This window comes from Serratia sp. TSA_198.1 (assembly GCF_052686505.1).
Genome location: NZ_JBQZFP010000001.1, coordinates 1,036,830 through 1,093,340, shown reverse-complemented (window position 1 = coordinate 1,093,340; position 56,511 = coordinate 1,036,830). Strand labels below are relative to the sequence as shown.

Annotated in this window: 57 protein-coding genes and 3 tRNA genes (2 of these 60 running past the window's edge); 27 read left to right on the top strand and 33 right to left on the bottom strand. The window is 55.1% G+C overall.

The window, feature by feature from the left end; genetic code table 11:
* The 6 genes from ACUTSW_RS05105 to ppsR all read right to left on the bottom strand — a co-directional run.
* Positions 1-19, bottom strand: partial view of a hemin-degrading factor gene (locus ACUTSW_RS05105; RefSeq protein WP_445583853.1) — the 5' end (the start) only. 1,016 nt of this gene lie to the left of the window's left edge; only the first 19 of its 1,035 coding nucleotides appear in the window; it begins with the start codon at positions 17-19; its stop codon lies off the left edge, out of view.
* A gap of 63 nt (positions 20-82) precedes the next feature.
* Entirely contained in the window at positions 83-2,164 is a 2,082-nt protein-coding gene (locus ACUTSW_RS05100; RefSeq protein WP_445583852.1) for a TonB-dependent hemoglobin/transferrin/lactoferrin family receptor, read from the bottom strand.
* 93 nt (positions 2,165-2,257) lie between these two features.
* Positions 2,258-2,449 (bottom strand): hemin uptake protein HemP, encoded by a 192-nt coding sequence (hemP, locus tag ACUTSW_RS05095; protein ID WP_445583851.1) that lies wholly within the window; start codon positions 2,447-2,449, stop codon positions 2,258-2,260.
* Positions 2,450-2,611: 162 nt separating this feature from the next.
* Complete coding sequence (locus ACUTSW_RS05090; RefSeq protein ID WP_004943671.1) at positions 2,612-3,097, bottom strand: glutathione peroxidase; 486 nt, start codon at positions 3,095-3,097, stop codon at positions 2,612-2,614.
* Between the two features lie 125 nt (positions 3,098-3,222).
* Positions 3,223-4,269, bottom strand: coding sequence for a 3-deoxy-7-phosphoheptulonate synthase (locus tag ACUTSW_RS05085; protein WP_445583850.1), 1,047 nt, complete (start codon positions 4,267-4,269; stop codon positions 3,223-3,225).
* 235 nt (positions 4,270-4,504) lie between these two features.
* Entirely contained in the window at positions 4,505-5,326 is an 822-nt protein-coding gene (ppsR, locus tag ACUTSW_RS05080) for a posphoenolpyruvate synthetase regulatory kinase/phosphorylase PpsR (RefSeq protein WP_062870640.1), read from the bottom strand.
* A 26-nt stretch (positions 5,327-5,352) separates the two neighbouring features.
* On the opposite strand from ppsR, the gene ACUTSW_RS05075 reads away from it, so the two are divergent.
* Together ACUTSW_RS05075 and ppsA are read left to right on the top strand one after the other, a co-directional pair.
* The gene (locus ACUTSW_RS05075) at positions 5,353-5,607 is read left to right on the top strand and encodes a hypothetical protein (protein WP_445583849.1); all 255 of its coding nucleotides are present in this window, start codon (positions 5,353-5,355) and stop codon (positions 5,605-5,607) included.
* A gap of 250 nt (positions 5,608-5,857) precedes the next feature.
* Positions 5,858-8,236, top strand: a complete 2,379-nt coding sequence (gene ppsA, locus ACUTSW_RS05070; RefSeq protein ID WP_445583848.1) for a phosphoenolpyruvate synthase — start codon at positions 5,858-5,860, stop codon at positions 8,234-8,236.
* A 470-nt stretch (positions 8,237-8,706) separates the two neighbouring features.
* Here ppsA and ydiK read toward each other — a convergent pair whose 3' ends face one another.
* The gene (ydiK, locus tag ACUTSW_RS05065) at positions 8,707-9,807 is read right to left on the bottom strand and encodes an AI-2E family transporter YdiK (protein ID WP_020438918.1); all 1,101 of its coding nucleotides are present in this window, start codon (positions 9,805-9,807) and stop codon (positions 8,707-8,709) included.
* Positions 9,808-10,118: 311 nt separating this feature from the next.
* Between ydiK and ydiJ the strand changes: the two genes are divergently transcribed.
* Positions 10,119-13,175, top strand: coding sequence for a D-2-hydroxyglutarate dehydrogenase YdiJ (ydiJ, locus tag ACUTSW_RS05060; RefSeq protein ID WP_445583847.1), 3,057 nt, complete (start codon positions 10,119-10,121; stop codon positions 13,173-13,175).
* Positions 13,172-13,588, top strand: coding sequence for a 1,4-dihydroxy-2-naphthoyl-CoA hydrolase (gene menI / locus ACUTSW_RS05055; protein WP_073972017.1), 417 nt, complete (start codon positions 13,172-13,174; stop codon positions 13,586-13,588). The genes ydiJ and menI overlap by 4 nt, the downstream gene beginning before the upstream one ends.
* A 57-nt stretch (positions 13,589-13,645) precedes the next feature.
* Here menI and ACUTSW_RS05050 read toward each other — a convergent pair whose 3' ends face one another.
* The gene (locus ACUTSW_RS05050; protein WP_004943694.1) at positions 13,646-14,050 is read right to left on the bottom strand and encodes a hypothetical protein; all 405 of its coding nucleotides are present in this window, start codon (positions 14,048-14,050) and stop codon (positions 13,646-13,648) included.
* Positions 14,051-14,605: 555 nt separating this feature from the next.
* Here ACUTSW_RS05050 and sufA point away from each other — a divergent pair.
* The 7 genes from sufA (at position 14,606) to ACUTSW_RS05015 (ending at position 21,587) form a co-directional block, all read left to right on the top strand.
* Complete coding sequence (sufA, locus tag ACUTSW_RS05045; RefSeq protein ID WP_004943698.1) at positions 14,606-14,977, top strand: Fe-S cluster assembly scaffold SufA; 372 nt, start codon at positions 14,606-14,608, stop codon at positions 14,975-14,977.
* Positions 14,978-14,991: 14 nt separating this feature from the next.
* Positions 14,992-16,488 (top strand): Fe-S cluster assembly protein SufB, encoded by a 1,497-nt coding sequence (sufB, locus tag ACUTSW_RS05040; RefSeq protein ID WP_004943701.1) that lies wholly within the window; start codon positions 14,992-14,994, stop codon positions 16,486-16,488.
* Between the two features lie 42 nt (positions 16,489-16,530).
* A complete protein-coding gene (gene sufC / locus ACUTSW_RS05035; RefSeq protein WP_004943704.1) occupies positions 16,531-17,277 on the top strand; it encodes a Fe-S cluster assembly ATPase SufC in 747 nt (248 codons plus the stop codon).
* Positions 17,252-18,538, top strand: coding sequence for a Fe-S cluster assembly protein SufD (sufD, locus tag ACUTSW_RS05030; RefSeq protein ID WP_004943708.1), 1,287 nt, complete (start codon positions 17,252-17,254; stop codon positions 18,536-18,538). Before sufC ends, sufD begins: the two co-directional genes overlap by 26 nt.
* Positions 18,535-19,755 (top strand): cysteine desulfurase SufS, encoded by a 1,221-nt coding sequence (gene sufS / locus ACUTSW_RS05025; RefSeq protein WP_445583846.1) that lies wholly within the window; start codon positions 18,535-18,537, stop codon positions 19,753-19,755. Before sufD ends, sufS begins: the two co-directional genes overlap by 4 nt.
* 98 nt (positions 19,756-19,853) lie before the next feature.
* Positions 19,854-20,270 (top strand): cysteine desulfuration protein SufE, encoded by a 417-nt coding sequence (gene sufE / locus ACUTSW_RS05020; RefSeq protein WP_445583845.1) that lies wholly within the window; start codon positions 19,854-19,856, stop codon positions 20,268-20,270.
* Positions 20,271-20,573: 303 nt separating this feature from the next.
* Positions 20,574-21,587, top strand: a complete 1,014-nt coding sequence (locus ACUTSW_RS05015) for a L,D-transpeptidase family protein (protein WP_445583844.1) — start codon at positions 20,574-20,576, stop codon at positions 21,585-21,587.
* 135 nt (positions 21,588-21,722) lie between these two features.
* Here ACUTSW_RS05015 and ACUTSW_RS05010 read toward each other — a convergent pair whose 3' ends face one another.
* The 8 genes from ACUTSW_RS05010 to ACUTSW_RS04975 all read right to left on the bottom strand — a co-directional run bounded on the left by ACUTSW_RS05010 (position 21,723) and on the right by ACUTSW_RS04975 (position 26,373).
* Entirely contained in the window at positions 21,723-21,959 is a 237-nt protein-coding gene (locus ACUTSW_RS05010) for a major outer membrane lipoprotein (protein WP_004943717.1), read from the bottom strand.
* A gap of 308 nt (positions 21,960-22,267) precedes the next feature.
* Positions 22,268-23,680 (bottom strand): pyruvate kinase PykF, encoded by a 1,413-nt coding sequence (gene pykF, locus ACUTSW_RS05005; protein ID WP_062870646.1) that lies wholly within the window; start codon positions 23,678-23,680, stop codon positions 22,268-22,270.
* A gap of 11 nt (positions 23,681-23,691) precedes the next feature.
* On the bottom strand, positions 23,692-24,051 hold the full coding sequence (locus ACUTSW_RS05000; RefSeq protein WP_153034632.1) for a hypothetical protein: 360 nt from the start codon (positions 24,049-24,051) through the stop codon (positions 23,692-23,694).
* 33 nt (positions 24,052-24,084) lie between these two features.
* Positions 24,085-24,390, bottom strand: coding sequence for a cupin (locus tag ACUTSW_RS04995; protein WP_445583843.1), 306 nt, complete (start codon positions 24,388-24,390; stop codon positions 24,085-24,087).
* A 143-nt stretch (positions 24,391-24,533) separates the two neighbouring features.
* Positions 24,534-24,610 (bottom strand) — tRNA-Val (locus tag ACUTSW_RS04990).
* 20 nt (positions 24,611-24,630) lie between these two features.
* Positions 24,631-24,707, bottom strand: a tRNA-Val gene (locus tag ACUTSW_RS04985).
* A gap of 20 nt (positions 24,708-24,727) precedes the next feature.
* A tRNA-Val gene (locus tag ACUTSW_RS04980) sits at positions 24,728-24,804 on the bottom strand.
* 192 nt (positions 24,805-24,996) lie between these two features.
* Positions 24,997-26,373, bottom strand: coding sequence for an MATE family efflux transporter (locus ACUTSW_RS04975; protein ID WP_004943723.1), 1,377 nt, complete (start codon positions 26,371-26,373; stop codon positions 24,997-24,999).
* 242 nt (positions 26,374-26,615) lie between these two features.
* Between ACUTSW_RS04975 and ACUTSW_RS04970 the strand changes: the two genes are divergently transcribed.
* Positions 26,616-27,266, top strand: a complete 651-nt coding sequence (locus ACUTSW_RS04970) for a riboflavin synthase subunit alpha (RefSeq protein WP_126482363.1) — start codon at positions 26,616-26,618, stop codon at positions 27,264-27,266.
* Positions 27,267-27,294: 28 nt separating this feature from the next.
* On the top strand, positions 27,295-27,591 hold the full coding sequence (locus tag ACUTSW_RS04965) for an I78 family peptidase inhibitor (protein ID WP_174523941.1): 297 nt from the start codon (positions 27,295-27,297) through the stop codon (positions 27,589-27,591).
* 75 nt (positions 27,592-27,666) lie between these two features.
* Here the strand turns inward: ACUTSW_RS04965 and cfa are convergent, their stop codons facing one another.
* Positions 27,667-28,818 (bottom strand): cyclopropane fatty acyl phospholipid synthase, encoded by a 1,152-nt coding sequence (cfa, locus tag ACUTSW_RS04960; protein WP_434462959.1) that lies wholly within the window; start codon positions 28,816-28,818, stop codon positions 27,667-27,669.
* 340 nt (positions 28,819-29,158) lie between these two features.
* Positions 29,159-30,367 (bottom strand): purine nucleoside transporter PunC, encoded by a 1,209-nt coding sequence (gene punC / locus ACUTSW_RS04955; protein WP_062870650.1) that lies wholly within the window; start codon positions 30,365-30,367, stop codon positions 29,159-29,161.
* Positions 30,368-30,491: 124 nt separating this feature from the next.
* On the opposite strand from punC, the gene punR reads away from it, so the two are divergent.
* A complete protein-coding gene (punR, locus tag ACUTSW_RS04950) occupies positions 30,492-31,436 on the top strand; it encodes a DNA-binding transcriptional activator PunR (protein WP_445583842.1) in 945 nt (314 codons plus the stop codon).
* Here punR and purR read toward each other — a convergent pair.
* Positions 31,433-32,458: an HTH-type transcriptional repressor PurR gene (gene purR, locus ACUTSW_RS04945; protein ID WP_004943736.1), complete on the bottom strand. Its 1,026-nt coding sequence runs from the start codon at positions 32,456-32,458 to the stop codon at positions 31,433-31,435. The two genes, punR and purR, sit on opposite strands and share 4 nt — an antisense overlap.
* A gap of 324 nt (positions 32,459-32,782) precedes the next feature.
* On the opposite strand from purR, the gene cydH reads away from it, so the two are divergent.
* Positions 32,783-32,872: a cytochrome bd-I oxidase subunit CydH gene (cydH, locus tag ACUTSW_RS04940; RefSeq protein ID WP_004943739.1), complete on the top strand. Its 90-nt coding sequence runs from the start codon at positions 32,783-32,785 to the stop codon at positions 32,870-32,872.
* A gap of 214 nt (positions 32,873-33,086) precedes the next feature.
* Here cydH and ACUTSW_RS04935 read toward each other — a convergent pair whose 3' ends face one another.
* On the bottom strand, positions 33,087-33,905 hold the full coding sequence (locus tag ACUTSW_RS04935) for a C40 family peptidase (RefSeq protein ID WP_004943741.1): 819 nt from the start codon (positions 33,903-33,905) through the stop codon (positions 33,087-33,089).
* Between the two features lie 415 nt (positions 33,906-34,320).
* Here ACUTSW_RS04935 and ACUTSW_RS04930 point away from each other — a divergent pair, with 415 nt between their 5' ends.
* Positions 34,321-34,665, top strand: a complete 345-nt coding sequence (locus tag ACUTSW_RS04930) for a Grx4 family monothiol glutaredoxin (RefSeq protein WP_004943744.1) — start codon at positions 34,321-34,323, stop codon at positions 34,663-34,665.
* 71 nt (positions 34,666-34,736) lie between these two features.
* Here the strand turns inward: ACUTSW_RS04930 and rnt are convergent, their stop codons facing one another.
* Positions 34,737-35,417 carry a ribonuclease T gene (gene rnt, locus ACUTSW_RS04925; protein WP_062871335.1) on the bottom strand — a complete coding sequence of 227 codons (681 nt, stop codon included), beginning with the start codon at positions 35,415-35,417 and terminating at the stop codon, positions 34,737-34,739.
* Between the two features lie 78 nt (positions 35,418-35,495).
* Positions 35,496-35,903 carry a lactoylglutathione lyase gene (gloA, locus tag ACUTSW_RS04920; RefSeq protein WP_445583841.1) on the bottom strand — a complete coding sequence of 136 codons (408 nt, stop codon included), beginning with the start codon at positions 35,901-35,903 and terminating at the stop codon, positions 35,496-35,498.
* A 323-nt stretch (positions 35,904-36,226) separates the two neighbouring features.
* Here gloA and idi point away from each other — a divergent pair, with 323 nt between their 5' ends.
* Positions 36,227-36,766: an isopentenyl-diphosphate Delta-isomerase gene (gene idi, locus ACUTSW_RS04915; RefSeq protein ID WP_445583840.1), complete on the top strand. Its 540-nt coding sequence runs from the start codon at positions 36,227-36,229 to the stop codon at positions 36,764-36,766.
* A gap of 110 nt (positions 36,767-36,876) precedes the next feature.
* Here the strand turns inward: idi and ACUTSW_RS04910 are convergent, their stop codons facing one another.
* From ACUTSW_RS04910 to ACUTSW_RS04895, 4 genes are all read right to left on the bottom strand, one after another.
* Positions 36,877-37,974, bottom strand: coding sequence for an alkene reductase (locus ACUTSW_RS04910; RefSeq protein ID WP_445583839.1), 1,098 nt, complete (start codon positions 37,972-37,974; stop codon positions 36,877-36,879).
* A 90-nt stretch (positions 37,975-38,064) separates the two neighbouring features.
* Entirely contained in the window at positions 38,065-38,685 is a 621-nt protein-coding gene (locus ACUTSW_RS04905) for a TetR/AcrR family transcriptional regulator (RefSeq protein WP_062870654.1), read from the bottom strand.
* Between the two features lie 103 nt (positions 38,686-38,788).
* A complete protein-coding gene (gene eptA / locus ACUTSW_RS04900; protein ID WP_445583838.1) occupies positions 38,789-40,426 on the bottom strand; it encodes a phosphoethanolamine transferase EptA in 1,638 nt (545 codons plus the stop codon).
* Between the two features lie 152 nt (positions 40,427-40,578).
* Complete coding sequence (locus tag ACUTSW_RS04895; RefSeq protein WP_004943764.1) at positions 40,579-41,220, bottom strand: NAD(P)-dependent oxidoreductase; 642 nt, start codon at positions 41,218-41,220, stop codon at positions 40,579-40,581.
* A gap of 140 nt (positions 41,221-41,360) precedes the next feature.
* Between ACUTSW_RS04895 and ACUTSW_RS04890 the strand changes: the two genes are divergently transcribed.
* The 3 genes from ACUTSW_RS04890 to ACUTSW_RS04880 all read left to right on the top strand — a co-directional run bounded on the left by ACUTSW_RS04890 (position 41,361) and on the right by ACUTSW_RS04880 (position 43,547).
* On the top strand, positions 41,361-42,290 hold the full coding sequence (locus tag ACUTSW_RS04890) for a LysR substrate-binding domain-containing protein (protein WP_197913136.1): 930 nt from the start codon (positions 41,361-41,363) through the stop codon (positions 42,288-42,290).
* 21 nt (positions 42,291-42,311) lie between these two features.
* Positions 42,312-42,551 carry a DUF1289 domain-containing protein gene (locus tag ACUTSW_RS04885; protein ID WP_004943770.1) on the top strand — a complete coding sequence of 80 codons (240 nt, stop codon included), beginning with the start codon at positions 42,312-42,314 and terminating at the stop codon, positions 42,549-42,551.
* A gap of 99 nt (positions 42,552-42,650) precedes the next feature.
* Positions 42,651-43,547: an aldo/keto reductase gene (locus ACUTSW_RS04880; protein ID WP_445583837.1), complete on the top strand. Its 897-nt coding sequence runs from the start codon at positions 42,651-42,653 to the stop codon at positions 43,545-43,547.
* A 59-nt stretch (positions 43,548-43,606) separates the two neighbouring features.
* On the opposite strand, the gene ACUTSW_RS04875 is transcribed toward ACUTSW_RS04880, so the two are convergent.
* A complete protein-coding gene (locus ACUTSW_RS04875) occupies positions 43,607-45,451 on the bottom strand; it encodes a polyurethane esterase (protein WP_445583836.1) in 1,845 nt (614 codons plus the stop codon).
* 248 nt (positions 45,452-45,699) lie between these two features.
* Between ACUTSW_RS04875 and sodC the strand changes: the two genes are divergently transcribed.
* Complete coding sequence (sodC, locus tag ACUTSW_RS04870; protein WP_062870659.1) at positions 45,700-46,224, top strand: superoxide dismutase family protein; 525 nt, start codon at positions 45,700-45,702, stop codon at positions 46,222-46,224.
* Positions 46,225-46,230: 6 nt separating this feature from the next.
* Here sodC and ACUTSW_RS04865 read toward each other — a convergent pair whose 3' ends face one another.
* Genes ACUTSW_RS04865 through ACUTSW_RS04855 form a run of 3 tightly spaced genes read right to left on the bottom strand, consistent with a single transcriptional unit; the run spans position 46,231 to position 49,371 of the window.
* Entirely contained in the window at positions 46,231-48,264 is a 2,034-nt protein-coding gene (locus ACUTSW_RS04865; RefSeq protein ID WP_445583835.1) for an FUSC family protein, read from the bottom strand.
* Positions 48,265-48,273: 9 nt separating this feature from the next.
* Entirely contained in the window at positions 48,274-49,131 is an 858-nt protein-coding gene (locus ACUTSW_RS04860; RefSeq protein ID WP_006324949.1) for an efflux RND transporter periplasmic adaptor subunit, read from the bottom strand.
* A gap of 3 nt (positions 49,132-49,134) precedes the next feature.
* Positions 49,135-49,371 carry a DUF1656 domain-containing protein gene (locus ACUTSW_RS04855; RefSeq protein ID WP_004943785.1) on the bottom strand — a complete coding sequence of 79 codons (237 nt, stop codon included), beginning with the start codon at positions 49,369-49,371 and terminating at the stop codon, positions 49,135-49,137.
* 180 nt (positions 49,372-49,551) lie between these two features.
* On the opposite strand from ACUTSW_RS04855, the gene slyA reads away from it, so the two are divergent.
* On the top strand, positions 49,552-49,986 hold the full coding sequence (gene slyA / locus ACUTSW_RS04850; protein WP_004943789.1) for a transcriptional regulator SlyA: 435 nt from the start codon (positions 49,552-49,554) through the stop codon (positions 49,984-49,986).
* A 92-nt stretch (positions 49,987-50,078) separates the two neighbouring features.
* On the opposite strand, the gene ACUTSW_RS04845 is transcribed toward slyA, so the two are convergent.
* Positions 50,079-50,543: an outer membrane lipoprotein gene (locus ACUTSW_RS04845; RefSeq protein ID WP_004943793.1), complete on the bottom strand. Its 465-nt coding sequence runs from the start codon at positions 50,541-50,543 to the stop codon at positions 50,079-50,081.
* Between the two features lie 366 nt (positions 50,544-50,909).
* On the opposite strand from ACUTSW_RS04845, the gene anmK reads away from it, so the two are divergent.
* The 5 genes from anmK to pdxY all read left to right on the top strand — a co-directional run bounded on the left by anmK (position 50,910) and on the right by pdxY (position 55,462).
* Positions 50,910-52,031, top strand: a complete 1,122-nt coding sequence (gene anmK, locus ACUTSW_RS04840; protein ID WP_445583834.1) for an anhydro-N-acetylmuramic acid kinase — start codon at positions 50,910-50,912, stop codon at positions 52,029-52,031.
* Between the two features lie 45 nt (positions 52,032-52,076).
* Positions 52,077-52,379, top strand: coding sequence for an MliC family protein (locus ACUTSW_RS04835; RefSeq protein ID WP_062870662.1), 303 nt, complete (start codon positions 52,077-52,079; stop codon positions 52,377-52,379).
* Positions 52,380-52,468: 89 nt separating this feature from the next.
* Positions 52,469-53,122: a pyridoxamine 5'-phosphate oxidase gene (gene pdxH, locus ACUTSW_RS04830; protein WP_062870663.1), complete on the top strand. Its 654-nt coding sequence runs from the start codon at positions 52,469-52,471 to the stop codon at positions 53,120-53,122.
* 138 nt (positions 53,123-53,260) lie between these two features.
* Entirely contained in the window at positions 53,261-54,535 is a 1,275-nt protein-coding gene (gene tyrS, locus ACUTSW_RS04825) for a tyrosine--tRNA ligase (protein WP_020438927.1), read from the top strand.
* Positions 54,536-54,601: 66 nt separating this feature from the next.
* Entirely contained in the window at positions 54,602-55,462 is an 861-nt protein-coding gene (gene pdxY / locus ACUTSW_RS04820) for a pyridoxal kinase PdxY (protein ID WP_020438928.1), read from the top strand.
* A 36-nt stretch (positions 55,463-55,498) separates the two neighbouring features.
* Here the strand turns inward: pdxY and gstA are convergent, their stop codons facing one another.
* On the bottom strand, positions 55,499-56,104 hold the full coding sequence (gene gstA, locus ACUTSW_RS04815; RefSeq protein WP_445583833.1) for a glutathione transferase GstA: 606 nt from the start codon (positions 56,102-56,104) through the stop codon (positions 55,499-55,501).
* A 92-nt stretch (positions 56,105-56,196) separates the two neighbouring features.
* Positions 56,197-56,511: the 3' end of a 4-hydroxy-tetrahydrodipicolinate synthase gene (dapA, locus tag ACUTSW_RS04810; RefSeq protein WP_020438930.1), read on the bottom strand. 570 nt of this gene lie beyond the right edge of the window; the window shows 315 of its 885 coding nt (coding positions 571-885); its start codon lies off the right edge, out of view; the stop codon is at positions 56,197-56,199.

Here is a 56,511-nt window from a genome sequence, read left to right as displayed (position 1 = left end):
CGTATAAGTTGTTGATCATCGGTTGTGCTCCTGTGTGTGGTTCACGCGGCGGGCAATCGGCTCGCCCGCCGTATTCAAAAGGTTACCACTGATAGCTGACCAGCAGTTTGGCGTTGCGGCCATCTTGCGGAATGCCCTGCGGCGAGTAATATTCTTTATCGAAGGCGTTGCCCAGCACCACCGTGGTGGTGACGCCCTGCAGGCGTTCGCGGCCTTTATAGCTCAGGTAGAAATCGTTGACGCCGTAGCCGCCTTGCTCGGCGGTACCGGTTTCCACACGAGTGGCGCGCTCGGCGAAGGTAGCGACCCAACCGGTCGACAGGCCGGTTTCACCCAACGGGATATCCAGCGTGCTGGTCACGGTGTCAGGGTTGATGCTGTTTAACCAGTCGCCGCTGGCTTCGTTCTTGCCGCGAGTGCGGTTGTAAGCCAGATCCCAGCCGAAAATCGCCGTTTTGTAGCTCAACATGGCGTCCCAGCCCCAGATTTTTGCGCGGTCAATATTGGTCGAGAAAGTGGTGCAACTGATGCAATAGGGACCACGCGGGCCACGCCCCAACTCCATGGTGACATCGGTAGTGATGTAATCTCTGGCCTTGGTGTCAAAATAGCTGGCTTTGAATTGCAGGCTGTCGTCCGCCAGCAGCAAATCGTCAAAACGCAGGCCGAAACCGTATTCCTGAGTTGCGTTGGTTTCCGGCTTCAGATTGGGGTTTGGCACCCAGTTGTTGGTAAGGGTGGTCGGGCCCATGGGGATCGAGAAATGTTTGGAGTCGTTATACATTTCCCCCATGGTGGGTGCCCGGAACGCCTGGGAGTATGACCCGAACACCATCAGCCAGTCGGTTGGCGTAATGCTGATTGCCCCTCGTGACGACCATTTGTCGGCGTCGACATCCGCATAGCCGTCGCTGGAGCCTTTGTAGTTATCGTAACGTGTGCCTGCAAGCAGGGTGATGGGCAGGTCGCGCAGGGTGACTTCATCCTGAAGCCAGCCGGAAGCAAAGTTGATTTTCGCCTGAGGGAAGCTTTCTGTCGCACCGCCCGGCGTCTGTTCTTGCTTATACGCTTCCGAACCATAGGTAAACAGGTGTGACGCGAAGGTATCGGCAAACAAACGGGTGCGGTTTTCCAGTTTTACACCGCGTGTGGTTTGCTTGCGCGCTTCATCTTCACTGCCGTCAGTGTGAGCGTTGATCTCCACATCGGAATAATACACTTTCGCTTCGGCATCCAGCCAGTCCTGGCCAACAGGTTTCAGGCTGTAGCTGAGCTGGCCGTCGCGCTGAATCGTGGAGCGGTCGGTCATCAGGTTGCCGCTGGAGCTGGCGGATTCCTGGGGGTTTTTCGGCTCCTGCGCCCGATTGTTGTAGTAACGCAGATTGCCGCTCAATGACTGGTTTTCATCCAGAGTCCAGGTACCTTTGGCCAACAGGTTGTTGATGGTTTCATCGTTTGGCGCGTCAAAACCGTTGCCCTGGCGCAAATTGCCGACGTCGCGGGTGCCGAACGACAGCAGGCCGTCGAGATTGTCGGTCTTGCCGTAGGCGCTGGCACCCATACCCAGGCTGTGATCGCCGCTGCCGGCGGTACCATAGACCCGGAAGCCGGTGTCATGGCCAGGCAGCAGCAGATCGGCGGCATCGACCGTTTCATAGGCGACCACGCCGCCCAGTGCGCCGCTGCCGTACAGCAGGGCGGCCGGACCCCGGACGACTTCAATGCGTTTAATCAGACCGGGATCGAGGAAGGTGCCATTGATGTGTCCGGTATCCGTTCCCTGACGGATGCCATCCACCAACGTCAGTACACCCCGGCGATCATAGCCACGCATCATAATGTCCTGGCCGTTGCTGCGGCCGGTACCGGTAACGGTGATACCGGGTACCCGGCGCAGCATATCGGCTGCGGTAGACGCAGTCTGGCTTTCCGGCGTGTTGCCTTCGATCACGGTGACCATCATCGGCGCTTCAAAGCTGCTGCGTGCGTTGCCGGTAGCGGCGACAGTCAGGGTTTCGTCGCTGGCTTTGTCCGTTTTAGCCGACACATCGCTGGAAGAAGAAACTGTGCTGGTAGTTTGTGCAAAAGTCACCGTCGGCAGAGCGCAGGCAATCGCCAGACTCAATGCGGATAAACGCTGCCGGGTGTAAGAGGGCAAAGGCATGTCGCAACTCTCCATATGTTTTAAACATATCAATAGATTTGCTGGCTGCCTGGATCGAAGCGATCGGGGTGGCTGGCGTTGAAGAATAAGGGATTATTTGGTCAGGATTAATTTCCCGGCCTTGGTCTGCCGCAGTTGGTAACGCTGGCCCTGATGGAGGATGATCGCTACGCCGTCGGCATCAAGCAACTGCGCGCTGTCGTAGCAAGGAGGCGAGATCAGGCTGCGTTCAGCACCGGAGGCAGTTTTGCCCTGCGGGGTGTTATTGTGATTATCCATCGTCATTTGTTTATAAAACAGACCATTAAATGGTAATTAATATCATATTGATAATCATTATCATGTGAACGAAAGGTTACATCAAGGAAAATTTTCTTACCGATGGAACCTTTTTGAAAGAAGGGCCGACGGAGCGGTTCGGGCATGCCCGTCCCGCAAAGTAAGGGGTTATTTCAGCAGGGTTTCGATGCGGTCAAACAGACGCTCAGGTTTGGTAATGGGCGCAAAACGTTTCACCCGCTGGCCGTCGGCGGTCAGCAGGAACTTGGTGAAGTTCCACTTGATGCGCTTGCTGCCCAGCACCCCTGGCCCCAGGCGTTTCAATTCGTTGAACAGCGGATGCGCGCCGGGGCCGTTAACCTCCACCTTGCTGAACAGCGGGAAGCTGACGCCGTAGTTGAGCGTACAGAAATTGGCGATCTCCAGCGGATCCCCCGGCTCTTGCGCACCAAATTGATTGCACGGGAACCCCAACACCATCAGGCCGCGATCCCGATAGTACTGCCACAGGTTTTCCAGGCCACGGTATTGCGGAGTAAAGCCGCATTTGCTGGCAGTATTAACCACCAGATAAGCGCGGGCGGGAAAGTCGCCCAGAGTTTTGTGCTCCCCTTGCAGAGTGACGCAAGGGATGGATAACAGTGAATGGCTCATGCAGGAAACTCCACATCCTGTTGGCAGGGGCGCGATTTATAGCGTCTGCGGGCTTGATTGGCGTAAGTATAGATGAGGGAAGGGAACGTTGAAAAACCGGGGTGTCGCCACCCCGGAGAACAGGTTCAGAAGCGGGTATCCACCGCATCGGCCAACATGGCCAGCAGTTGTTCGCTGTCGGACCAGCTCAGGCATGGATCGGTGATTGACTGGCCGTAAGTCAGCGGTTGGCCGGCAACGATTTTCTGCGTGCCTTCCACCAGGAAACTTTCTGCCATCACGCCGGTGACGGCGGCGGAACCGGCGCGGATCTGCTGGCAGACATTCTCGGCCACTTCCAGTTGGCGGCGATGCAGTTTCTGGCAGTTGCCGTGGCTAAAGTCGATAACCAGATGCTCCGGCAGCTCAAATTCGCGCAGGCTGTCGCAGGCGGCAACGATATCGGTGGCGTGGTAGTTCGGCGTTTTGCCGCCGCGCATGATGATATGGCCGTAGGGATTGCCGCTGGTCTGATAAATCGTCATCTGCCCGTTTTTGTCCGGCGACAGGAACATGTGGCCGGCGCGCGCCGCTCGGATGGCGTCAATGGCGATGCGGGTATTGCCATCGGTACCGTTCTTGAAGCCCACTGGGCAGGAGAGCGCAGAAGCCATTTCGCGGTGGATCTGGCTTTCGGTGGTGCGTGCGCCGATGGCGCCCCAACTGATCAAATCGGCAATGTACTGGCCGACCACCATGTCCAGGAATTCGGTGGCGGTCGGCAGGCCGAGCTGATTGACTTCCAGTAACAGTCGGCGTGCCATTTCGATGCCGCGATTTACCTGAAAGGTGCCATCCAGCGCTGGATCCGAGATCAGGCCTTTCCAGCCCACCACGGTGCGCGGCTTTTCAAAATAAGTGCGCATCACGATTTCCAGGCGATCCTGATAGCGAATGCGCAGCGCATTCAGACGGCCGGCATAATCGATGGCGGCGTCTAAATCGTGGATGGAGCAGGGGCCGATAACCACCAACAGGCGACGATCTTCGCCGGTAAGAATCTTTTCAATTCGTTGTCGTGACGCTGTCACGCTATCGGCAATGTCCGCCGACATCGGCAGCTTTTCCGCCAATGCTTGTGGCGTGACGAGGCTGTCGATGCGCGCGGTCCGCAGTTCATCTGTTTTGTGCATGATTTTCTCTAAAGACTTTTCTTCGCTGCGGCAGGAGTGCCGGGAAGTGATGCCGATCACAATAACGTAAAAATCGGTGAATTCAACCGTAGAAATTGTGTTCTGTTGATCGAAGCCACTAAAAAAAGCACAAAAATCAGGGTCTGCGGGGAAATCAGCGGTAGACGGCAGGGAAAATTCCCCTGCCGGGAGATCGCACGGCCAGGCTAGTTGTTAGCGGCGAGCGCCATGCTGCCTAGAACATGCGGCGACTCATGCCAAGAATATCCAGGATTTTAGTGGAGATTTCCTCCACCGAATAGTTGGTGGTATTCAGATAGCGAATCTGGTTCTTGCGGAACAGCGCTTCTACTTCGGCAAGCTCCATCCGGCACTGGCGAAGGGAGGCATAACGGCTGTTTTCTCGGCGTTCTTCACGGATGGCGGCCAGCCGCTCCGGATCGATGGTCAGCCCGAACAGTTTATGCTGAAACGGTTTCAGCGCGGCAGGGAGATGCAAATTGTCCATATCGTCGGCGGTAAACGGATAGTTGGCGGCGCGGATCCCGAACTGCATGGCCAGATACAGGCTGGTGGGGGTTTTACCGCAGCGGGATACGCCCAACAATATGACCTGAGCCTGATCGAGATTACGTAGCGATATGCCGTCATCATGGGCTAACGTGTAGTCAATGGCGGCGATACGGGCATCATATTTACCAAGGTTGCTGGCCGTCAGCCCGTGGGTGCGGTTCGGCACCGGCGTGGGTTCAACGTCCAGTTCGCCCTGCAGAGGGCCGACCAGCGCCTGAACGATATCCTGGCAAAAGCCTTCGCTCTGGGTGATGACATTACGCACTTCCGGCGAAATGATGGAATAAAACACCAACGGGCGCACGCCGGTATCGCGATAAATATCGTTAATCTGTTGGCAGACTCCACGGGCCCGCGCTTCGGTTTCAACGAAGGGCAACGTAAAGGTGGTGGCCTTGACCGGGAACTGAGACAAAACCGCGTGGCCCAATACTTCGGCGGTGATCGCCGTGCCATCCGAAATATAAAAAACGCTTCTTTCCACCCGAGGCTCCTTACCTGAAAACGGTGATGCAGTTGTATCGCCTGCTTAACAGTATCATGGGCTTCAGGTTTACCGGCGGTAAAGGGGCGGGCAAAAAAAATGTGATAATGCGGGCAGAGTTGGTCATTAATTTTCGAGGTAGGGAGAATCATGAACCACAGTTTTTTCAGATGAAACATCATTTTAATTTTTATGAAAAGCAGAGTTTATTTTCAGTGGTGGAATGTTCAGCGCATTGGCGTTATGTTCATCAAAAGCCATTGAGTTTGAATGGTCTTTAAAACTGAAGTTTAAAAAATACTTAATTTGTTGAGATTTAAGCTTTTAGTGCCACAGGGAACGATTCCAGTCAAATTTCGCCGTTCAGGTAATTTTCCGAAAATCCACTTTCTTCATCGGGTTGATCGATTCACCTTTCCATTTCCTATGGATCATTGTGCTAGTCTGAGTTGGCTCCGTTTTGTCGGCGCCCAAGAAAGCAAACGAATTAAATCCGTCTATACCCTACTGATAGCAATAAGGATTGTCTCGATGTCCAACAATGGCCCAGACTTGCGTAATGTGCTTTGGTACAACCAGCTCGGCATGCACGACGTTGACCGTGTCGGCGGCAAAAATGCCTCCCTCGGTGAAATGATCACCAATCTTTCCGATTTGGGCGTGGCCGTACCAAACGGTTTTGCCACCACCGCACAGGCGTTTAACGATTTCCTCGAGCAAAGCGGTGTTAACCAGCGCATCTATCAATTACTGGATCAAACTGACGTTGACGATGTTGCTCAACTGGCCAAGGCCGGTGCGCAAATCCGCCAATGGGTCATCGACACGCCATTCCATGCGGAATTCGAGCGCGAAATTAACCTGGCTTACCAACAGCTGGCGGACGGCGAACCGGAAGCCTCGTTTGCCGTGCGTTCCTCCGCGACCGCGGAAGACATGCCGGATGCCTCTTTTGCCGGCCAGCAGGAAACCTTCCTCAACGTCCAGGGCATCGACGCTGTCATGGTGGCGATCAAACACGTTTTCGCCTCGCTGTTTAACGATCGCGCCATCTCGTATCGCGTACATCAGGGCTATGACCACCGCGGCGTAGCCTTGTCGGCCGGCGTACAGCGCATGGTACGTTCCGACCTGGCGTCTTCCGGCGTGATGTTCACCATTGATACCGAGTCGGGCTTTGATCAGGTGGTGTTTATTACGTCCGCCTTCGGCCTGGGCGAAATGGTGGTGCAGGGCGCGGTGAACCCGGATGAGTTCTATGTGCACAAACCGACGCTGCTACGCGGCAATCCGGCTATCGTCCGCCGCAACCTCGGCTCGAAGAAAATCCGCATGGTGTATGCGCCTTCGCTGGATCACGGCAAGCAGGTGCAAATTGAAGATGTGCCAGAGCAGCAACGCAATCGTTTCTCTCTGACCGACCAGGAAGTGGAAGCGCTGGCGCATCAGGCGATTTTGATCGAAAAACATTACGGCCGCCCGATGGACATCGAGTGGGCCAAAGACGGCCATACCGGAAAATTGCTGATTGTGCAGGCGCGTCCGGAAACCGTGCGTTCCAACGAGCAGACGATGGAACGTTATCAGCTTAACGGCACAAGTACGGTGCTGGTGGAAGGGCGAGCTATCGGCCATCGCATTGGTGCCGGCCCGGTGAAGGTGATCCACAGCATCAGCGAAATGGATCGTATTCTGCCGGGTGACGTGCTGGTTACCGACATGACCGACCCGGACTGGGAACCGATCATGAAGAAAGCGGCGGCGATAGTCACCAACCGTGGGGGGCGTACTTGCCACGCGGCGATTATCGCTCGCGAGCTGGGTATCCCGGCGGTAGTCGGCTGTGGCAACGCCACCGATTTGCTGAAAGACGGCCAGAACGTCACCGTTTCCTGTGCGGAAGGCGATACCGGCTTCGTGTACAGCGATATGATCGACTTTACCGTACAGAGCTTTGAAGTGACCGAATTGCCGGACCTGCCGTTGAAAATCATGATGAACGTCGGTAACCCGGATCGGGCTTTCGATTTTGCCCGTTTACCGAATGAAGGCGTGGGCCTGGCCCGTCTGGAATTTATCATCAACCGCATGATTGGCGTCCATCCAAAGGCGTTGCTGGAGTTCGATCAACAAACCCCGGAGCTGCAGAACGAAATCAAGGCGTTGATGCTGGGTTATGACCACCCGGTCGAGTTCTATGTGGGCCGCCTGACGGAAGGGATCGCCACGCTGGGTGCGGCATTCTGGCCGAAGCGGGTGATCGTTCGTCTGTCCGATTTCAAATCCAATGAATACGCCAACCTGGTGGGCGGCGAGAAGTATGAACCGCACGAGGAAAACCCTATGCTGGGCTTCCGTGGGGCAGGCCGCTACGTGTCGGACAGCTTCCGCGATTGCTTTGCGATGGAGTGCGATGCGGTAAAACGTGTGCGCAACGACATGGGCCTCACCAACGTCGAGATCATGGTGCCCTTTGTTCGCACCGTAGCGCAGGCGGAGGCGGTGGTTGCGGAGTTGGCACGTCAGGGTCTTAAGCGCGGCGAGAACGGCCTGAAAGTGATCATGATGTGTGAAATTCCGTCCAATGCGCTGTTGGCGGATCAGTTCCTGGAGCACTTTGACGGCTTCTCGATCGGCTCTAATGACATGACTCAGTTGACGCTGGGGTTGGACCGCGATTCTGGCGTGGTGTCGGAACTGTTTGATGAACGCAACGAAGCGGTGAAGGCGCTGCTGTCGATGGCGATTCAGGCCGCTAAGCGTCATGGCAAATACGTGGGTATTTGTGGCCAGGGGCCATCCGATCACGAGGATTTCGCCGAATGGCTGATGGAGCAGGGCATTGATAGCCTGTCCCTCAATCCGGATACCGTGGTGCAAACCTGGATCAATCTGTCGAAGAAAAAATAACTCTTCGTCGCCAGATTAATTGCTGAAGCAAAACCGTAACTCAGGTTACGGTTTTTTTATTGCTGAATGTAAATAGTGCCGGTGAGAAAATCGCCGTGGTCAAAAAAAGAATAAAAAAAAGCCCATCAAGAGACGGGCAAAGACTACACACAGCAATTTACATGTATGGCATTACATTGTTTGGAAAGCTTGCTTTGAAATCAGTGATTTGAAGCAATAGATGGTAATAATACTAGATATTTAAAGCCTGCCAGTCATTAAGAATCATCCTAATAAATACTTGCCTCATGATTTATTTTTCTGAACGCTTATTTTATCTTTATCCTATAAAGATGCATTCACTCGGCATGTTTAATTAATGTGCTCTAGCGGGCGGTTATATTATGGCAGAGAGTGAATTCGAAGGCCGGAAATGAACCGGGAGTCTTGCAGAGGGTATTCTGCCCGGTTGCCCGGGCAGAATAGGGGAATTACCGCTCTTCCAACTCTTTGGCGACTTCATCCAGATCGGCCGTGGGTTCTGGCGTTTCATCCATCCAGGCGGTGAGCAGACGATAAGATACCGCCAACACCACCGGGCCGATAAACAGGCCGATCATGCCGAAGGCCAGCAGGCCGCCGATAACGCCGGACAGGATCAGGAGCATCGGCAGATCGGCGCCCATGCGGATCAGCACCGGCCGCAACACGTTATCCAGCGTGGCGACCACGCAGCTCCACACCAACAGGACGGTGCCCCAGGTGGTGTCGCCGCTCCAGTACAACCAGATAATCGCCGGTACCAGCACCAGTAACGGCCCCAATTGCGCCACGCAGCAGATGAATATCAGCACCGTCAGCAAGGTGGCGGCAGGAATGCCGGACACCGCCAGGCCAATCCCGCCCAGCACCGATTGCACCAGCGCCGTCACCACAACGCCCAGCGCTACCGCGCGGATCGCCTGGCCACCCAGCACCACCGCCGCGTCGCCGCGCTCGGCCGCAAGACGCGCCGCAAAGTGGCGAATACCCAGGGCGACTTGTTCACCGCGCGCATACAGCAGCACGCTGAACAGCAACATCAGCGTACAGTGCAGCAGGAAACGGCCGATATGCGCCGCTTGCGCGACAAACCAGGTGGCGGTCTGACCGAAGTAAGGTTGGATCTTCGCCAGCAACGCCGCGCCGCCGGCATTCACCAGAGTGTGGTAGCTGTTATAAACTTTGTTGCCGATCATCGGGATCGATTGCAACCAGGCCAGATCGGGAATATGCAGCTTGCCGGGGGTGCTGGCCCAGGCAACGACTGGCGCACTGTTGTCCACTACGCTGCTGACCAGCAGCGAAATCGGCAGGATAAACAGCAGGATCAGCAGCAGTGTCATGACCAGTACCGCCAGCGAGCGTCGGCCCCACAGCAGTTTTTGCAGTTTTATCAGCAGCGGCCAGGTGGCGATGACCACCATGCCCGCCCAGGCGAAGCCGAGAATAAAGGGTTGAATGACCCAAAAACAGGCGACGATCATGATGACGATAAACAGCACGCCAAAAATAATCCGTGGCAAATCGTATCGGGAGTGCGGGAGTGTCATGAATTAGGTTCTCATCCTGGTAAGTTAAATCCTTTGTACCCGCTAAGCATGGTGCATTTTCGCCACTTTTCACAATGCGGCGCACCTTTTATCGCACGCCATTCTGTAGCGGGGTAATTGTGATAATGTGAATGCCTTCACTAAACGAGTATGTTAGTTTTCAGCATCAATAAAAAGTAGGGTGGGTCTGAATATACCCTATGAATTTCAGGTTGCAGCCTACAACGCCGCAGCCTGAAAGGCGACGGGTAAAGACCTGATTCAGCGTATATTAACGCATAAAAAATAGACAGACAGGGTCAAAAAAGCGAATGATCCCACAGATTTCTCAGGCACCCGGCCTCATTCAACGGGTGCTCGACTTTTTGGAAGCCTTAAAGCAAAACGGATTCAACGGCGATATTGCGACCAGCTACGCTGATCGGCTGACGATGGCGACCGACAACAGCATCTATCAGCTGTTGCCTGATGCGGTGGTGTTTCCCCGTTCCACTGCGGATGTGGCGTTGATTGCGCGCCTGGCGGGAGAGGAGCGCTTTAGCGCGTTGACCTTCAGCCCGCGCGGCGGCGGCACCGGCACCAACGGCCAGGCCCTCAACACCGGCATCGTGGTGGATATGTCGCGCCATATGAACCGCATTCTTGAAATTAATGTCGAACAGGGGTGGGTGAAGGTTGAAGCCGGGGTCATCAAAGACCAGCTTAACCAGTATCTGCGGCCGTTCGGTTATTTCTTCTCGCCGGAACTTTCTACCAGTAACCGCGCGACGCTGGGTGGCATGATCAACACCGATGCTTCCGGCCAAGGCTCGCTGGTGTACGGCAAAACCTCCGATCACGTTTTGGGCCTGCGGGCGGTGCTGCTGGGGGGCGATATGATCGACACCCGCGCTATGCCGACATCGCTGGCGGAAACGATTGCTATGGAAGATACCGTTGAAGGCCGGATCTACCATCGAGTGCTGAATAGCTGCCGCGACCAGCGTGCGCTGATCCTGGAGAAATTCCCCAAATTAAACCGTTTCCTGACCGGCTACGACCTGCGGCATGTGTTCAGCGACGATCTGCAAACCTTCGATCTAACGCGCATTTTGACCGGCGCAGAGGGCACGCTGGCGTTTATCACCGAGGCGCGTCTGGATATCACGCCGCTGCCGAAGGTACGCCGCCTGGTTAACGTGAAATATGACACCTTTGATTCCGCCCTGCGCAACGCCCCGTTCATGGTGGAGGCCAAGGCGCTGTCGGTGGAGACCATTGATTCCAAGGTATTGAACCTGGCGCGGGAAGATATTGTCTGGCATTCGGTGAGTGAATTGATCACCAACGTGCCCGATAAAGAGATGCTGGGTCTGAACATCGTCGAATTTGCCGGGGATGACAAGGCGCTGATCGACCAGCAGATGGAAACGCTGTGTCTGCGGTTGGACGAGTTAATCCGCGAGAAGCAGGGCGGTGTGATTGGCTATCAGATCTGCGGGGACCTTGTCGGCATCGAGCGGATCTATAACATGCGCAAGAAGGCGGTCGGGCTGTTGGGCAACGCCAAAGGGCGCGCCAAACCTATTCCTTTCGCCGAGGACACCTGCGTGCCGCCGCAGCATTTGGCCGATTACATTGTCGAGTTCCGCCAGTTGCTGGACAGCCATAACCTCAGTTACGGCATGTTCGGCCATGTGGATGCCGGCGTATTGCACGTGCGGCCTGCGCTCGACATGTGCGATCCGCAGCAAGAAGTGCTGATGAAGCAGCTTTCCGACCAGGTGGTGGCGCTGACCGCCAAATATGGTGGATTGCTGTGGGGCGAACACGGCAAAGGTTTCCGCGCCGAATACAGCCCGGAATTCTTCGGTGAGCAGCTGTACGAAGAGTTGCGCCGCATTAAGGCCGCGTTCGATCCGAATAACCGCCTTAACCCCGGTAAAATTTGCCCGCCGTTGGGCGTTGATGCCCCGATGATGAAAGTGGACGCGGCCAAGCGCGGCACACTCGACCGCCGTATCCCGGTAGAGGTGCGTACCTCGTTCCGTGGCGCCATGGAGTGTAACGGGAACGGCTTGTGTTTTAACTTTGATGTGCGCAGCCCGATGTGCCCGTCGATGAAGATCACCGGCAGCCGCATTCACTCGCCAAAAGGCCGTGCGGCGCTGGTGCGCGAATGGTTGCGCCTGCTGTCCGAACAGGGGGTAGACCCGCTGGTGCTGGAGCAGCAACTGCCGCAGCAGCGTCTTAGCTTCCGTACCTTGATTGAGAAAACCCGCAACAGCTGGTACGCCGGCAAAGGCGAATATGATTTTTCACACGAGGTGAAAGAGGCGATGTCCGGCTGCCTGGCCTGTAAAGCCTGTTCCACCCAATGCCCGATTAAAATTGACGTGCCGGGTTTCCGCTCGCGTTTCCTGCAGCTGTATCACACCCGTTATCTGCGGCCGGCGCGTGACTATATGGTCGCCGGGGTTGAAAGCTATACGCCGCTGATGGCAAAAGCGCCGAAGGTATTCAATTTCTTCTTCCGCCAGCCTTGGGTGCGTGAGCTGAGCCGCAGCACTATCGGCATGGTCGATTTGCCGATGCTCTCCAGCCCGACACTGCGTCAGCAACTTTCCGGCCACGGCGCCTTGACCATGACGCTGGAGCAACTGGAAGCGTTGAGCGCCGAACAACGCGAGCAACACGTGCTGATCGTGCAGGATCCTTTCACCAGCTATTACGACGCCAAGGTGGTGGCGGACTTTGTGCGGCTGGTGGAAAAGCTCGGTTACCAGCCGGTGTTGCTGCCCTTCTCACCGAACGGCAAGGCGCAGCATATCAAAGGTTTCTTGACGCGCTTTGCCCGTACCGCGCGCAAAACCGCCGATTTCCTCAACCGGGTGGCGAAACTCGGGATGCCGCTGGTAGGGGTCGATCCGGCGCTGGTGCTGTGCTATCGCGACGAATATAACGAGATCCTCGGCGAAACCCGCGGTGACTTCCAGGTGCAACTGGTGCATGAATGGCTGCAACAGCTGCTGGCGGAACGTGCCGAACAACCGGCGACCGGCGAGGCCTGGTACTTGTTTGGCCACTGTACCGAAACCACGGCGCTGCCGGCCAGCGGCCAGCATTGGGCGTCGATCTTCTCCCGTTTCGGGGCCAAGCTGGAAAATGTCAGCGTGGGCTGTTGCGGCATGGCGGGCACCTACGGGCACGAAGTGAAGAACCTGGAGAATTCGCTCGGGATTTATGAGCTATCATGGCATCAGGCGTTGCAACGTTTGCCGCGGCAACGCTGTCTGGCGACCGGTTATTCCTGTCGCAGCCAGGTCAAACGCATTGAGGGTAACGGCGTGCGCCACCCGTTACAGGCACTTCTGGAGATGATTGCGTGAAATTGTGGAAACGAGAAACGACGCTGGAGCAGTTAAACCGCGCCGGTGAGGGATGCATGGTGAGCCATGTAGGGATTCACTTCACCCGGCTGGAAGACGATTTTCTTGAAGCCACGATGCCGGTGGACCACCGTACCCGGCAACCTTTCGGGCTGTTGCACGGCGGGGCGTCGGTGGTGCTGGCGGAGTCGATGGGATCGATGGCCGGTTATCTGTGCAGCGAAGGGGAGCAGAAAGTGGTAGGGCTGGAAATCAACGCCAACCATTTGCGGGCGGTATTTGAAGGGCAGGTGCGTGGCGTTTGCCGCGCGCTGCACGTTGGCCGACGGCATCAGGTGTGGCAGATCGAAATATTCGATTCGCGCGACCGGTTGTGCTGCACCTCACGCCTGACCACCGCAATCATCGACTGATCCTCCCACCCGCAGGCGCCTTTGCCTGCGGGTACTCCGTTGCCGTTCCGCAGACATTTACAGTTGGAATGGCACCCGCTTGACGAAATCCTTCTGGAAGGCGTTAGCCTTCTCCCAGGTGCCTTCCATCGCATATTTCTGGCAGATTAAGGTCAGGGTATGCCGGGCAAAATGATAGCTCTGAACCCGAAACAGCTGGCAGCGCTGCGGGTTGTTGATTTCGACGATCAGCCGGTTATGCAGTTTGCTGAGCGCGTGCAGATAGCTTTCATCATCGCCGTTTTCCAGGCACAGATTGGCCATATTCAGGCTGACGTTATTGTAGCGTTTCAGATGGTTGATATTGCACTCTGGCCGCCTGAGCGACGCCTCCGCCATGTAGAAATCTACCGTGGCATCGCGCACGCTGAATTTATAGTCATCAATTTTGCCCAGCAGCCACGCATTCATCGAGATATTCATTTACCCGTGCTCACCTGTATTTGAATGATAATCATTATCATATTTACGGATGCGTTCGCGATCAATCATTCTGTTGAAATTTTTATCGGACACCGGGGCTGCATTTGCTCTGCGCCGACCCAATATCAGTCAGTAGCGGCTAAACTTTAATCAATGACGGTGGTTTCGGCCAGTGTGGCCGGGCGGTGCAAACGACGGAAAACGCCGCTAATTGCCGATAAACGCATTTTTGAGACAGACAAAATGTTGAAATAGGTATTTTCTATGAATGTTTACATCGACAATAAAAGCCGGCGGTGTAAAGGGGATGAGCCAGCGGCTGGGCGGTGCGGTAATTCAGGATGTACAGTAAATTCATAAGGATAAAATGAACGCGTCGCCGCGGGACTGCGCCAGGCACCCTGACTGTCCCTTCTGCTTGCCGTGTGCGGCAGCAAAAAAACGGGCTTTTGGCGGATACCCCCGCAAAACAAACGGTTGAAGTGATAATTGTTATCACTAACATATAAGCAACCCAGATTGGCTGTGGTAAAACACGAGTGTGAGGTAGGCCCTATGCAAACGGAAAATGTCGGCACCTTTTCTCTGGACGAAAATGTCTGGCAAGGCATTTTGCTCAGCGACAACGCCGTACAACAAATTACTAAATTGATGCAGCAGGATCCGCAAGTGAAGGGGCTGCAACTCGGAGTGAAGCAATCAGGCTGTGCCGGGTTTGCCTATGTGCTGGATCTCACCCGTGCCCCGGCGGAAGACGACCTGCTGTTTGAGCGCGATGGCGCCAAACTGTATGTGCCGCTTAAAGCCATGCCGTTCATTGATGGCACCACGGTAGATTTTGTCCGTGAAGGGCTGAATCAAATATTCAAATTCAATAACCCTAAAGCTCAGCATGCCTGCGGGTGCGGCGAGAGCTTTGGCGTTTGAGCGATGCAATCAACATGACACGAAGCAATGTAGAAATGCCTAATGAAGTGCAGGCTTGGGTCAGCGAAGGGCGCTACAAAGAAGGCTTTTTCACCCAACTGGATACCGATGAATTGGCGACGGGCATCAACGAAGATGTGGTGCGCGCCATTTCGGCCAAGCGTAACGAACCTGAGTGGATGCTGGAATTCCGTCTGGAGGCCTACCGTGCCTGGCTGCAAATGGAAGAGCCGCACTGGTTGAAGGCGAACTATGACCGGTTGAACTACCAGGATTACAGCTATTACTCGGCGCCCTCCTGCGGCAGTTGCGACGACGCCTGCGGCTCCCAGCCCGGCGCCGAACAGCAACCCGGCGCGGCAACCGAAAACAGCTATCTGACCAGCGAAGTTGAGCTGGCGTTTAACCAGCTTGGCGTACCGGTGCGTGAAGGCAGCGAAGTGGCGGTAGACGCGATATTCGATTCGGTATCGGTCTCCACCACCTACCGTGAAAAACTGGCGGAAAGCGGGGTGATTTTCTGCTCGTTCGGCGAGGCGATTCAGGAATACCCGGATCTGGTGCGCAAGTACCTGGGCCGCGTAGTGCCGTCCAACGATAACTTCTTTGCCGCACTGAACGCCGCAGTGGCCTCCGACGGCACTTTTGTCTACGTGCCGAAAGGCGTGCGCTGCCCGATGGAACTCTCGACCTATTTCCGCATTAACGCCGCCAAAACCGGCCAGTTTGAACGTACCATCCTGATCGCCGATGAAGGTAGCTACGTCAGTTACATCGAAGGTTGCTCAGCCCCGGTGCGTGACAGCTATCAGCTGCATGCGGCGGTAGTGGAAGTGATCCTGCACAAAGACGCCGAAGTGAAATATTCAACGGTGCAAAACTGGTTCTCCGGCGGTGACAGCAAGGGCGGCATTCTCAACTTCGTGACCAAGCGCGCGTTGTGCGAAGGCGCAGGCTCGAAAATGTCCTGGACCCAGTCGGAAACCGGTTCGGCGATCACCTGGAAATACCCGAGCGTGATCCTGCAAGGCGATAACTCAATCGGCGAGTTTTTCTCGGTGGCGCTGACCAGCGGCCATCAGCAGGCGGATACTGGCACCAAGATGATCCACATCGGCAAGAACACCCGATCGACCATCATTGCCAAAGGCATCTCCGCCGGGCACAGCGAGAACACTTACCGCGGCCTGGTGAAGATCCTGCCGGGGGCGGAAAATGCGCGTAACTTTACCCAATGCGACTCGATGCTGATTGGGCCGGACAGCGGAGCCCATACCTTCCCGTACGTGGAGGCCCGCAATAACAGCGCACAGCTGGAACACGAAGCGACCACGTCGAAAATCGGCGATGACCAACTGTTCTACTGTTTGCAGCGCGGCATCAGCGAAGACAATGCCATCTCTATGATCGTCAACGGATTCTGTAAGGACGTGTTCTCTGAACTGCCGCTGGAGTTCGCCGTCGAGGCGCAAAAGTTATTGGCCATCAGCCTGGAACACAGCGTGGGCTAAACGCCGGATTTACAGCGCAGCAGCGCTACTTAAGGACACCGCATGTTAAGTATCAAGAATTTGAAAGTCAGCGCCGAAGGCAATGAGATCCTCAAGGGATTGAACCTGGAGATCAAGCCGGGTGAAGTGCATGCCATCATGGGGCCGAACGGCTCGGGCAAGAGTACGCTTTCCGCCACCCTGGCGGGGCGTGAAGAGTATGAGGTGACCGAGGGCGAGGTTACCTTCAAGGGTAAAGACCTGCTTGAGCTGGCCCCGGAAGATCGCGCCGGCGAAGGCGTGTTCCTGGCGTTCCAGTATCCGGTTGAGATCCCCGGGGTCAGCAACCACTTCTTCCTGCAGACGTCGGTGAATGCGGTGCGCAAATACCGCCAGCAAGAACCGCTCGACCGCTTCGATTTTGCTGATTTCATCGAAGAAAAGATTGAGTTGCTGAATATGCCTCAGGATCTGTTGACCCGCTCGGTCAACGTCGGTTTCTCCGGCGGCGAGAAAAAGCGTAATGACATTCTGCAGATGGCGGCGCTGGAGCCGGATCTGTGTATCCTGGATGAAACTGACTCCGGCCTGGATATTGACGCGCTGAAGATCGTCGCCAACGGCGTTAATTCGCTGCGGGACGGCAAACGTGCCTTCATTATCGTCACGCACTACCAGCGTATTCTGGACTACATCAAACCGGATTATGTTCATGTTCTGTCTCAAGGGCGCATCGTGAAGTCCGGCGATTTCTCCCTGGTGAAACAGTTGGAGGAGCAGGGCTATGGCTGGCTTACCGACCAACAATAACTCGCGTGCGTTGCAACAGCTTTACAGCCTGTTCGAGGCCCGTGGCGGCGAACACTCCGCTCATGCCCTGGCGCACTGGCAGCAGGCTTTGCGTCTGGGCTGGCCGACGCGCAAACATGAAAACTGGAAATATACCCCGCTGGAGGGCTTGCTGGAGCAGCAATTCCTTGAGCCGCAGGCCGAGCCGATCGCTGCCGCCCAACGTGATGCGCTGGCGCTGAACCTCGATGCTTATCGGCTGGTGTTTGTCGACGGACGGTTCAACGCCGCGCTGAGCGACAGCGATCTGGGGGAATACCAGTTCGAGGTCACTCCCTACGGCACGCCGCAGGCATTGCCGGAGCCGATCCAGCCTGAAATTTTTCTGCACCTGACCGAAAGCCTGGCGCAGGAGACCAGCATGATCCGCGTGGCGGCCGGCAAGATCGCTGCTCGGCCGTTGTACCTGTTGCACATCAGCAGTGGACGCGGCGCTGAGGGCGAGGTGAATACTGTGCATCATCGCCATCACCTCGACGTCGGTCGCAATGCCCGGGCTGAGGTGATCGAGCATTATGTCAGCCTGAACGATGCCGCGCATTTCACCGGCGCGCGTCTGACAGCCAGCATCGGAGACAACGCGGAGCTGCGTCACTGCAAGCTGGCGTTCGAAAGCCAAGCGAGCTACCACTTTGCGCATAACGACTTGGTGATTGGCCGCGACGCGCGGGTGAAAAGCGACAGCTTCCTGTTGGGGGCCGGCCTTACGCGGCATAACACCAGCGCGCAGTTGAACGGCGAAGGTTCCAACCTGGTGATCAACAGCCTGGTGCTGCCGGTGGGCAAGGATGTGTGCGATACCCGTACCTATCTGGAGCACAACAAAGGTTACTGCGAGAGCCGTCAACTGCATAAAACGGTGGTCAGCGATCGCGCCAAGGCGGTATTCAACGGCATGATCAAAGTCGCTAAACATGCGATCAAAACCGACGGCCAGATGACCAACCACAACCTGCTGTTGGGTAAGGTGGCGGAGGTGGACACCAAGCCGCAGTTGGAAATCTACGCCGATGACGTGAAATGCAGCCACGGCGCCACCGTCGGGCGTATTGATGAAGAGCAACTGTTCTATCTGCAATCGCGCGGTATTGATAAACACGCAGCGCAGCAGATGATCATCTTCGCCTTTGCCGCTGAACTGACCGAGGGCATCGGCAACGATGTTATCCGCGAATGGGTGCTGACGCGCATAGCGCAACGCCTGCCGGGGGAGGCAGCATGAGTTTTCCGATTGAACGGGTGCGCAGCGAATTCCCGCTTTTGGCGCGTGAAGTCAATGGCCGGCCGCTGGCTTACCTTGACAGTGCCGCCAGCGCGCAGAAGCCGCAGGCGGTGATCGATCGCGAACTGGATTTTTATCGCCATGGCTACGCGGCGGTACACCGTGGCATCCACACGCTGAGCGCAGAAGCGACGCAGGAGATGGAAGCGGTGCGCGAAAAAGTGGCGGCGTTTATCAACGCCGCCTCGGCGGAAGAGATTGTTTTCGTCAAGGGCACCACCGAGGGCATTAACCTGGTGGCCAACAGCTTTGGCCGCCATGTCCTGCAGCCGGGCGACAGCATTATCATCACCGAGATGGAGCATCACGCCAATATTGTTCCCTGGCAGATGCTGGCGCAGGAGCGCGGGCTTCAACTGCGGGTATGGCCGCTGCAACAGGACGGCACGCTGGATCTGGCGCAGTTGCCGGGTTTGATCGACTCGTCCACCAAATTGCTGGCGATGACTCAGGTCTCCAACGTGCTGGGCACGGTGAATCCGGTGCGTGAAATCATCGCTCAGGCGAAGGCTGCGGGCCTGAAGGTGCTGATAGACGGTGCACAGGCCGTTATGCATCAGCGCGTGGATGTGCAGGCGCTGGATTGCGATTTCTATGTGTTTTCCGGCCACAAGCTGTATGGCCCTTCCGGTATCGGCATTCTTTATGGCCGCCAGGCGCTGCTGCAGCAGATGCCGCCGTGGGAAGGCGGGGGATCGATGATACAACAGGTCAGCCTGACTAACGGCACCACCTATGCCGAGCCGCCGTGGCGCTTTGAGGCCGGTTCACCGAACACGGCCGGCATGATGGGGCTGGGCGCGGCGATGGATTATGTTAACGCGCTGGGGCTGGAGGCGATACACGACTACGAGCAGTCGCTGATGCACTATGCGCTCGAAGCGCTGAAACAGGTGCCGACGCTTAACATCTATGGTCCGACAGAGCGCGCTGGGGTCATTGCCTTTAACCTGGGTGAGCATCACGCTTACGATGTCGGCAGTTTTCTGGATCAATACGGTATCGCCATTCGTACCGGGCACCATTGCGCGATGCCGTTGATGGCGTTCTATAATGTGCCGAGCATGTGTCGCGCTTCGCTGGCGTTATACAACACCCGCGATGAAGTTGATCGGCTGGTGGCCGGGTTGCAGCGTATCCAAAAACTCTTGGGGTAGGTCGAGGGTGCCGCTTGTGGCGCTCTCTGGCGAAACAATGCCTGCAGACAGTTACGCGGGGCCGGCATGCCGGCCCCTGAATTATTGAAAGGATCCTCATGGCGAACTTGCCGGATAAAGATAAGTTGGTGCGTAATTTTTCCCGTTGCCTTAATTGGGAAGATAAGTACCTGTATGTGATTGAACTGGGCGCGAGGCTGCCGGCACTTGCCGAGGACGAACGTCAGGCGAGCAATCTGATTTCCGGCTGCCAGAGCCAGGTGTGGATTGTGATGCACACTGACGAGCAAGGGCGTGTCGAATTTCACGGCGACAGCGATGCGGCCATCGTCAAAGGGTTGCTGGCGGTAGTGTTTATTCTGTATCACCAAATGACGCCACAGCAGATTACCGAGCTTGATGTGCGGCCCTTTTTCTCCGAACTGGCGTTGAGCCAGCACCTGACGCCATCGCGTTCCCAGGGGCTGGAGGCGATGATCCGCGCTATCCGCAGTAAGGCCACCCAGTTGTTGTGAGTCTGCTTTGACATTCAGAAAGACTTATTGATGCGTTGAATATATTTCTTGTGTCAGTGAGTCTTTACAAATCCCTTCCGATCCCCCCGTCTGTGCAACAAATCAGTGACATTTCAGCAGCTTGCTTATTGACGTTACATTGACAAATCTGTCGCGCAATTACGTTATAACATGTTGATTTTTAGAGTACTTATTGCCTTTAATGCCAGCGTTGCTAGTATTAATCAGGTATTGTCTGATTTACCTGCCGTCAGGTGCCCGCTAGCCTTGTGGCCGAACCGTAATAAGCATATAGGGATGATAATGAAACGTGCGTTGAGTTTAATGGGCATGCTATTCGCCACCGTACTGACAGGCACCCAAGCCGCCAGCGCGACCGAGTATCCGTTGCCGCCGCCGGACAGCCGCCTGATTGGCGAGAACACCACTTACACCGTACCTAACGATGGCCGTCCGTTAGAGGCAATTGCCGCCGACTATCAAATTGGTCTGTTGGGCATGTTGGAGGCCAATCCGGGTACGGATCCGTTCTTGCCCAAGCCGGGTTCGGTATTAACCATCCCGACCCAAATGCTGCTGCCGGACACCAAGCGTGAGGGGATAGTGGTCAATCTGGCCGAACTGCGCCTGTACTACTACCCGAAAGGCGAGAATAAGGTAATTGTTTATCCTATCGGTATTGGCCAGACCGGCATGCATACGCCGCTGCAGGTGACTTCAGTCAGCCAGAAGATCCCGAACCCGACCTGGACACCAACGGCCAACATCCGTAAGCGCTATCAGGCGAAAGGCGTGACGCTGCCGGCGGTCATACCGGCCGGCCCTGAAAACCCGATGGGGCTGTTTGCCATGCGTTTGGCTATGGGGCACGGTGAGTACCTGATCCACGGCACCAATGCCAATTTCGGCATTGGCATGCGCGTCAGCTCCGGCTGTATCCGCCTGCGTCCGAAGGATATCGAAGCGCTGTTTAACATGGTGCCGCGCGGCACCCGCGTACAGGTGATTAACGATCCGGTGAAAATTTCCGTGGAGCCGGACGGTAAGCGTTACGTCGAAGTCCATCAGCCGCTGTCGAGAGTCGAAAGCGATGATCCGCAGACCATGCCGATTTCACTGTCCAAAACCGAAAAAAGCTTTGTCGAGGATTCGCAGACCGATCGTGCGGTGTTCGACAGTGCGGTTGTACGCCGCTCTGGCATGCCGGTACTGGTTAATCTGGGGCAGAGTACGTCTGATGTGACTTTAACGCCTGTAGCCCCGCAGGGAGCGAATAAGGGCCTGTTCAAGGGGGCACCTATCAGCGCGGTGAATTAAATACGGGTCATAACTGACGATTCTGAGGGGGTTCAGCGTGCTGAACCCTTTTTTTCGCCTGTGGCGAGGGGAAAGGGGAGCGCAAACAAAAAAAACGGCGCACAATGTGCGCCGTTTTCAATAACCGAAGCTATCTTACTTTTTGTAAGCGTGAGCTTGGTTGTCCAGGCGCTGGTTAGCACGTGCTGCGTCGTCTTTAGCTGCTTGAACGTCAGAACGGATTGCGTTCACGTCGTTGCTCAGCTGGTCAACTTTAGCGTTCAGAGTCTGAACGTCAGAAGACAGTTGATCGATTTTAGCATTGCTAGAGCAGCCTGCCAGCAGAGTGGAACCCAGGATTACCGCGCCCAGTACCAGTTTAGTACGATTCATTATAACACCCTCTAGATTGAGTTAATCTCCATGTAGCGTTACAAGTATTACACAAACTTTTTTCGAAAGAGAATAATTTTTTTGTATTGGAGTGCTTTATTTTGATCGTTCGCTCAAACTTGCATCTTCTTTTGATGAATAGTTAAAAAATCTAGGGAAAACAGCTGGATTCCATGGGACAACTCCGATTTGTAATTAGCCAAATAATGAGCAATCGGCAGTTGCGTTTTTGGGAAAACAGTTTACTACTGCTAAAAAAAACGCCGCTAAGCGGCGTTTTGGTCAAGACAATTATGTCACGTTTTATATTACAGCACGTGAACCGAGGCAGTATTGGTGGTGCCGCTCGGTACCAGAGCGCCAGAAACCATCACCACAACGTCGCCTTTTTGCGCCAGGCCACTGGCCAGTGCAGCTTCTTTGCCAATGCGATAGAAGTCGTCGGTAGAGGCGATTTCTTTGACCATTTGCGGCGTAACGCCTTTGGTCAGGATCAATTGGCGAGCGGTGACTTCGTTGGTGGTCAGCGCCAGGATCACGGCGTTAGGGAAGTATTTACGCACGGATTTGGCTGATTTACCGCCGCTGGTGGCAACCACAATCAATGGCGCGTCCAGTTTTTCTGCGGTTTCAACGGCGCCACGGCAGACGGCTTCGGTGATGCGTAGTTTGCGGTTGTCGTTCAGGCTGTCAATACGGCTTGGCATCACGCGATCGGTGCGCTCGCAGATGGTGGCCATAATGGTCACGGCTTCCAGTGGGTATTTGCCCTTGGCGCTCTCGCCTGACAACATAACGGCGTCGGTGCCGTCCAGAATGGCGTTCGCCACGTCGCCGGCTTCAGCACGGGTAGGGCGCGGGTTCTTGATCATCGAATCCAGCATTTGGGTGGCGGTGATCACCACTTTACGTGCGCGATTACATTTTTCGATCATCATCTTCTGAGCGAAGATCACTTCTTCTACCGGGATTTCTACGCCCAGATCGCCACGAGCTACCATGATGCCGTCAGAGGCTTCGAGGATCTCGTCGAAATTGTTCAGGCCTTCCTGGTTTTCAATTTTGGAGATGATCTGAATCTGCTCGCCGCCGTGGGCTTTCAGATGTTCGCGGATTTCCAGTACGTCGGAGCGTTTGCGGATAAAGGACGCGGCAACGAAGTCGACACCTTGTTCACAGCCGAAAATCAGGTCGCGTTTGTCTTTTTCTGCCAATGCAGGCAGTTGGATGGAAACGCCCGGCAGGTTAACGCCTTTGTTTTCGCCCAGATCGCCGCTGTTCAGTACCTTACAGATCACTTCGTTCTCGGTCACGTTAGTGACTTCCATGCCGATCAGGCCGTCGTCAACCAGCACGGTATTGCCGATTTTCAGATCGGCGGAGAAGCCGGCGTAGGTGACCGCAACGCGTTCGTTATTGCCGATAATGCTTTGATCGGTGGTGAAAGTGAAGGTCTGGCCGGCAACCAGCGCCGCGTCTTTGCCGCCTTCCAGCTTCATGGTGCGGATTTCCGGGCCTTTGGTATCCAGCAGGATACCGGCGTTTTTGCCGGTTTTCGCGATCACGGCACGCATGTTCTTGATGCGGTTGCCATGTTCTTCATAATCGCCGTGGGAGAAGTTGAGGCGCATTACGTTCATGCCTGCATTGAGCAGGTTGGTCAGCATTTCTTCCGATTCGGTTTTTGGACCGATGGTACAAACAATTTTGGTCTTTTTCATGACGGAGTTTTCTACAAGTTGTGATGGATAAAAAAACGAATAAAACCAGCGGCCAGGCCACCGGTATGGAATTTGAGTCGCGCCTGGTGGTGCAAAACACAGTTAAGGATAGGTGACCAGAGTTGAAATGGGGTGTAAAAATTCAGCCCGCGCCAGGGCGTAGGGATGCTGCGCAACATGATGAGATGAAAATGTGTTGTTATTGCGTTTTCGCAGATCAAGGGCTGAAACCATTCAACTGAAAGACGTTGCGCATTATAAAGGCTAAGCGACGGGAAACAAAATAAAAAACCGGTGATCGACGGCGGATCCGTTAAATCAGCAGCAAATGTGGCGCAAATGCAAATCACCAGCAGGTGTTTGTTGCGCAAATAACCTTGCTGTGAACGAAACAATTAACGCAATCAATCTGCCGTGATGATTTCCAGCAGGGTTCCGGCAGTCAGGCAGAAGCATCCGCTGGCGGTGTTGGCGGGAATGGCGATAGTTTCCCCGGCCACCACCACCTGAGTATCACTGCCAACGGTGAATTCAAACTCACCGGAAACGACCCGCGTTTGCAATGAATGCCCCCGCTTTTGCAGTTGCCCGAAGGTGCCGGCCCCGAATTTGACTTCCGTAGCACGGGCGCCATCGCTCATTACGCCTTGGCGGCGGATGAGGCCGTTGTCGAGTTTTTCAAACGGAGTTTCTGCGGTAAATGTCAGCATTAAACTTGTCCTGTAAAAGGTGTTCGCCATGATGATATTCGGATACGGCTAGCGGTTACAGAAGTAACGTTCGGGAATCGCATGGGCAGATTAGGGTAATGGAAGTATCGGATAGAAAGGTCAAGCCTGAGGGAATAACGATTTGGTGCGTCCGAGTGGACTCGAACCACCGACCCCCACCATGTCAAGGTGGTGCTCTAACCAACTGAGCTACGGACGCACTGCACTGCTTTAGAAATTTGGTGCGTCCGAGTGGACTCGAACCACCGACCCCCACCATGTCAAGGTGGTGCTCTAACCAACTGAGCTACGGACGCACTGTACTGCTTTAGGAATTTGGTGCGTCCGAGTGGACTCGAACCACCGACCCCCACCATGTCAAGGTGGTGCTCTAACCAACTGAGCTACGGACGCATCTTTTCCTGTCTGTCATGGCTGACAGCGGGGACGAATATTAACGAGCTACCTGCGCGCTGGCAAGGAGAAAAACGTAATTTTATCCGGTATTTCACACGATTGCTGAGCTTATGTGCAGTGCGGTTGTTTTTTCTGCAAACACGGACGAAGAAGCCACCGGCGGCGGAATAAACCGGCCGGTGGCGAAACTTAGCGGGTGGAGCGCTGCAAGATCAGCGCAGCAGGCTGTTTTTGCAGCCAGCGCATGCGCGTAGCCATCATGATGGCCGCAAAGGTCAGGCCGATGATAAAACCAATCCAGAAGCCGCTTGGCCCCATCGCCGGCACCAGGACATCGGTCAACGCCAGCAGGTAGCCGCTCGGCAGGCCCAGTACCCAATAAGCGATAAAGGTGATGAAGAAGATTGACCGGGTATCTTTATAACCGCGAAGAATACCGCTGCCGATCACCTGAATCGAATCGGAAATCTGATAAATGGCCGCCAGCAACATCAGGTGCGACGCCATCGCAACTACCGCCGGGCTGTCGTTATACAACAGCGCGATTTGTTCGCGGAAAGTGGCGGTAAACAGCGCGGTGCAGCAGGCCATCAGGATACCGACGCCGATAGCGGCATAGGCGGCAATCCGCGCGCCTTCGACCGAACCTTCACCGAGCCGGTAGCCGACGCGAATGGTGGCGCTGACGCCGAGCGACAGTGGCAACACGAACATCAACGCGCTGAAGTTCAGCGCAATCTGATGCCCGGCCACGGAAACGATGCCCAGCGGCGAGACCAGCAGGGCGACGATGGCGAACAGCGTCACCTCAAAAAACAGCGCCAACGCCACCGGCAGACCGATACCGATGAGGCGTTTCATCGCCGGCCAGTCCGGGCTGCGGTTGCTGCCTTCATGCGGCAGGATGTCACGTTGCGACGGTGCGCGTTTTACATACCAGCGCATTGCCAGGAACATGAACCAGTAGACGCTGCCGGTTGCTACGCCGCAACCGACGCCGCCCAGCTCAGGCATACCGAACTTGCCGTAGATGAAGATATAGTTAATCGGGATATTGACCAGCAGGCCGAGAAAGCCAATCACCATGCCGGGTTTGGTTTTCGACAGTCCTTCACACTGGCCACGCAGTACCTGGAAGAACAGATAGCCCGGCGCGCCCCACATGATAGCATGCAGGTAGCCAACGGCTTTATCCGCCAGTTGCGGATCGATATTGTGCATCATATCGATCACGAACTTGCTGTTATACAGCACGAAAATGATCAGGACAGAGACCGCACAAGCCAGCCAAAACCCTTGGCGTACCTGATGAGCGATACGGTCGCGGCGGCCGGCGCCGTTAAGCTGCGCGATCACCGGAGTTAGCGCCAGCAGCAGGCCGTGGCCGAACAGAATGGCCGGCAACCAGATAGAGGTGCCGACGGCGACGGCGGCCATATCCGTGGCGCTATAAGCGCCGGCCATAATGGTATCGACCACGCCCATTGCGGTTTGCGATATTTGCGCGATGATTACCGGAATTGCGAGGGCCAATAAACTACGCGCTTCAATGAAGTACTTCTGCACGCATACACCTTTTCTATTTATTTATGATTGAGGGGAGGGTCGTCGCGAAAGGACAACAATTAAAAATAGCGGAATTTTGTCAAAAAGATTGTACGCGCTCGGCGTCGTTAAGCAAATGTTGTGACGAAATAGTTATTAAATGCGCAGGCGCGGATTTTTTGCCTCCCCGGGTTTGGTTTTCCTCGCCAACTGGGGCAAACTGCCCCAAGCGCTTTAAACATTTTCAGAAAGAAGAGGCTCACATGTTCACCGGTATCGTACAAGGCACCGCGCCGCTGGTCGCCATTGATGAAAAATCCAACTTCCGTACCCACGTCATAGAGATGCCTGCGGAACTACTGCCTGGGCTGGAGCTCGGCGCGTCGGTGTCCCATAACGGTTGCTGCCTGACCGTCACTGCGGTGGAAGGCAACCGCGTCAGCTTTGATCTGATCAAAGAAACGTTGCGCCTGACCAATCTCGGCGAGCTGGCTTTGGGGGACGTGGTCAATATCGAAAGGGCGGCCAAATTCAACGATGAAATTGGCGGCCACCTGATGTCCGGCCATATTATCTGCACGGCGGAAGTCGCCAAGATTTATACCTCCGAAAATAATCGTCAGATATGGCTGCGCATGCCGGATGCGGAACTGATGAAATACGTTCTGCATAAAGGTTTTATTGGCATTGACGGTATTAGCCTGACGATCGGAGAGGTGGTGAATAACCGTTTCTGCGTGCACCTGATCCCGGAGACGCTTGATCGCACCACGCTGGGCAAAAAACGCCTGGGCGACAAGGTGAATATTGAGATTGATCCACAAACGCAGGCGGTGGTAGATACCGTTGAGCGGGTGTTGGCGAGCCGCGAAGCGGCCATGGCGACGGCGAGCGCGCTGGCGCAGAAGATCTGACGGACAATAACCACAGAGGAGTAACCGCGTGAAGTTTTATGGGAAAACGTTGATGTTAACGGCGCTGCTGGCGCTGAGTGCCTGTAGCAGCTCACCTGAGCAGGGCGCGGCCAATCAGGCCGTTGATGCAGAAAGTGATACCTGCGGTGCCGCGCAATACCAGAGTTACGTCGGCAAGCCGATGTCAGCGCTGGAAGGCGTTCAGATTGACTCTCAGGTACGTGCGATTCCGTACAATTCGGCCGTTACTATGGACTTTAACCTGCGTCGTCTGAACTTCCTGGGCGACAGCGAGGATAAAATCATTCGGGTTTATTGCGGCTGATCAGCCATTGGTTAGCGCATAATATAAAACGCCCCCGGTAAAAACCGGGGGCGTTTCGTTATGGTATGGCATTAATCAGCGCGGGACGCGGATACCGCCTTCAATGCCTTTCGGGCTGAATACCACCTGCCACAATTGAATGTCACGCGCGCGAAACGCACCTGCACAGGCGTTCAGATAATAGCTGAACATACGTTCGAAACGCTCGGAATAACGCTGAGCCAGTTGCGGCCATGCCTGCCTGAAACGCTCGTACCAGACCATCAGGGTGCGATCATAATCGGCGCCAATATTATGCCAATCTTCCATCACGAAACGTCCCTCGCTGGCTTTGGCTATCTGCGTGACTGAAGGCAGGCAGCCATTCGGGAAGATATATTTGTTGATCCACGGGTCAACATTCATATCTGTCCGGTTCGAGCCAATGGTGTGCAGCAGGAAAAGGCCATCCGGTTTTAAATTACGCTCCACCACCTTGAAGTAGGTGCGATAATTTTTGGGGCCAACGTGCTCAAACATGCCGACGGAGACAATGCGATCAAACTGCTGGTGCAGATCGCGGTAGTCCTTCAGCAGAATTTCAACGTCCAGCCCGGCGCAGCGCTCCTGCGCCAGCTTTTGCTGTTCGGCGGAAATGGTTACGCCCACGACGGAAACGCCATAGTTTTTCGCCGCAAAGGCGGAAAGGCCGCCCCAACCGCAGCCGATATCCAGTAATTTCATCCCCGGTTGCAACTGCAGTTTCTCGCAAATCATTCGCAGCTTGGCTTCCTGCGCTTGCTCCAGCGTGGTTGCCTCTTTCCAATAGGCGCAGGAATATTGCATATAGGGATCGAGCATCAGCGTAAACAGATCGTTTCCCAGATCGTAATGCTCTTTGCCGACAATCCAGGCTCGTTTCTTCGATTGCAAATTGATTAATCGCGCGGCGGCAATTCGCAGGATATCTTTCACATGGTGGGGGAGTTTCTTTTCCAGGCCTGCGCCGACTACGTGTTGAAAGAATATATCCAGCCGTTCGCATTCCCACCAGCCATCCATATAGCTTTCGCCCAGGCCGAGAGAACCTTCCCGCAACACGCGTTTAAAAAAATCAGGATTTTTAATCTGAATATCGAAAGGACGTGAGCCGTTTATTTCTATACCGGCCATACTGAGCATTTCATGAGCGATACGGTACCATGGGTTGTCCTGAATGCTCACATCTTCTATACACGATGAACTCATAGCTTCTCCATCACCTTCTTCTGACTTATGACCCGCCAGAAAATAGCTTAGACAATTTCTGCGGGCGCATATGTATACCTACGGTGGAAAGTCACCGTGGCGTCTGATATCCGACTATGAACAGAGGAAAATTTTAAGAAGGCTCCAGCGCAATAGGCGCGGATAAACAATCCTTAAAAAAGTGTGACGCCATACGCGTACACAACAGCTACTTGTGATAATAAGACTATAAAAGTGTTATTTTAAAAGGTCGTTTTGAGTATAGGCTTGCCGAGGCGCTTACTCAACCGTAAATCGCACTCGGCAAAAATATTCTTTAAGTGATTATTAGTACAGGTAATTATGACGCAGAGTTAGCATGTTCCTGTCGTACTGCCTGCGAATTATCGATCACTTTTCCCCGTTGCAACATATACCCCAACGCGGCCAATACCACCGTTGAAACCATCACCGTTACCGTCGCCAACAGCGGTTGGGCTATAAAGGCCGAAACCAATAGGCTCGCGACAAAGCACAGGCCCAATTGCAGGGTATTTTGCAGCGCTGCGGCTTTGCCTGTGCCTTCCGGGAACGGCATCAACGCATTCGCCACTACGATCGGGTAGCAGGCTCCGTTGACCAGCGCCATCAGGCAGAATGGAATCAGCAACGTGGTGAGCGTGGGCTCGGTCAATGTCGCCACCAGATATAACGCCACCATGCTGATGCCATAACCTACCAGCAGCCAAGGCAGCAGGGTGTTGCCATTCATGCGGTTTAACGCCGTACGGCAACCGTAACCGCCCAATAAGAAAGCCAGCGTCTGCGGGACATAGCTCAGGCCAATATCATTGGGGCTGTAACCCATATCGCCAAGAATAAACGGCGAACCGGTGAGCCAGGCAAAAAAACCGGCAGAGCAGGCGGCAAAAATGGTGACGTTACCGCTGAATACCGGCGACTTCAGCAGTTGGAAGAAACTCAGGGTGTTTTTGGGCTGGGCAGATGGCGCGCTTTTGGCGCTTTCCTTCAGTAACAGCGTCGGCAGCAGCAAAATGACGGTGATACCCAGCAGCACGGCGAAAATTGCCCGCCATCCCATGTGGTTCAACAACCAGGCGCCGACCAACGGTGCCAGCGCAGGCGAAAGTGCTACCAGCGGCATAATGGTGGCGAATACGCGGTTGGCTTTGCCTTCACGGTAGCGGTCAATGACCAGTGCCTGCCAGGTGACGGCGGCTGAACACACACCGATCGCCTGGATAAAGCGCAGCGACCACAGTTGGACGGCATTTTGCACCCACAGCATGCCGAGGCAGCCCAGAGCAAACAGCGCCAGGCCAATCAGCAGAACGGGTTTGCGGCCCAAATTATCGGAGAGCGGCCCCCAGAGCAGTTGAGCAAAGGCAAAACCGGCCAGGAAAATGCTAAGGCTGGCGCTGATTGCGCCGGCGGAAATTTGCAGATCTTGCTGCATAGCGCCAAAGGCGGGCAGATACATGTCGGTGGCCAGGTAACCCAGCATGCTCAGGCCGGCAAGATAGAACATAAAACCAAAGGAATTTCGCATGGTATTTCTCATTAATATTTTATTGTCGCAGGTTTTTAGCGCCGGCAAGTGTATCCGGCTGGATCTCTGCTTGTGAAACGGTAATATTTGCGAAGTGCTGTTAAAAAAATTGAAGGCAAAAATCATGTGGTCTGAATATTCGCTTGATGTCGTGGACGCGGTCGCCCGCACCGGCAGCTTCAGCGCGGCGGCGCAGGAACTGCACCGGGTACCTTCGGCGGTTAGCTATACTGTGCGGCAACTAGAACAATGGTTGGCGGTACCGCTATTTGAACGGCGTCATCGCGATGTAGAACTGACGCTGGCTGGCACGCTGTTTATTCAGGAAGCGCGCGGTGTCATCAAAAAAATGCTCGACACTCGCAGGCAGTGCCAGCAGGTGGCCAATGGTTGGCGTGGCCAATTAAAAATTGCGGTGGATATCATCGTCAAACCGCAGCGCTGCCGTCAGCTGGTGCTGGATTTTTACCGTCAATTCCCCGATGTGGAGCTGTTGGTCCAACCCGAAGTGTTTAACGGCGTATGGGATGCGCTGGTGGATGGCCGCGCCGATATGGCGATCGGCGCTACGCGGGCGGTGCCGGTTGGCGGTGGTTTCGCCTTTCGCGACATGGGCGACATGCGTTGGTTGTGTGTCGCCAGCCCCCAGCATCCCTTGGCGGGGTTGGATGGCCTGCTAAACGATGATCAGCTCCGGCCTTTCCCTTCGCTGTGTCTGGAGGATACGTCACGCAATTTGCCCAAGCGGGTCACCTGGACGCTGGACAATCAACGGCGGCTGGTGGTGCCGGATTGGGCCTCTGCGGTGGATTGCCTGTGCGCCGGATTGTGCGTCGGCATGATGCCTGCGCATCAGGTATTGCCGTTGGTACAGCGTGGTGAATTGGTGGCGCTGCAACTGCAACAGCCATTTCCCGCCAGCCCATGCTGCCTGACCTGGCAGCAGAATACCCCATCGCCGGCGATGGCCTGGCTGCTGGATTACCTGGGGGACAGTGAAACCTTGAATCAGGAATGGTTAAGCGAAGTGACGCCGGAAGCCGCTTTGGCTCCCGGCGTTGGCGACTAGCGGCGGTAATCGATGAAGGGACCGTCGGCGACCGAGCGGCGTTCAACCAGCTTCGGATGTACCTCAATGACTTGCGACTCTTCACGCTTGCTGATGATGCGATCCAGCAGCATGGTGAACGCCATCTCGCCCAAACGCTCTTTGGGCTGATGGATGGTCGTCAGTGCCGGCGTGAAATAGCGGGCGTTGCGCACATTATCGTAACCAATAACGGAAATATCCTGCGGTACGCGCAACCCCAGCTCATCAGCGGCGCAAATAGCGCCCATTGCCATAATGTCGCCGCCGCAGAATACCGCCGTTGGGCGCTGTTTCTGCGATAATATCTGGTGCATGGCTTTGTAGCCGGATTCCGGTTCGAAGTCACCTTGTACAATCCACTCGTCGCGCACCTCGATATTGGCTTCTTCCATGGCTTTTAAAAAGCCCTGATGGCGGCCGCCGCCGGTATTGCGCGCTAATTGGCCCGGAATGGCGCCAATCTCACGGTGGCCACGCTCGATCAGATAGCGGCCGGCCAGATAACCGCCTTCGAAGGCGTTGTCGATAATAGTATCGGTAAAATCACCGCGTGCTGCGCCCCAGTCCATGACCACCATCGGGATGTTACGGTAATCTTCCAGCATCCCCAGCAATTGATCCGGGTATTCAGAGCACATCACCAGCAGGCCATCGACGCGTTTTTGCGCCAGCATCGCCAGATAAGCGCGTTGCTTGTCCAGGTTATTGTGCGAGTTACACAGGATCAGCGTATAGCCTTTGCTGTAGCAGCTGTTTTCCACCGCCTCGATCACTTCGGCGAAATAGGGCGCTTCGCTGGAGGTAGCCAGCAGACCGATAGATTTGGTGTGATTGACTTTCAGGCTGCGCGCCACGGCGCTGGGAGAATAGTGCAGCTCTTTGATCGCGGCCGCGACGGCCGCTTTAGTCTCTTCGGCGACGAAACGAGTCTTATTGATGACGTGCGAAACGGTGGTGGTGGAAACGCCAGCGCGTTTGGCCACATCTTTAATCGTTGCCATGTAAAGAATGACTCCTGAACTCACATGTTGCAGCATGTAAGTGTGATGTTAATCGTTTGCCTGCGTAGATCCTTCTTCCAAATAAGCGAAGCTGAGTTTTTAGTGTATTGAAGTCGTCAGCGTTTGGTCAGGAGGGGCATTTTTGCCGGTACGCAGTTGTGAACTGCGAATTTTGTCCCATATTGAGCCAAAGTGGAAGAGGTAATCAGTATTATAAACCGGGAAATGATAACAAGATTTTATTGTCTAACTGTGGGAAAATGGTTTGACGCATTAATTGTGTGCCTTTTATCCTTGGGATAACCCGTCTGAAAAGGAGTTGTAATGGATACCGATCTGAAAATGTCACTGTTCACCACTGTGTGCGCGCTGGCCGTTATTATTGCTTTTAGCTTCACCGCGGCGTTGAACTGATCCCTGGTTGTCACACAGGCGCAGTTCACTGCGCCTGTCCGCATTTTCCCACCGCTACGTCAGATTTTTCCACAAGTGCCCCGTTCACCCACACCCGGATGTTTTCCATGCGGCTTCGCGAAACCGCGGTCTGAGAGCGACTAAAAGGCCTAAGATCAGAACGCTTGCGGTAGGCGGTGAGGCGTGCGGCTGGGGGGACCAGCCGCGGAGGCGATTATCGAATGGTTTTCGGTGTTACCACACGGCGGGCGCCAATGTAGTGGTTTTGCCAGTAGTCGTTGTCCAACTGGCTGATACGGATTTCCTCACCGGTACGCGGTGACTGAATGAATTTGCCGTTGCCCAGATAGACGCCGACGTGATCGGCCACGCCACGGTTGTTGATGCGGAAGAACACCAGGTCACCGCTTTCCAGCTCGTTTTTCTTGATCGGCGCCGCGTCGCGCAGGTGGTACATCTCGTTGGCAGTACGCGGCATCTTGATTTTCACTACGTCTTTATAGGCGTAATAAATCAGTCCGCTACAGTCAAAACCGGTTCTTGGCGAAGTGCCGCCCCAGCGATAAGGTTTGCCCATTTGATCCATCAGCTTGGCCATTGCGGTTTGCTTGGCGTGCTGATAGCGCTTTTTGTGCGCCGGGCTGAGTTTCAGCGGTTTTTCGTCGCGAGCCAATTTGGCGGTGGCCATGCCGGGTTCCCGGTGGCGACCATAACCTTTTTTGTAACCCTTTTTCGGTGGGGTCACTTTGATTTTGGCTATTTTCTGGGTTTGGTGTTTCGATTTTGCGCTGACGATCTTTTTAGCGGTTTTTTCTGTTTTGGCTTTGGAAACCTTGGCTGTTTTTGGCGGAGCAGTGACTTTCACTTTTTTGCTGGCCTTTGCCGCTTTCTTTTTCTTGCGGTCATCCGGCCGTGCTTCATTAACGTGGCTCTTGCGCTGCTCGGCGGCAATACGCGCCTGTGGCGCAGCGTGCGCCAGATTTAAGAATAGCTGTGTAAACAACAGCACAAAAAGCGTAAGAATTAAACGCATGTCGACGTTACCAACCTTGGCCCCGGAACAGATATCGAAAGAATGACAGTATTCCCCAATTTCGCCATATAAAACAGCGAAGAACTCATAAATGATAATCCATATTGTGAGAAAACGTTAACAGCATTTTTTTTGCCGAAAAATCAATCCGTTGGTGTGTAAAAAATCACCTTTGGCCGCTGTTGGTATTATTAAAGGGGTACCAGGAGGCGGAAAAATATATTAGTGAAATGGTCGGATTAAAAATGTTATTCTGAGCGTATGTTTTAACCGGAATGGCCTTTGCCGGTAAGATGCGATTGGCAACGGGGAATACCCTTGCAAAAGATGGCGTTTTCTTGCGACTGTTCCAGCCGCTACAATAGCCAGTGTGATGCATGTTGTAGCCATGAGATGTGGCTTGAGGAAGCAATAAATGACGACGATTGAAAAAATTCAGCAGCAGATCGGTGAGAACCCAATTCTGCTGTACATGAAAGGTTCACCGAAATTGCCAAACTGCGGTTTCTCTGCGCAAGCGGTGCAGGCGCTGTCTGCTTGTGGCGAACGCTTTGCCTACGTTGATATTCTGCAGAATCCGGACATCCGCTCCGAGTTGCCGAAATACGCCAACTGGCCGACTTTCCCGCAGCTGTGGGTCGACGGTGAGCTGGTAGGCGGCTGTGATATCATTATCGAAATGTATCAGCGCGGCGAACTGCAACAGCTGATCAAAGAAACGGCAGCGAAGTACAAAGAGCAAGAAGACCAGCAGCCATAACGGCTCGGGTTTATTGCAAGAAGACATCGGGCGGCGCCAGTGCAAACTGGGCCGCCCGATTTATTTGCGGTTCAGTCAGTATCACCGATGGCCAGCGGCCATCCGCCAAGGCGTTTCCAGCGGTTAACCAGCTCGCAGAACAGTTGAGCGGTTTGTTCGGTGTCGTACAGGGCCGAATGCGCCTGGGTGCTGTCGAACGGAATATTGGCGGCAATACAGGCTTTGGCCAACACGGTTTGCCCCAACACCAGCCCGCTTAGCGCGGCAGTGTCAAAGGTGGCGAACGGGTGGAAAGGGTTGCGCTTCAGGCTTGCGCGTTCTGCTGCGGCCATCAGGAAACTGTGATCAAAGTTGGCGTTGTGCGCCACGATAATCGCCCGGTTGCAGCCACGGTCCTTGATGCCTTTGCGTACCGCTTTAAAAATGGCGTGTAACGCATCGTATTCACTGACTGCACCGCGCAACGGGTTATGCGGGTCGATACCGTTGAATGCCAGCGCTTCCGGTTGCAGGTTGGCGCCTTCAAAAGGTTCAACGTGAAAGTGCAGGGTTTCATCCTGCTGCAACCAGCCTTCTTCGTCCATTTTTAACGTAACGGCGGCAATCTCCAGCAGCGCGTCGGTTTTGGCATTAAATCCAGCGGTTTCTATATCTATCACTACGGGATAAAACCCACGAAAACGGCCACTCAGGGCGTTAAGATCACTTTTTTCGGCCATCAGTTTCTTATCTTCATCGAATGCAGCGCGCATTATGGCAAATTTTACGCCCGGTTGCAGGCGGTATCGCAGGCATAACAAGAAGGGCGCTGAAAGCGCGCCTCATCGGTCTCAGTGGCCGAGGCCCTGACCGGCGTGTTTGTTCTCGATCAGTTCGATCTTATAACCGTCCGGATCTTCAACAAAGGCGATAATCGTGGTGCCGCCCTTGACCGGCCCGGCTTCACGGCTCACTTTGCCGCCGGCGTGGCGAATGCTGTCGCAGGTGGCGGCCACATCGTCGACGCCCAACGCCAGATGGCCGAATGCGGTGCCCATCTCGTAGCTGTCGGTGCCCCAGTTGTAGGTCAGCTCAATCACCGCGCCTTCGCTTTCATCGGTATAACCGACAAATGCCAACGAGTATTTGTATTCTGGGTTCTCGCTGGTGCGCAGCAGGCGCATGCCTAATACCTTGGTATAGAAGTCGATGGAGCGTTGCAGGTCACCGACGCGGATCATGGTATGGAGTAAGCGCATAATTCCTCTGATTGGATGTGCCGTCGTCAACGGCGAATGGATCTTAGCGAAACTCAGTATAGCGTTGCCGTATAAGGGATTTCAATTTATCGACATGGCTAAAGCATGAGAATAAAGGTGACAATGTCACCTATGCATCGGCTATTCTGATGATAACCGCACAGTATGCTGTCGTTCGAATCAGGGAAATAAGTACTATTAGCCACCTCAAGGGGGGCGAGGTCTGATAGCGGGCCAGGGTTGGATCGCGTCAATTGATAAATTTGGGTCTGGTTAGGGTTTTACCGGTACGAAGTCATCGCTCTTGCCGAAGGAGGCCATCAATGGATGAAATGCTGATTCTGGTTGATGCCGATGATAATTCCATCGGCTCGCAAACAAAAACGCGGATACATCAGCAGGGGTTGTTGCACCGAGCGTTTTCAATTTTTATCTTCGATAGCAAGGGCCGTTTACTACTGCAACAGCGAGCTTTCAGTAAATATCATTCGGCTGGGTTATGGACCAACAGTTGCTGTGGCCACCCGCGCTGGGGAGAGGCGACGGCAGCAGCGGCGCAGCGTCGGTTACAGGAGGAGATGGGGTTCAGCAGCGAGTTGCAGCAGGTCTCCAGCTTCATTTATCGGTCAGAGGTGCCGGGCGACTTAATTGAGCACGAGTTCGATCATATCTACGTGGGATTATTTGATGGCGAGCCTCAGGGGGATCCTGCCGAAGCCCATAGCTGGCTGTGGATGGATATTCAGCAATTAACTGATGAGATAAAACGGAGCCCAGATAAATTTACCGTTTGGTTTCGGGAAATAATGAATACTGTCGATGCCAACGAGATCGCGCGTTGGGCGACGTTGGCGACTCATTAATTGCATTCGCGTTGTACGACAAGAGCCGTCTTTACCCGTCCCAACGGCTTTACCGATAAAACAGCAAAAAGCCCGCCGGCATTCGTTCACCGGCAGGCTTTTTATCTTACTTACAGCGTCGGATAATCGGTGTAACCCTCGGCGCCGCCGCCGTAGAAGGTTTCCGCCTGCGGCTCGTTCAGCGGTGCGTTCTGTTTGAAGCGCTCGACCAGATCCGAGTTGGCGATGTAGCTGCGGCCAAAGGCCACCGCATCGATAAAGCCTTTGTTGATCAGCTCTTCGGCTTTCTCGGCGGTGTAGGCGCCTGCGCCGACAATTACCCCTTTAAAGCGGGCACGCACTGAATCGCGGAAGGCGTTGGAATACGGTTTGCCGCCTGCCCAGTCCGGTTCGGAAATGTGCAGGAAAGCGATGTTGCGCTTATTCAACTCTTCGACCAGATACAGCGCCGCTTCTTCCTGATCTTCACCGTTATCCAGACCATTGAACGGGCCCAACGGCGAAATGCGGATGCCGATATGCTCTGAACCCCATTCAGCGATGGTCGCGTCGACCACTTCCAACGTCAGACGTGTGCGGTTTTCGATGCTGCCGCCGTACTGATCGGTGCGCTGGTTGGAGGCAGGGGACATGAACTGGTGCAGCAGATAACCGTGGGCCGCGTGCAGTTCGATAAAGTCGAAACCGGCCTCACGCGCATTGGCGCTTGCCTGGCGGAAATCGTTAATGATGCCTGGGATCTCTTCGGTTTCCAGCGCACGCGGGGTCGAGGTTGGAACCCGCACCCAGGCACCGGTTTCGTCACGCACGGTGGTGCGGGTGTCGGCATTGATCGCGGAAGGGGCTACCGGTGCCTGTTGGCCCGGTTGCAGGCTGTTGTGGGAGATACGGCCCACATGCCACAACTGAACGGCGATATGGCCGTTTTTATCGTGTACGGCCTGGGTGATCTTTTTCCACGCGGCGATCTGCTCTGGGGTATGCAGCCCCGGAGCGCCGGCATAGCCTTTCGCCTGGAAAGAAATCTGGGTGGCTTCGGTCACGATCAGACCGGCGCTGGCGCGCTGGGCATAATATTCGGCCATCAACGGAGTAGGAATATCGCCAGGCTCAATGCTTCGAAGACGCGTCAGCGGGGCCATAAACACGCGGTTTGGCAAAGTTGCAGAGCCAACCTTCAGCGGGGAGAACAATTTTTCAATCTTCATAGTGCATCCTATATTAATAGACCGGTCGACTAGTAATGGCTAACTAACTGCCCAACAGAGTAATTTTTCGGTAAAGCTCGGGTGTTGCGTTTACGGCTGCGGCGGGCGCAACAGCAATTCAATACTTTCCAGCGCGCTGGTCAGCGGGGCGACCGAACGGCGGATTTTGGCGCGCAGCGAGGCGCCAAGCCACAGTGAGTACAGCGTTTCTGCGGTGGCCGCCGGGCTCATGGCTATCGACAGCGATCCTTCGCGGATACCGCGCTCGATGGCATCCTGCAGGTGGCCAATAACCCGTGCGGTGCCGATCTCCAACGCGTGGCGCATGGGTTCCGACAGGTCGCTCACTTCGGCAGAGAGTTTCACCGCCAAACAGGCGTTATGGCATTCGCTGCGGCAATGGAAGCTGATCGCCTGGGCGTAATAGCTCAGCAACTGGTGGCGAGCGTCGCTTTTATCGTCGCTAAACAGCCGTTGCATTTCAGTATCGTAGTGTTCGAAATAACGCTGCAGCATGCCTTCGCCGAAGGCTTCCTTCGAGCGGAAATAGTGATAGAACGAACCTTTCGGCACACCCGCCGTGGCCAGCAGTTCGCTCAGCCCCATGCCGGTAAAACCCAGGCGTAGGCTAAGGGACTCGCCGGTAGCGAGCAGATGTTCACGTGTATCTACGGGGCAGTGCGCATGTTTCGTCATAATGAGGATTAGCATAATAGACCGATTGGTCTAGGTCAATAACAATAAAAAAACCGGCGCAAAAACGCCGGTTACGAAGCAGGGTATTTTGCCCGATCAGGGGGCAGAAGTTAAGCCGTTATGCCCCGCTGCGGCAGCGTTGCAAAATATCCAACTGCGACTGATATTCACGGGTTTGCACGTTCAGCATACCGAGCAGGGTATGGAACAGATTATCTTGCGAGATCTCATCCTTTTCGGCCATATTGTTCAGGCACTGGCGATCAATCTTGACGTTGCGCTCATAGTCGGCGGACATCCACATCAGGAAAGGAACGTGGGTCTGCTGGCTGGGGGCAAACACATAAGGCGTACCGTGCAGGTACATGCCATTTTCACCCAGGGATTCGCCGTGATCGGAGAGGTAAACCAGCGCGGTATTGAACTTGTCACTGTGCTGTTGCAGCAGCTTGATGGTGTCGTCCAGCATGGCGTCGGTATAGAGCAATGAGTTGTCATAAGTATTTACCAACTGCTCATGGGTGCAATCCTGGATCTGATTGCTGTCGCAGGTTGGCGAAAACTTCTGGAACTCCGGCGTGCTGCGGCGGAAATAGGCCGGCCCGTGGCTGCCCATCTGATGCAACACTATCACGCTATCGTCTTTCAGACCGTTGATGTAGTCGTTCAGTTTATACAGCAGCACGTTATCCATACAGACGTCGCCATCGCAATCCTGCGGTAGTTTTAGCTTGGTCATGTCGACGTGCGGTACGCGATCGCAGGCACCTTTGCACCCACCGTCGTTTTCACGCCAAAGTACGTTGACGCCGGCATGCGCCAGCACGTCGAGCATGCCTTCCTGGTGAGTCGCCAGGGTGGCGTCGTAGTCCTTGCGCGGCATATTGGAGAACATGCAGGGGACAGAGATTGCCGTTTCGGTACCGCAGGAGCTGGCGTTTTTGAAGTACACCACATTATCTTGCTTCAGGCGCGGATTGGTTTCACGCCCGTAGCCGCCGAGCGAAAAATTCTCGGCGCGGGCGGTTTCACCCACAACCAGGATCACCAGGGATTTCTTTTGTTGCCCGGCGATCAGCGGCCCTTTACGTGCGTCTTCGCCGATTTTCACCAGCGGCAGATTACGAGTGAAATAGCGCTGCTGGGTAAATTTGATGGTGCCGGAAACGAAGTTCGACGGCGTCAGCATTTTCACCACGCTTTTATTGTTGCGGATCAGCGAGGCGTAATCCTTATAAAACAGTGCGGCGATAATCAGGATCACCACCACGGAAAGCATCACGTTGGCGGCGCGCAGCCCAGCCATATACCACCACGGGCGGGTGATGCGGATTTCGGTAAAACAGACCAACACGGCAGGCAAGATGCCAAGCAGCACCAGCCACAACCCCATGCGTGGCGTCAACAGAGCGGTCGCCTCTTGCGGGTTGGTTTCGAAGGCGTTTTGCATCATGTTGCCGTCGATCACCACGCCGTAGCTGAACATAAAGTAGTTCGCGGCAGCGCTGCCAAGGAGGAAGAAAATCATCAGCGGTTTGCGCAGGAAAGGCACGGTCAGCAGGCTGAAGATAATGTTCAGCGCGCAGAAAATCACTACCGGCATGGTGGCGGCGAAGATCAGGTTGTGGACGCTATCGAAATTGATATACGACCAGGCCTTATGCAGGAATAACGCGTTCTGGAACAGAGTGAAAAACAAGGCGCTGGCGAGGATAAACCCCAGGCTGTTGCACTGTAAGCGTTGACGTAACCACATTGCCAAATCTGAATCCTGATAGTGAGTAATGCGCTGAAATTTACAGGATGAAACTTAAGAAAACCTTAGAGATTCAGAATGGTGGCGGGTTTGTTTACTTTTGGTTTAGTTTACAGTCGCCAGACCGCGAGGATCGCGGCCTGGCGGGGTGATTAATAAGCAGCGGTAAACTGCGCTTTAATAAACTGCGGTTTTTCGATTTCATCGAGAATGGCAACCGACAAGTCTTCCACTGAGATGCTGGCCGGAGCCTGGCCATTCATCAGCAACTGGGTGGTGCCGAGGCGGAACTGACCAGTCCGCTTGCCCGGTTCCAGCAGCGCAGCAGGGGAAAGATAGGTCCAGTCCAGCGAAGAGCCGTTACGCAGCTTGTTGCGTAAATCGCGCACCGCCTGTGCGCCCGGACGGATATTTTCCGGGAATTGCGGGGTGTCCACCAGTTCAACGCCCGGGGCCACTTCCAGGCTACCGGCACCGCCGACCACCAGCAGGCGTTTAACGCCGGATTTTTCCACTGCGGTCAGGATCTGTTGTGCGCCGACAGTGGTTTTTTCGTACAGATTCTCTTCCGCCCAACCCGGGTTGTAGGCGCTGACCACCGCGTCTTGCCCGGCCAGCTGTTTCGTCAGCCATTCGGTGTCGGCGATGTCGCCCAGCGCGACGGTCAGGTTGGCGTCATCCGGCAGATCTTTTTGCTGCCGTGCAATCGCCGTTACTTGCAATCCGCGCGCCAGCGCTTCGTCCACCACGCGGCGGCCAACAAAACCGGTTGCTCCAATAATGGCTACTTTCATCTGTTTGCTCCTGTCAGAAATGGGGTCGGTATCAGGGTCAGGTCGGATTGACCTGAGCAGTTGCATATACTCTAGTACTTAACAATAAACCTGATTAGTGCCATATTCATACTTTCTTGATTAAGTAAAACTTCATAATCGTGGATAAACTGAATCGAATGGCGGTATTCGCCATCGTGGTGGCGGAAGGGTCGCTGGCCGGGGCCGCACGGCGGTTGGGCATGACACCGTCGGCGGTCAGCCAGCACATGCGTTCGCTGGAAAAAGCGCTCGGCGTGCCGTTGTTGCACCGCTCCACGCGGCGATTGGCGCTCACCGAAGCGGGGGCGGCGTTCTATCCTGGCTGCGAGGCGATGTTGTCCCAGGCGCAGCAGGCGGAACAACGGCTGGCAGAATTGCGCGACACCCTGGTGGGTGAACTGCGTATCGCCACCACAGTCGGTATTGGCGGGCGCCCACTGGCGGAGGCGTTGGCGCCGCTGTTGCAGGCGCACCCCAAACTGACGCTGCGCGTACTGGCGGACGACCGGATCGTCGACATGATCGAGCAGCGGATCGATATCGCGCTGCGGGTCAACCGTCAGTTGGCAGATGCCAGTATGATCGCCCACCCGCTGGCCGAGTGGCCGATGGTGCTTTGCGCCGCGCCGCGTTATCTCAGCCAGCACGGGGTGCCGGAGACACCGCAGGATTTGGTGGCGCACCGTTGGATCTCCGGCATTCACAGCGGCGCACATCTGGATTTGCACCATCAAAGTGGGCAGCAGCTCAAATTACGGCTGGCGGAGGGGCAGATCGTCAGCGACAGCATGACCGTCATGCGCGGCTTTACCCGCAGTGGCCTGGGGATCTCGGTGCAGCCGCTGTATGAAATTGAGGATGAATTGCAGCGCGGTGAACTTATCCACCTGTTGCCCGAATGGCGGCCTGTGCCGCTACGGCTGCATGCGCTGACGCTGGAAAGGGCGATGCCGGAAAAAAATCGGCAGGCGTTGCGCTATTTACGCGACTATTTTCGCCGCCATACCGAAAAGTCACTTGCCAGCGGCGCTAATGGCGTCTTCAATTAGCAAGAGAATGCAGGAGGACGTGTGCCGCAGCAGCTTGAGTTTTTCGACATCCCCAGCCCGTGCCGCGGCATTTGCCAGGCCGATGAGCGCGGTTTCTGCCGTGGCTGCCTACGCAGTCGCGAGGAGCGCTTTGGCTGGATGCAAATGAGCGACGCGCAAAAACGCGATGTGCTGCGCCTGTGTCACCAACGCTTCCTGCGCTTGCAACGGGCCAATAAACTGCCTGATGAGCCGCAACCGGAACAGCCGTCGCTGTTCTGAACCTTTCCTGATCTGCCGCACGTTAACGCAGCTTTCCGCTTCCCACGCTCTTATCCGCTTGTGTATGCTGGCATTAAACAATGTCATGAGGTTTTAACGATGGTAAACCGTATTCAACTCGCGCCGCAGGGGCCTGAATTTTCCCGCATGATTTGCGGATACTGGCGTTTGATGGAGTGGGGCATGACGCCACAGCAACTGCTGGCGTTTATCGAACAGCATATCGAGCTGGGTGTGACCACCGCTGACCACGCGGACATTTATGGCGGCTATGCCTGCGAGCAGGCGTTCGGTGAGGCAATACGCCTTAAACCCTCGCTGCGTCAGGCGATGGAACTGGTGTCTAAATGCGGGATCGCCACAACGGCCAAGCCTGGCAACCCGATCGGCCATTACAACACGGACCGCGATCATATTGTGCACAGCGCCGAACGTTCGCTGGAGCTGCTGCATACCGACTACCTTGATCTGCTGCTGATTCATCGTCCGGATCCGCTGATGGAGGCCGATGAGGTGGCGGAGGCCTTTGTCGCTCTGCACAAAAGCGGCAAGGTGCGTCATTTTGGCGTTTCCAACTTCACGCCGGCACAGTTTACGCTGCTGCAGTCGCGTCTGCCGTTCTCGCTGGTCACCAATCAGGTTGAAATTTCGCCGATCCACCAGCCGGCTATTTTGGATGGCACCTTGGATCAGTGTCAGCAATTGCGTATCAAGCCGATGGCCTGGTCTTGTCTGGGGGGCGGTCGCTTGTTTAGCGATGCGGAGTTCCAACCGCTGCGTGATGAATTGCAGGCGGTGGCGCAGGAGATTGGCGCCGACACTATCGAGCAGGTGGTGTATGCCTGGGTCATGCGCCTGCCGTCGGCACCGCTGCCGATCATCGGTTCCGGCAAGATTGAGCGCGTGCGTTCGGCACTGAAGGCGCAAGATCTATCGATGAACCGCCAACAGTGGTTCCGCATCCGCAAGGCGGCACTGGGTTACGATGTGCCTTAAGCGTCAGACGAGTTAGCCCTCAGAAAAAGCCGGGCCCATAGGTGCCCGGCTTTTGTATTTTACGCCAGCACCACCTGGCTATCGTTGAGATGTTCGAGGTTCACGCCGATCAGCGTCACTTTGTTTTCGCCAAAGGCCAATGCCAGCCCGTCCTCCTGTTGCGAAACATAGTCGCGGAAATTGCCGCTGGCGCCCTGGGTCCCGAGGAAAACCAGTTTGTCGCTGGAGCCAAAGTGGTACACCTTATCGTTGCCAAAATCGCCGCTGAACAAGAAGGTATTGTTGCTGCCGGCGCTCTGCAGGGTATCGTTGCCGTTACCGCCGACAAAGGTCAGGTTACCGCTGCTGTGGCCAAACAGCTGGTCATCGCCACCTTTGCCAAACAACCAGCTGTCGCTGGCTCTGGCGTGCAGGATATCGGCACCGTCACTGCCACTGGATGACGCGGCGTAGGCGTTCAGGCTGGAGCCTGATTTCAGCCCGGCATCGGTCACCTGATGGTCTACGTCTTTGGTAAAGATCAACAGCGTGGTTTCTTTACTGCGCAAGGTGTTGATATCGCTTGCCTGGGTAATTCCGCCTTTGGCATCACGCAGATAAAGCGTATTGCCGTCGTAAGCCACCTCGTTTTTCTTCAATGCCTGTTGCAGGTCCAGCGTGTTATTTCCCTCACCGCCGACAATGATATTAAAGCCACCGCCGTCGCGGAAAGTGTCGTTACCGGCGCGGCCCTCGAGGTAATCGTTACCTGCGCCACCTTTGATCAAGTCATTGCCCTCGCTGCCAATAATAAAGGTCGGGCCGCTGTGTTTCTCGGCGTTGCGGTTCAAATCCTCCACCCAGGTATTGCCGCGCGTCACCTCGGAGAGGTTCGACACAATCACCGTCGAGTCTTTATTGGTCAGAGAGTAAAATTCTGAATTCAGCACCCGCATTAACCCGTCTTGATAAAAGAACGGTAAATGGGATAACCAGGTCGGGATATTCAGAATGGAGAAGGGCAGGATATTCCAGGCGGCAGAGGCGTAATGATCGTTAAAATTAACGATATTATTGGTGGCGGACTCCTGCGGCGCATCATGGACGCCTAAGGATGCCGGCGTTAGCGTGGTGCCATCCAGCGCGCGAAATACCGGATCGTTTTCGTAACCAATGTTAATGACTTTGCCGCCTGTTTCATATTGCGTTGGCGAAGCGAACGCCACGTAGTTGGATTGCGAGTAGAACCCCTCCCAGTTATCGTCGCTGAGCGCTGCCATGCTGTTCACCGCCAACCCGCCCAGGCTGTGGCCGCTGACGGTGACATCATCGCCGGTCAGGCCATGCGCTTGGGCGAATTTAGCCACATCGCCCAGTAAAGTGCCGAAAGCTTTCAGGCTGTAATTGTCGGCATAGCCTTCGGGTCCGAAGCCTGCCAGCAGGTCGTTGATCAGATCGCCGATACTGTCGGTAATTAATGACTCGCGTGGCCCGCTGGTACCGCGAAAGGCGATGCCAATCGAGATGAGGTTGCCTGTGCTGTCATATTTTCCCAGTACCTCAGCCTGTGCGGTGGTGTAACCCAGACTCTCGCCGTAATAGGTGCCGCGGGCATCCGTTTTGCCTTGGTAGCCTAATTGTTCAGCGCTAATCAGGGACCAGCCGGCGTTATTAACCGCGTCTAACGCCGCTTTTTCCGAATCGGGATTCCAGGGAATGCCGGGCAGCCCGCCCTGTGATTGCGTGCTGCCAATCAGCGCGGTAACCAGCGTAAACGGCAAACCTAAACCGAAGCCGTAGTGGTGGTAGCCTTCGTCAAAACCATTATCAATGTTGTGATATGAGTAAGTAGAAATCGCCAACGCATCAGAAAATAACGTTTTTGATTTCGCATCATCGAGATCTTGGTAAGTCAATATGCCCATGTCAGTTCCTTTTGAGTTTGCCGCATTGCCACGTTAATGATCGAATGGCATTGGCAGCGAGTGCACGAGTGCAAATGCACAAAATGAGCCGAGAGACTACTGGTCGGATGACCACAAACGGTAAAATGATTATTAGTGCGAATTATTAATAATGCGAATCTTATCGCCAGATTTATCCCCATTCTGAGCGGTGACATCACCAGTTACCCTATACTCAAGGTTCACAGATATTCCATGGAGAGCGATTAATGAAACATTATTGGTATGCGGCCTTCGGCCTGATGGCCTGTGGCGCCGCCCAGGCGGCAACGGTGGATGTTGACATGAATCTGGTGACCGGACAGGGAATTGGCCAGGAGATTGGCAAAGTCACGATCAGTGAAACGCCATACGGCCTGCTGTTTACCCCTCAGTTAAAAGCGTTGCCGGCCGGTGTGCACGGCTTTCATGTGCACGAGAACGGCAGTTGCGAGCCGGGTATGAAAGAGGGTAAGGCGGTAGCGGCGCTAGCGGCGGGCGGGCATTTTGATCCGCAGAAGACCGGCAAGCATCTTGGCCCTTACGCAGACGGCCATTTGGGCGATCTGCCTGCCATTTACGTTACGGCAGACGGCATGGCCACGGATCCGGTGCTGGCGCCACGGCTGAAAAAAATCAGCGAAATCACCGGCAAAGCGCTCATGGTTCATGCCGGCGGCGACAACCACTCCGATCATCCGAAACCCTTGGGTGGCGGAGGGGAACGTTTCGCCTGCGGTGTGATTAAAGGGTAATCGGGTTTAACGGGCGGCCGGTGTGGCCGCAACCTCGTCAGGCGGGTTGATCGCCTGCTGCAACTGTTGCAGCGAACAGTAAAGCCGCCAAATCAACCCGGCAAGATCGCGCGCCGCCTGTTCCGGGTGGTGCGCCAGCGCATTGCTCATGCGCAGCAGCTCCTGCAACGTGGCATCCAACGAGCGGTGCTGTACGCCTTTCTCGGTCATAATGTGCCGTAGACAGTGAATGCAGACGTCGCGCACCGCCGAGAGCGGATCGGAGCGGGTTTGCCAGTCACGCAGTTGCCAAACGATATGGCTGCAGTTGAGCAGCACCACGCCCCAGCGCAATAACCAGCTGCGCGCCTCCTGATCCTGACTTTGATTCAACTGACTGACGCGGTGATAAATCAGCGATTCGAACTGACTCTCGCTCTGCTGCGGTTTTTTGCTCAGTTGATCGCTAAAGTCGCGCCGCAGGGCGCGGATAATGCGCCGGCTTTTGCGCTTGTCAGAGCTGGGCCGCAGGATCTGGAAGGCCAAACCGGCAAATAATACCCCAACAATCTTGCCGATGTTGTCATTGAGGAACGACTGATAATCGTAACTGGGTGGGTTGGTGACGGTGAGAAAAGACCCCATGAATACGATCAGTTGCCCCCATAGCGCGGCGTAGGGCGGGTTTTGCAGTTTGATCATCTGCAGGGTGACCAGAATGGGGAACAGAAAAGCGCAGAACACCCAAAAATCATCGATTTGGATCATCAGCCCGAATTTCACTACAAAACAGGCAACCGAAAGCAACAAGACCGCTTTCAACAAGGTGGTGATGCTGTTGATCGGCGAAGGAGTAGAAGAATAGAGCACGCAACTGATGGCGGTTAACGTCAGAGCCGAGCTGCCTGCATCCCACTGGGTATTAATCCAATAAGCGCAACCGATGATAATGCACAAAAAGGTGCGAAGGCCGTTATAGGCGGCTTCGTAACTGTCGGTATGGCGCGCCAGAGAGGTCACGCGAGGGGGCTGGATATCGCTGACCGGCGTGGCACCTTCCAATCTTTGCAACCAGCGACTGCAGCGCAGATACAGCCAACAGAAATGGCGCAGCCGCAGCCAGAAGGCTCGGTGGCGGTAATCTGTCGGATCCTGGGGCGCTATCTGCTGCAGGATACGTGCCAGCCGGTATTTGTTGGTGGCGGGAGCGCGTAATTCTGTCAGCAACTGATCCAGGACGGCCGCCAGATTGGCCGGATGGTCCGGCCAATTCAGCAGCATGCGGCGCAGGCTGGAAATCACGCTGGTAAGGCGCAACTGCTGGTGCAGCATATAGTTAAGCACGTTATTCTGCCGCCGCAGCCGGTAGTGGCTCCAGAACGCCTGAATACGCAGCAGATTCATGGTCAGGATCTGACCTATGACGCCCTCATGCGATGTGCGCATTTGAGCGGTGATTTCCGGCTGCCACAGCATCGCGGCATGTTCCAGCAGCCGCAAATGCATGCGCCGTAACGAGGTCAGCAGAGCCTCGCCGTCGGAGGTGCTTGGCAGAATCATCATCATCACGCCGCCGCACAGAATACCGGTGATGACCTCGCAGACGCGCGCCTGAGCGATATCAAAGATTTGTTGGGTATCGGTGACGTTGACCGTGCCGAAGGCGATGATGGCGGCGGTATAGCCCGCCAGCGCGAAGGCATAGGAGACGTTGTTCTGGTAATGGTTGGAAATGTACGTGCACAGACCGATCCAGGTGGCGATAAACAAGGTAAACAGCCAAGGGTCGTTCAGGCAATGGCCGGCAATGGCCACTGAAGCGGCGGCACCGAGCAGGCTGCCGATAATGCGCCCGATGCTTTTGCTGATGACGCCGCCGACGGTGGGGAAACTGACCACCGCCGCGGAGGTCAACGCCCAATAAGGTTCGTCGAGATTGAGGACGAACGCCACCCACAATGACAGACACATGGCCAGCGAGTTGCGCAGCGCATACCGCCACTGGCCACCGTTGGCCTTACCCCAGGGGGTACGGCCCCATTCCAAAAAAGGCAGGTTCACTGGTTAGCCTTACTGATGAATGGCGATGGTGCAAGTAGTGCCGGCCACTAAAGGCAGATCGGCGGGCACGTTCAGCAGTTTTATCCGCACCGGTACGCGCTGCGCCAGCCGTACCCAGGGAACGTTGGGCTTCACATCCATTAATAAATCACTGCTGTTGTCGACGCTTTGATCGTTAATGGCACGACCGATGCTTTCCACTTGGCCCTGCAGAGGAATGTTGCCATTATATAAAACGATGTCCGCTTTGTTGCCTTCGTTTATATGCTTCAGTTTGGTTTCTTCAAAATATCCGAGCACATAAAATGAGTGCGCGTCGACCAGCGCCACCAGAGGGGTACCGGCGCTGGCATAGTTTCCAACCCGGGCTTGCAAATTAGTGATATAGCCATCCGCAGGCGCGTACATTTTAGTTTTACTTAAATTCCATTTAGCCTGTTTCAGATTAGCGTCAGCGGCTTTATACGCGGCTTTCATTGCTTGTGCGGCTAAATTTGATTCGTCCATATCTTCAGCAGAAATAACGTTTTTCGGCAGGCCGCGGCGGCGTGCTGCCTCATGATCGGCTCTGGCCAGATCGGACTGCGCTTTTGCCAGCGCGGCCTCAGCATTATCCAGCGCAATCTGGTATGGCACCGGGTCGAGAGTAAAAATCAGACTTCCCGCAGGTATGAACTGATTGTCATGTACGGTTATTTTCTCTAATCTCCCAGAAACTTCTGGTGTGATATTGACGAGCTCGGCGCGCACTTTTCCATCACGGGTCCACGGGGATTGCATATAATAATTCCACGACCACCAACCGGCGCACAGGGCAATGGCACAAACGATTACCGTAGAAAAATATTTTAACGTTTTATGCGTCATGAGTTACCAACTCGCTAAAATGCATAAGGAACCACTGACGGCGATGACGAAAATAGACAAATCCATCAACAGGGGATGCCAAATTTCGCCGGAATAAATCCAGTCCCGCAACAGGTGGTGTGCCAGTAGCCATAAAACTGACCCGAGCAAAAAAGCTTTAAATAGGGGTGGAAAATAGAGCGAGGCTCCGAGCACCAAATCGGGCAGAGGGGAGGCGACGTGAAGCCATGAACCATTCACATTAACAATCCCTAAGAGTGAATATGTTAAATATTTGCGTAAAGGATAAACAATAATTGACCAAAACGGTGGCTATTTCTTCAACATACATTATATACATTTGTGTTTTTAATGTGAGTTACTCAGAATGGTCTAAGCTTTGGAAGGTTATATTAGCATGCTAATTATAAGGAGGGGGAAGTGGAGTCATCATTAGGTTCAGATTTAGCACGATTAGTTCGTGTTTGGCGCGCGCTTATCGATCATCGGCTCAAGCCGCTGGCGCTCACGCAAACACACTGGGTTACCCTGCACAATATCAATCGCCTACCGCCGGAGCAGTCGCAGATCCAACTGGCCAAGGCGATCGGCATTGAACAGCCTTCGTTGGTTCGAACACTGGACCAACTGGAAGAGAAAGGGCTTATTACCCGTCACACTTGCGCTAACGATCGGCGTGCCAAGCGTATCAAGTTGACTGAAGCGGCCGATCCCATCATCAGGGAAGTCGACAGCGTCATCAGCTCTACGCGCGGTGAAATTTTGAGCGGCATTACCACCGATGAAGTACAACAGTTGGTAGGTTTGATTGGCAAACTGGAACAAAACATCACTGAATTACAAAATAAACAATAATAATGTTTTCTTTATTTGACTAGATTTCACAGCATCGGAAATGAAACCGGAGGCCTTGGCCTCCGGTTTTACCTTTTAGCTTCCGCTTACGTTTACAGCGGGGAGACGGTAATGGTGTCGCCGGTACGCGCCATACGTACACGTTGGCCTACGCTGAACTTGGTTGCGCCAGCCTTCTGAACCACCACGATGTTCTCTTTCTGATCGGTTTTGATTTCCAACTCATAACCCGAAGTGCGTCCTGCCAGCTCACCGACGCTGTTGCCGGCTACGCCGCCTGCCACTGCACCCGCAGCGGTTGCCAGGGTACGGCCGGTGCCGCCACCTACGGTGTTACCCAGCAGGCCGCCAAGGACCGCACCGCCGATAGCGCCAATGGTATTCGAACTGTCGCTCCCCTGGATCTTGACTGGACGGACAGAAACCAGCGTACCGTAAGTCACGGTCTGAACCTGTTTAGCCTGCGAGGACGAATAGACGTCGCCGGACATAGATTCATTGGCGCATCCTGCCAGCGTAACTGCGGCGACGGCAACGACGAGAAGACGCTTGATCATATAAAACTCCTGTTGTAGTAGTCCATAACCTGGGAAATTTTGGCCAGGCCAGATTCAGTGAAAATAATAGACAAAGTATGGCGTAAACACACGTACATCACCATGCCCCGTCACTGCACGAAGCTTAACTTTACTCTGTTCAACCAATAATAAACGGTGGTTTAGCTTTATAACAGGGCTGGCACAAATTCCGTTGCGGGTTGAGCCGGGGTTTAGCCGTCTTTATCTGCGTGGGCGACAGGTAAAAACAGGCGCATCGCTCACAGAGGTGAAAAAAGGCATCATAATTCATGGCGTTAATGGCCTAATTCTGGTTTATTTATCGGTTGAAAGTTTGTTTCCCCGTGCGGGTTAAAGGATGTTGCTATGAAGTCAGGCCGCTATATAGGTGTTATGTCTGGCACCAGTCTGGATGGTGTCGATGTGGTGCTTGCCGCAATCGACGGACGAATGGTCGCGCAGCAGGCCAGTTACAGCCACCCGATGCCGATCCAACTGAAGCAAGACATTCTTGGCATGTGCCAGGGCCAGCAGACCACGCTTTCTGCGGTGGGCCGACTGGATGCACAGCTTGGGATGCTGTTTGGCGAGGCGGTGCTTGGCTTGCTGAAAAAAACCGGCGTCTCGGCGCATGACATCACGGCTATCGGTTGCCATGGCCAGACGGTCTGGCATGAGCCTGGAGGCGACGCGAGTTTCTCGATGCAACTGGGCGATAACAACCGCATCGCCGCGTTGACCAATATCACCACCGTCGGCGACTTTCGCCGCCGCGATATGGCCTACGGCGGCCAGGGTGCCCCGCTGGTGCCGGCGTTTCATCAGGCGCTGTTGGCGCATCAAACAGAACGCCGCATGGTGCTGAATATTGGCGGCATCGCCAACCTGTCGCTGCTGCTGCCAGGCGTACCGGTGCGGGGGTTCGATACCGGGCCGGGCAATATGCTGATGGACTCCTGGGTATGGCGTCATCGCTCGCAGCCTTACGATAAAGACGGCGCATGGGCGATGGAAGGGCGCGTCTGCCTGCCGTTGTTGCAACAGATGTTGGCCGATCCTTACTTCGCGCTGCCTGCGCCGAAAAGCACCGGCCGCGAGTATTTTAATGCCGCCTGGCTGGAGCGTCAGCTCTCGGGCTTGCAGGCTATCAGCCCCGTCGATGTGCAAACCACCCTGGCGGAACTGACGGCGGTCACCATTTGCGAACAGGTACAGTTGGCGGGCGGCTGCGAGCGTTTGCTGGTGTGCGGCGGCGGGGGGCGCAACCCGTTGTTGATGGCGCGAATGTCCGCGCTGTTGCCGGGCACCGAAGTGTGTCCGACCGATGATTTCGGCGTCAGTGGCGACGATATGGAGGCGCTGGCCTTTGCCTGGCTGGCGTTTCGTACCCTGTCCGGGCAGGCCGGCAACCTGCCGTCGGTCACCGGCGCCAGCCGTGAAACCCTGCTGGGTGGGATTTATCCGGTTTTGCCTTTAGGGCCCCGTTAGCTCTGTTAGGATAGAAATCGACAGATTTCCCTAAGGAGCAACAGCATGAAAAAAATGATTACTGCCGCGGGCGCACTGGCATTGGCGGGTTGCAGCTACGTGTTGCCGCAAAGCAGCCAGACTCTGCATTACCAGTGCGGCACCACGCCGTTGACGGTGTCGGTGGACGGTAAGGAAAGTACGGCCAACTTTCTGATGGATGGCGAGCAACTGAAGCTGAAACAGGTGCTGGTTATGTCCGGTGCGAAATACAGCGACGGTAAGTACAGTTTCTGGTCGAAGGGCCAAAACGCCTATGTCGAACGTAATGACAAGGTGATTATGAGCGACTGCGTACTGGCTAACTGATCGGCCGGCGGCGGCGTCAGAACGATTGAGATTCTGGCGCTGCAGGCGCAGAATGTAACGACGATTTTTTCGGTTGGTTGATAAACCAGATGATTGAAAATAATGAGTTTGATGTTGCGGACCTGCGCCGTGAATACACCCGTGGCGGCCTGCGCCGCAACGATCTGACCGCTAATCCGCTGGAATTGTTCGAACGCTGGCTGAAACAGGCCTGCGAGGCGCGTCTGGCCGATCCTACCGCCATGTGTGTGGCTACGGTGGATGAAAATGGGCAGCCCTATCAACGTATCGTGCTGCTCAAGCATGTTGACGACAAAGGGCTGGTCTTTTATACCAACCTCGGCAGCCGCAAGGCGCAGCAGTTGGCGCAAAACCCGCACATCAGTCTGCTGTTTCCGTGGCATATGCTCGATCGTCAGGTGATTTTCCTTGGCAAGGCGGAACGTCTGTCCACGCTGGAAGTCATGAAGTACTTCACCAGTCGGCCGAAAGACAGCCAAATCGGCGCCTGGGTATCGCAGCAGTCATCGCGTATTTCCGCACGCGGCGTACTGGAGAGCAAATTCCTCGAACTGAAGCAAAAATTCCAGCAGGGCGAAGTGCCGTTGCCGAGTTTCTGGGGCGGATTCCGCGTTAATTTCGATTCTGTCGAGTTCTGGCAGGGCGGCGAACACCGCCTGCATGACCGCTTTTTGTATCAGCGCGATGGGAATGACTGGAAAATTGACCGACTGGCGCCCTGAAGACTGAAAATCCCCCTTAAGCGCTGGCACTGATGCCGCCGGCGCTTTATTCTATGCGCTACCCCGATTTTATATTTCGCCAGTGGGCGGAAGGTCGTGTACCGACAAAGGTGCATTCGTTTATACATGGAGTCATTGATGGCAAGCAGCAACTTGATTAAACAACTGCAAGAGCGGGGCCTCGTTGCCCAGGTTACGGATGAGGAAGCGTTAGCAGAGCGACTGGCGCAAGGGCCAATTGCACTGTATTGCGGTTTCGATCCGACCGCTGACAGCTTGCATTTGGGCCATCTGGTTCCTCTGTTGTGCCTGAAGCGCTTCCAGTTGGCCGGCCACAAGCCGGTCGCGCTGGTAGGCGGCGCGACCGGTCTGATCGGCGATCCGAGCTTCAAAGCGGCTGAGCGCAAGCTGAATACCGCCGAGACGGTGAATGAGTGGGTGGAAAAGATCCGCAAACAGGTTTCCCCGTTCCTCGATTTCGACTGCGGCAGCAACAGCGCCATCGCCGCCAACAACTATGACTGGTTCGGCGGCATGAACGTGCTGACCTTCCTGCGTGACATCGGCAAGCATTTCTCCGTGAACCAGATGATCAACAAGGAAGCGGTGAAGCAACGTTTGAACCGAGACGACTCGGGCATTTCCTTCACCGAGTTCTCCTACAACCTGCTGCAGGGGTTCGATTTCTCCGAGCTGTACAACCGCCACCAGGTGGAACTGCAGATTGGCGGTTCCGATCAGTGGGGCAATATCACTTCCGGTATCGATCTGACTCGCCGCATGCACCAGAAACAGGTGTTCGGCCTGACCGTGCCGTTGATCACCAAAGCGGACGGCACCAAGTTCGGTAAGACCGAAGGCGGTGCAGTGTGGCTGGCACCGGAAAAAACCAGCCCGTACAAGTTCTACCAGTTCTGGATCAACACCGCCGACGCGGATGTATACCGTTTCCTGAAGTTCTTTACCTTTATGAGCCTGGAAGACATCAACGCGCTGGAAGAAGAAGACAAGAACAGCGGCAAAGCGCCGCGCGCTCAGTATGTGCTGGCGGAAGAAGTGACCGGCATGGTACATGGCGCGGAAGGGCTGGCTGCGGCCAAGCGCATCACCCAGAGCCTGTTCTCCGGTGCGTTGCATGAGATGACCGAAGCGGACTTCGCCCAGTTGGCGCAAGACGGTATGCCAACCATCAAACTGGATGGCGACGCAGATCTGCAGCAGGCGCTGGTAAATGCTGAACTGGTGCCGTCACGTGGCCAGGCGCGCACCATGATCGGCTCCAACGCGGTAACCATCAACGGTGAGAAACAGTCCAACGCCGAATACGCGTTCAGCGACGCCGATCGTCTGTTCGGCCGCTACACGCTGTTGCGCCGGGGTAAAAAACATTACTGCCTGATCGACTGGAAATAATTAAATTTCAATGAGGGGCCTTTCGAGGCCCCTTTATTTTTTAAGGTGACAGGACCGTCAGTGTTGATGAAAAACATTCTCTCTATTCAATCGCATGTGGTGTTTGGGCACGCGGGCAACAGTGCGGCTGAATTCCCCATGCGCCGTATGGGCGTTAACGTCTGGCCGCTGAACACGGTGCAGTTTTCAAATCATACCCAGTACGGCAAATGGACGGGCTGCGTGATGCCGGCCAGCCACCTGACGGAGATCGCTCAGGGGATTGCGGCCATCGATCAACTGAAAAACTGCAATGCGGTGCTGAGCGGCTATATCGGTTCACCGGAGCAGGGCAGCCATATTCTCGAGGTGGTTCGTCAGGTCAAACAGGCTAATCCGGGCGCCTGGTATTTCTGCGATCCGGTGATGGGGCATCCTGAGAAAGGCTGCATCGTTGCGCCGGGCGTGGCGGAGTTTTTTTGCCAACAGGCGCTGCAGTGCAGCGACATGATTGCGCCAAACCTGCTGGAACTGGAACTGCTGAGCCAGCGGGAAGTGACTGACGTCGGGCAGGCGGTAAGCGCAGCACGTGAACTGATCGCCAAAGGGCCGAAGCTGGTGCTGGTCAAACACCTGAGCCGCGCCGGCTATCATATCGATTGTTTCGAAATGCTGTTGGTCACGGCGGACGATGCCTGGCATATCAGTCGTCCGCTGGTGGATTTTGGCGTTCGTCAGCCAGTAGGCGTGGGCGATCTGACCAGCGGTCTGTTGCTGGTCAATTTACTGAAAGCTGTGGCGCTGGATAAAGCATTGGAGCATGTGACCGCAGCGGTATATGAGGTGATGCTGACAACCCAGGCAATGGGCGAGTACGAACTGCAGGTAGTGGCGGCGCAAGACCGCATCGTGCAACCGAACTGCGAATTCAAAGCGGTGAAACTGTAAGTTCTGTAGCCCCGGCCGTGCAGCCGGGGCTTGGGATTATTTCAAACCTTCGGCGTTCAACGCCGCATCCACCGCTGGCCGCGCAGCGACTCTGTCAAAATACGCCGCCAACTGGGGGTGTTTTTTGAGATCAAACTGCAGGGCAATGGCCCAACGCAGAACGGTAAACAGATAGGCGTCCGCCACACTGAAGCGGTTTCCCAACAGGAAGTGCTGCTTTGCCAGCACGGAATCCAAATAGCTGAATTGCTGCTCCAGTTTGGCGCGTGCGATGCTCTTGTATTCCTCCGGCGTTTTTGGATTAAACAGCGGGCTAAATCCTTTGTGCAATTCGGTCGCAATATAGTTCAGCCACTCTATGGCATGATAGCGCGACAGCGTACCCGCCGCCGGGATCAGGTTACGATCAGGCACGCGATCCGCCAAATATTGCACAATCGCCACGCCCTCGGTCAGCAGACTGCCATCATCCAGCAGCAGCGCCGGTACCTGTCCTTTGGGAGTGATCGCCAGGTAGTCTGCGCCGCTTTCGGTCTTTTTCTGCGCCAGATCGACCTTTTCCGCCGTAAAATCCAGACCTGCCTCGCGCAACACAATATGTGGGGACAGAGAACAGGCGCCGGCTTTATAGAACAGTTTCATCGGAAGCTCCTTGATTGTGATGAATGACAGGCATGCTTAACCTCTGATCTTAGTTCCATAACGCTAAAATTACAGCGGGTTAGCTGACATATTTAGCTAATCAGCGCCTCTTCCGGTTGTAACTGCGCCAGAGTCACGGCAATTTGCTGTTGCAACGGCTGCGGTACGATTTGCATCGGCGAACGCAGCTCGTTGCGGATCAGGCCCTGTTGAGCAAGAGCGGCTTTGACCGGCGCCGGGTTGGGGAAACTGAACATCTGGTGGATCATCGGCAACAGCGCATAGAAGTTCGCACGCGCCGCAGCCAGATCGCCGTCGGCGACTTGCTGCACCAGTTGCACAAAGCGCTGCGGATAAATGTGCGCGGATGCTGAAATCGCACCGGTACCGCCCAGGCACAGGGTGGT

Bases quoted from the DNA above. Each gene is read 5' to 3' on its own strand.
- ACUTSW_RS05100 (WP_445583852.1), bottom strand. From the start codon at position 2,164: ATGCCTTTGCCCTCTTACACCCGGCAGCGTTTATCCGCATTGAGTCTG.
- hemP (WP_445583851.1), bottom strand. From the start codon at position 2,449: ATGACGATGGATAATCACAATAACACCCCGCAGGGCAAAACTGCCTCC.
- ACUTSW_RS05090 (WP_004943671.1), bottom strand. From the start codon at position 3,097: ATGAGCCATTCACTGTTATCCATCCCTTGCGTCACTCTGCAAGGGGAG.
- ACUTSW_RS05085 (WP_445583850.1), bottom strand. From the start codon at position 4,269: ATGCACAAAACAGATGAACTGCGGACCGCGCGCATCGACAGCCTCGTC.
- ACUTSW_RS05075 (WP_445583849.1), top strand. From the start codon at position 5,353: ATGCAGTTGTATCGCCTGCTTAACAGTATCATGGGCTTCAGGTTTACC.
- ppsA (WP_445583848.1), top strand. From the start codon at position 5,858: ATGTCCAACAATGGCCCAGACTTGCGTAATGTGCTTTGGTACAACCAG.
- ydiK (WP_020438918.1), bottom strand. From the start codon at position 9,807: ATGACACTCCCGCACTCCCGATACGATTTGCCACGGATTATTTTTGGC.
- ydiJ (WP_445583847.1), top strand. From the start codon at position 10,119: ATGATCCCACAGATTTCTCAGGCACCCGGCCTCATTCAACGGGTGCTC.
- ACUTSW_RS05050 (WP_004943694.1), bottom strand. From the start codon at position 14,050: ATGAATATCTCGATGAATGCGTGGCTGCTGGGCAAAATTGATGACTAT.
- sufA (WP_004943698.1), top strand. From the start codon at position 14,606: ATGCAAACGGAAAATGTCGGCACCTTTTCTCTGGACGAAAATGTCTGG.
- sufB (WP_004943701.1), top strand. From the start codon at position 14,992: ATGACACGAAGCAATGTAGAAATGCCTAATGAAGTGCAGGCTTGGGTC.
- sufC (WP_004943704.1), top strand. From the start codon at position 16,531: ATGTTAAGTATCAAGAATTTGAAAGTCAGCGCCGAAGGCAATGAGATC.
- sufD (WP_004943708.1), top strand. From the start codon at position 17,252: ATGGCTGGCTTACCGACCAACAATAACTCGCGTGCGTTGCAACAGCTT.
- sufS (WP_445583846.1), top strand. From the start codon at position 18,535: ATGAGTTTTCCGATTGAACGGGTGCGCAGCGAATTCCCGCTTTTGGCG.
- sufE (WP_445583845.1), top strand. From the start codon at position 19,854: ATGGCGAACTTGCCGGATAAAGATAAGTTGGTGCGTAATTTTTCCCGT.
- ACUTSW_RS05015 (WP_445583844.1), top strand. From the start codon at position 20,574: ATGAAACGTGCGTTGAGTTTAATGGGCATGCTATTCGCCACCGTACTG.
- ACUTSW_RS05010 (WP_004943717.1), bottom strand. From the start codon at position 21,959: ATGAATCGTACTAAACTGGTACTGGGCGCGGTAATCCTGGGTTCCACT.
- pykF (WP_062870646.1), bottom strand. From the start codon at position 23,680: ATGAAAAAGACCAAAATTGTTTGTACCATCGGTCCAAAAACCGAATCG.
- ACUTSW_RS04995 (WP_445583843.1), bottom strand. From the start codon at position 24,390: ATGCTGACATTTACCGCAGAAACTCCGTTTGAAAAACTCGACAACGGC.
- ACUTSW_RS04970 (WP_126482363.1), top strand. From the start codon at position 26,616: ATGTTCACCGGTATCGTACAAGGCACCGCGCCGCTGGTCGCCATTGAT.
- cfa (WP_434462959.1), bottom strand. From the start codon at position 28,818: ATGAGTTCATCGTGTATAGAAGATGTGAGCATTCAGGACAACCCATGG.
- punC (WP_062870650.1), bottom strand. From the start codon at position 30,367: ATGCGAAATTCCTTTGGTTTTATGTTCTATCTTGCCGGCCTGAGCATG.
- punR (WP_445583842.1), top strand. From the start codon at position 30,492: ATGTGGTCTGAATATTCGCTTGATGTCGTGGACGCGGTCGCCCGCACC.
- purR (WP_004943736.1), bottom strand. From the start codon at position 32,458: ATGGCAACGATTAAAGATGTGGCCAAACGCGCTGGCGTTTCCACCACC.
- cydH (WP_004943739.1), top strand. From the start codon at position 32,783: ATGGATACCGATCTGAAAATGTCACTGTTCACCACTGTGTGCGCGCTG.
- ACUTSW_RS04935 (WP_004943741.1), bottom strand. From the start codon at position 33,905: ATGCGTTTAATTCTTACGCTTTTTGTGCTGTTGTTTACACAGCTATTC.
- ACUTSW_RS04930 (WP_004943744.1), top strand. From the start codon at position 34,321: ATGACGACGATTGAAAAAATTCAGCAGCAGATCGGTGAGAACCCAATT.
- rnt (WP_062871335.1), bottom strand. From the start codon at position 35,417: ATGCGCGCTGCATTCGATGAAGATAAGAAACTGATGGCCGAAAAAAGT.
- gloA (WP_445583841.1), bottom strand. From the start codon at position 35,903: ATGCGCTTACTCCATACCATGATCCGCGTCGGTGACCTGCAACGCTCC.
- idi (WP_445583840.1), top strand. From the start codon at position 36,227: ATGGATGAAATGCTGATTCTGGTTGATGCCGATGATAATTCCATCGGC.
- ACUTSW_RS04910 (WP_445583839.1), bottom strand. From the start codon at position 37,974: ATGAAGATTGAAAAATTGTTCTCCCCGCTGAAGGTTGGCTCTGCAACT.
- ACUTSW_RS04905 (WP_062870654.1), bottom strand. From the start codon at position 38,685: ATGCTAATCCTCATTATGACGAAACATGCGCACTGCCCCGTAGATACA.
- eptA (WP_445583838.1), bottom strand. From the start codon at position 40,426: ATGTGGTTACGTCAACGCTTACAGTGCAACAGCCTGGGGTTTATCCTC.
- ACUTSW_RS04895 (WP_004943764.1), bottom strand. From the start codon at position 41,220: ATGAAAGTAGCCATTATTGGAGCAACCGGTTTTGTTGGCCGCCGCGTG.
- ACUTSW_RS04880 (WP_445583837.1), top strand. From the start codon at position 42,651: ATGGTAAACCGTATTCAACTCGCGCCGCAGGGGCCTGAATTTTCCCGC.
- ACUTSW_RS04875 (WP_445583836.1), bottom strand. From the start codon at position 45,451: ATGGGCATATTGACTTACCAAGATCTCGATGATGCGAAATCAAAAACG.
- sodC (WP_062870659.1), top strand. From the start codon at position 45,700: ATGAAACATTATTGGTATGCGGCCTTCGGCCTGATGGCCTGTGGCGCC.
- ACUTSW_RS04860 (WP_006324949.1), bottom strand. From the start codon at position 49,131: ATGACGCATAAAACGTTAAAATATTTTTCTACGGTAATCGTTTGTGCC.
- ACUTSW_RS04845 (WP_004943793.1), bottom strand. From the start codon at position 50,543: ATGATCAAGCGTCTTCTCGTCGTTGCCGTCGCCGCAGTTACGCTGGCA.
- anmK (WP_445583834.1), top strand. From the start codon at position 50,910: ATGAAGTCAGGCCGCTATATAGGTGTTATGTCTGGCACCAGTCTGGAT.
- ACUTSW_RS04835 (WP_062870662.1), top strand. From the start codon at position 52,077: ATGAAAAAAATGATTACTGCCGCGGGCGCACTGGCATTGGCGGGTTGC.
- pdxH (WP_062870663.1), top strand. From the start codon at position 52,469: ATGATTGAAAATAATGAGTTTGATGTTGCGGACCTGCGCCGTGAATAC.
- tyrS (WP_020438927.1), top strand. From the start codon at position 53,261: ATGGCAAGCAGCAACTTGATTAAACAACTGCAAGAGCGGGGCCTCGTT.
- pdxY (WP_020438928.1), top strand. From the start codon at position 54,602: ATGAAAAACATTCTCTCTATTCAATCGCATGTGGTGTTTGGGCACGCG.
- gstA (WP_445583833.1), bottom strand. From the start codon at position 56,104: ATGAAACTGTTCTATAAAGCCGGCGCCTGTTCTCTGTCCCCACATATT.